Genomic DNA, 57,671 nt, shown 5'->3' with positions numbered 1-57,671 from the left:
CAGCAACACGTATACCGATGAAGCGCAACCACTTTTGCCAATGAATAAGTTGTTTGAGCAACATCTGAACCTTCTTAAGTTCTGTAAAGTAAAAGTAAGCATCAATAACTGCATTATGGCACAAGCTGCAATAGCCGTAATCCTGTTCACTTTTGCTTATGACCAATGATTCAACGGCGGACAAGCCCCTAAATTCTATTTACCCGTTTTCTGTCACTCTCCCAAAACAAAAATCGAAGGCAACTTTTAAAACTCTAACTGGGGTTAGGTTTGTGGCTTTATATTCTAATATGATGGATAACATTATTGCTTTAGGATGAAACTCTTGTCTGGTAAGGGTTACATCTTTTTATCTAGGGAAAGTGACAGAAGAGGGGTAATTAGGAAAAAGTGGAATCGGCAATGAAAATACTTCTACCTCCGCCAATGCTTTGTCGTAGAGGTAGAAATTTTTTTTACAGACATAAGTTTGCTAACAACTGTACCAATGAACATGGTTGGAGTAAAATTTAACACGCTATAATAAAAAATTTTGTAAGCGTTGTTTGCCAACATCGAAGTTGAAGTAATTGGGCGAAACTAATTAGCTGCTTCTGTTACGTGTCGCAACAGATAATTTTCCTTAACTGAACTGTATTCGCACCGATCTATCTGAGTACCATAGTTTTTGATGCTGGGTTGTAGTACCTTCTCAAGAAGCAAGAAACCATGAAAAAGCTCATCAACAAGCCAGAAGACTTTGTGCGGGAAAGTTTAGAGGGTATGGCAGCGGCTCATGCCGATTTAATAGAGGTGAGTTATGATCCCACCTTTGTTTATCGAGTTGATGCACCCATCCAGGGCAAAGTAGCAATTATTTCTGGTGGTGGCAGTGGGCATGAGCCGATGCACGCTGGCTTTGTGGGTAGGGGAATGCTTGATGCTGCTTGTCCAGGAGAGGTTTTCACTTCACCTACCCCCGACCAAATGCTCGAAGCTGCGAAGAAAGTTAATGGTGGGGCTGGTATCCTTTATCTCGTCAAAAATTACAGTGGCGATGTGATGAACTTTGAGATGGCAACAGAATTAGCTCAAAGTGAGGGTATCCGAGTGCTGAATATCTTGATTGATGATGATGTGGCAGTGAAAGACAGCCTTTATACTCAGGGGCGGCGGGGTGTGGGCACAACGGTATTGGCAGAAAAAATTTGTGGTGCAGCAGCCCAAGAGGGGTATGATTTGCGGCAAATAGCAGATTTGTGCCGACGGGTAAATTTGCATGGACGGAGTATGGGAATTGCTTTGAGTTCTTGCACAGTACCCGCCAAAGGAACACCGACATTTGCATTAGGCGATCGCGAATTAGAAATTGGCATCGGGATTCACGGCGAACCAGGAAGAGAACGCATCGCCTTACAATCAGTTGATGAAATCACAGAAACTTTGGCCCAAACAATAATTGCGGACACAGACTATAGCCGGACAGTGCGCGAATGGGATGAAGATAAACAAGAATGGGTAGATGTAGAACTGATAGATCCGCCATTACAAAAAGGCGATCGCCTGCTAGCTTTTGTGAATAGTATGGGCGGTACTCCCCTTTCTGAGTTGTATCTTGTCTATCGCAAACTCACCCAAATCTGTGAACAGCATAATCTGCAAATTGTCCGCAATCTGATTGGGCCTTATATTACATCTCTAGAAATGCAAGGTTGCTCAATTACCTTACTTAAGTTAGATGATGAAATGATCCGCCTCTGGGATGCTCCAGTCAAAACCCCTAACTTACGTTGGGGTTGTTAACGACCTCTGGTTTGCGGTGGCTTGTCAAAGCCAGCATAAAGCACCATAGCCATTCCATTCGAGGTCGATCGCCCAGGAACCTCACTGCGTTTCAGCGTCTTAGTAGTTCTGCCGCGGGTTTCCTCAACCCAGATTTGGTAAGTATCTCGATCAAAATATGCTTCAGCTACACCAGCGAAACTAGCAGAAGCATTGACAATACGGAAAAGCGGCTCTTTGGCATCTTGTTTTCCAGCAGCGTAAATTAACCCGCCTAAAAATTCAGTAAAGCCTCCATTAGTGGTTTCAACTTTTGTTTTACCATGCTCTGTTTTAAAACCGAGAATCCAAAGTTTAGCGCCCCTATTAACTACATTAGTCCGGGAACGACCTTCAGGATTCAACTGGCGTGCCCAAATGCGTTGATCGGGGTTGAGAAATCTGACTTGTCCCATAACAGCATCATCAATAAACAGATCCCCAGACCCTTTACTTTCTAGGTTAAGGTGGCTAATACTACGATAAACAACAGTGCGTTTAGCTACAGTCCGCCATTGCAGCTTTGAGCCAAACGCCACAAAGAAGTTTTCAACAATCAAGGTTGGTTGACTGCCGTTGTCGGCAATTATCTCTCCGCTACCATCAATCCAACCTTCAGCACCAGTCAATCTTCGCACATTACCTCTGAGTTTCAGAGAACCGTTAATCGTAAAGTATCCAGTCTGTGGCACTAGTACAGTTGTAGCACCAGAATCTATTGCCGCTTGAAAAGCAGCAGTATCATCCTTTTTATCATTAGGGATAGCTCCAAACTGTTGAACGCTCACCCAATTTTTCGGGTTATCCCACGCTAGCTTAGGAAATTGCTTAATTGGTAGTTGTAGCGATCGCTGTGGTGAATCGAACTTAGATAAAATTGGATGAGAAGTAAATTCACTAATTGCAGACTTTTTAACCGTCTTAACTGCATTTCGCGCATTACTTGAGAGAACATTGCTATAGCCGGAAGATACTACATTTCTGGCATAGATAAACCCAGCAGAAGAAATTGCAGGCAGAGTTTTGGCATTACCACGACCAGTGAGCTTGGCATTGATTAGTGTTAACGTACTTCCTGGGTCATTACCTCCATTAGGATTTCTACCGTTAACAATTGCAGGTACGGCATTAAAACTGCTGAAACCCTCAAGGCTCATTACTTGTCCGCCATTGAAGATACCTGCTCGTTTCTGATCGCGGACTGTAATGTTTTGCAAGGAGACACCGTTAATGCCATTGTTGGTGCGTATGCCGTTATCAAATCCCACAATCTCAACATCTTCCACCAGCAAAGGGCCGACTTCACCATGAGTTAGTGCTAAACCAGTTCTTCCTTGTCTGTCAGCAGAGATGATTTTAACGCTGCGTACTGCTCCTTGATTATTAGCGGTAAAATTTAGTCCTTCTGCTCCAGGGTTGTTCTTTCCTGTATTAATAGTGAGGTTTCTTACCGAATTGCCGAAGCGTTGAGCTACTAGACTTGCTTTGAAATCTTCAGACTTGCGATCTAAATCTGGGTCAAAACCTGTAGAAATAACTGGTCGAGGCTGCTGGGGATTTTGGAATTTGGGAGAACTATTGTTGAGTTGGATAATTACCCCATCTTTACTTTGCCCTTGCAGCACAGTTCGCTTGTAGTCAGAACGATAACGAATACCTGTTGGCCAATGTAGAGAATCAGAGACGTTATACACGCCATTGGGTAAATAAATAACTCGTCCCCCACTAGGAAACTGGCTGAGTGCTTTTTGGATAGCTTGGGTATCATCTCGGCCATCGTTGGGTACAGCCCCGTATTTTGGTGAAGTGACATCAACCACCGCCACATTTTGCGGATAGATAATGTTCTCTTTGGCTGGTGCGATCGCAGCACCTAAGGCGACGATCTCATTTTCACCATTTTTGGTATAGTCAACGCAAGTAGTAACGAGGAAAGCGCTGAAGAGTGATATAGGGAGTAGTTTTAAAACTAATGTCCGAGAACGAATCATAAATGCATATTCTCTTAACTAACTTCACTATTTCCTACTCTGACATTTAGTAAGCAGTAGCCTGAGAAATTCAGATACATCGCTACGATACCTTGTTGATATTAGCAAAGCTAGGGTGCAAAGATCGCAGATGGTAAGCAAAGAGCAGATTTTGCAATGGTTGCACGCATTTGCAGCCGCAATAGAGCAGAATAAAGATTATTTGACAGAATTAGATGCCGCGATTGGTGATGCTGACCACGGTATTAATATGGATCGCGGTTTCAAAAAGGTAATCCTTCAGTTACCGAGTGTCGCAGACAAGGACATCGGCAGCATTTTCAAAACAGTCAGTATGACCTTGATTTCTAGTGTTGGGGGTGCGAGTGGCCCTTTGTATGGCACTTGGTTTTTGCGAGCCAGTACAGATTTAGCTGGCAAGCAGGAGTTAACTGAGCAGGATTTGCTGGGAGTATTTCAAGCAGGGTTAAATGGTGTAATTCAGCGTGGTAAAGCCCAACTGAGAGACAAGACAATGCTAGATGTCCTATCTCCGGCAATGGTGGCTTTTGCGAAAGCTGTAGATGAAGGTAGAGGCACAGTGGTAGCTTTGCAGCAAGCTGTAACTGCGGCTGAACAAGGATTAAAGGATACCACGCCGATGTTAGCGAAAAAAGGACGCGCTAGCTATTTAGGCGATCGCAGTATTGGACATCAAGATCCAGGGGGTACTTCTGCTTATTTAATGTTGAAATGTTTGTTAGAAGTCCTAGAAAATTGAAGCGATCGCCTTCACATACCTAAGCTATTTGAAAAACTGTCGGTTCTGGAAGCGGATCGCCCTCAGCCTCATAAGCAATAATCAAAGACTCTAAAGCTTCAATTCCATTTGCAACTGCTGACTCATAAATATCTCCATGAGTCCGCCAGCGTTGTCCCGGAAAATCAGGAAATCCCACTAGAAAACAGTTGTCTTCATCCGACCACTGAATCACCATTTGGTACTTAAGCTTCGTCATCTTGGTTTTTACCCTCGACTTCCTCAATTGCCTGTTTTACTTCCTTTTCTTGATATCATTTAGCGTCTGCTCCATCTTTACCTGCAATCGTAATTTTGCCAGGATATAAAATGCACCCAGCTGGTATGACTAGCTTTGCCTGGAATTTCACGGAAACCTGCTTGCCGCAGCATTTGTTTCAGTTCTCGGATTTTTTTGACATTACTGCTTAGAGTTCGGTTTTATTATGTCTAAGAGGGAGCAGAGCTTGTTTATTAACTAAATACCCGATGTTGCAAAGAAGGCATTTGACGGCGGACTTGTTCTAGGCGAGTGGGTTTGATTTCGGCGATCGCAATTCCTGGCTGTTCGCCTGCATCGGCTAAAATGGCACCCCAAGGATCGATAATCATGGCGTGTCCGTGGGTTTGCCGTCTGGCGTAGTTGGTGCCGGTTTGAGCTGGAGCAATCACGTAGCAGGTGTTTTCAATCGCTCTGGCTTGTAGTAATGTCTGCCAGTGGTCTTTGCCAGTGAAGGCAGTGAAGGCAGCAGGCACAAATAAAACATCGGCTCCTTTGTCTGCCAAATGGCGATACAGTTCTGGGAAGCGGACATCATAGCAAATAGAAAGTCCCAGATTACCAAGTTGTTCCGAGAAGTAAACGGGGGGTAGTTGCGTACCAGCCATGACTGTGCTGGATTCTCGATAGGTGTTACCGTCAGGAACGTTAACATCAAATAGATGTACCTTGTAATAGCGAGAAACTTCATGACCATTGGGGTCAATGAGTACGCTTGTGTTATAGAATTTGCCTGTGTTCTCTACAAGGACTGGAAAGCTGCCGCCCAGGATGGTCACTTGAAAGCGCTGGGCCATTTTTTTGAGAAATCTTTCACTTTCAGTGGCGATCGCTTCTGCTTGTGCGAGTTTGTCTTTTTCTTCGCCCATAAAAGAAAAGTTCTCTGGCAAACATACCAACTCAGCACCTCGACGCACAGCAAGTTCAATAAATTCTTCAGCTTGTGCCAAGTTTTTGTATAGGTCGGGCACACTAGTCAATTGGATAGCAGCTGCTAAATAAGACTTCATAGATTAAACAACAAACAGTGGTTTTGTGCGGAGTAGATTCTCAAATATATCGTTATACCAATTCAAAATTCAAAATTCACTCATTCCAAATTCAGAAAGCCTGATTTCATCTGAGTTTCCAGGCTTGTATCTGTCGCTAAACGTTGCTTTTGTTGAAGCAACTCGTTATCCTCACCATCCTTTCTCAATCTTCCTATGGGTTATAGCAAACTGGGTACGGTTCAAGGTAGCTTGTTATCAAACATTGATAAAAGTTGCCTACTGTGGATACCTCTGTTCTGATCCAAACCTTTATAGCTGTGTTTGTTCTAGCCGACGCTATAGGGAATATACCAATAGTCTTGGTTTTGACAAAGGGGATGACACCAGAGGAAAGAAACAAAGTTATAGATAAAGCAATTATCGTTGCGATCACAGTTCTATTGCTTTTTGCTTTTACTGGGCAATTAATTTTGAATTATTTGGAAATCAGCATGGCTTCTTTGCGAGTTGCTGGAGGGCTATTGTTGCTGTTAATTGCTTTGCAAATGCTCCGGGGAGAAATAGATACGCCAATTACGGAAGAAGGACGCGACGTTGCAATTACACCATTGGCTTTGCCATTGTTAGCGGGGCCGGGTACTTTGACAACAGTAATGTTATTAATGTCAAAATCTCCCAGTCCGCATATTGGTGTCATTGTGGGTATTGTAGCGGCAATGTTCATGAGTTGGTTGATTTTGCGTCTGGGAACTTATATCGAAAAGTGGATTGGTGCTGAAGGTGAAGTCATTGTGACTCAGCTTTTCGGTTTTCTATTGGCGGCACTAGCGATAGAAATTGGTAGTACTGGAATTCGGGAATTGTTCTTAAAATAGCGAAATTTTGAGTTCAGAACTCGGATGATGGTGTTTTATGCTTGAATGATGGAGTTCTGAACTCGAACGATGGTGTTCTGTGCTTGAATGATGGAGTTCTGAACTCGGATGATGGTGTTCTGAACTTGAATGATGGTGTTCTGAACTCGAATGATGGTGTTCTGAACTCGAACGTTGGTGTTCTGTGCTTGAGTAATGGAGTTCGGAACTCGAACGTTGGTGTTCTGTGCTTGAGTGATGGAGTTCGGAACTTGAACGATGAAGTTCTGTGCTTGAATTATAGTGTTTGAAACTCAAACGATGGAGTTCCAAACTTAAGTAATTTTCTGTAGGTGGGCACTGCCCACCCTACGATGTGGAGTAGTGTAGAAATCTAGATTTTTAATAAAGCTTTCCTAATTACGAATTACGAATTACGAATTACGAATTACGAATTACGAACTAGTATCAACCCAATCCCAACTGCTGCTTCAACCCTTCTGGCACATTTACCGCTTTCTCTAATCCTCGGACACTTTCCCATTGCTGTTTTTCACCCCAAATCATTTGTTCGAGGTTGGCTTCGCTAACGTCGGCATTGTTAAGAATGGCGTAGTTGACGTTAGTGTTGCTAAGATCCGCACCATTGAACAAAGCACCGCTGAGGTTGCTACCGCTGAGATTGGCGTTGTTGAGGTTGGCATAGCTGAAGTCCGTACCAAACAGCATGGCATCGCTGAGGTCGGCTCCAGTGAGGTCAGCATCGTTGAGAATTACGCCACTGAGGTCGGCTTCATTAAGAATTACTCCACTGAGGTCTACGCCGCTCAGGTCAGCGCCTAAAAACATTGCTCCGTTGAGTCTGGCGTAGTTTAGCTTGGCTCCATTGAGTTTGGCATAGCTGAGGTCGGCGGCGACAAGAACGGCTTCGCTGAGGTTGGTACTAAACAGAATTGTGTCGCTGAGGTTGGTGCCGTTGAGAATAGCGTGGCTCAAGTCTGCACCACTAAGGTCGGCACGGCAAAGGTCGGCATGGCTAAGGTTAACACCGCCGAGGTTAGCTTCACTGAGGTTGGCTCCAAAAAGGATAGCGTTAGTCAAGTCGGCGCGGCTGAGGTTTGCATCTTTAAGATTAGCGCTGTTGAGGTTGGCACTGCTGAGGTCGGCGTTGCTGAGGTTGGTGCTGCTAAAGTCAGCACTGCTGAGGTCGGTGCGGCTGAGATTAGCGTCTTGGAAGGTAGCGCCGCTGAGGTTGGCACTGCTAAGGTCAGCACGGCTGAGGTTGGCATTGCTAAAGTTGGCACCACTGAGATTGGCATCACCAAAGTTGACATTGCTGAGGTTGGCATTGCTGAAGTTGGCCCCTGTGAGGTTAGCATCCCCCAAGTAAGCACCGCTGAGGTTCGCACCGCTAAAATTAACACCAGTCAAATTAGCATTTCCTAGATAAGCGCCTCTAAAGTTGCCGCCTTTGAGAAATTCCCCAACTATGCTGCTAAAGTTACCAATTTCCAAAGCATCGCTATAGTTGATGATCCGAAGTAGTTGGGATGTGAAAAAGCTATCTGTATCTGGTTGAGTCGATGGATAAAAGTTAATATGCTGCTGAAGTTCATCTCTGACTTGAGCGTAGCGGTGTAATTCCAATAATAAAATCAGTACATTCAGCCCAGTATAGATATCTACTTGTCTCAGTCCTACAGGAATATCTTGTGCTAGCATGAGTAGCATTTTTTTCTGAGGCAAGTTATCACTAGGTGCAGCATCCAGAAATTCCCCCCGACACCAGCGACGATAAAAGCCTTCTAGCCGTTGAAACAGAAGCACTGGGTGAAATTTTTTACTGGTAATGAGCAAGTCCATAACTTGTTCAACTATGTCTGGTGTCAAGGCACCATTACCCAGTACATCGTAAATTTCTTCATATAGTTGGCGATTCCCTTTGGCGCTGCGCTCCGCGCAATCGCTGTTAATATACTGCGAATCCCTATCTAGCTTTGTCCAATCTTCCAACCTTTTTTGCAGTTTTTCGGGTAATAAAGTATCCTGCAAATTAACTTGAAACAAGTTAACCTTTTTATCTGGAACTTGAGTATTTTTTCCTAGAGGCAAAACGGCTTCGGCTTCCCAAGATGTTTTTTTTGGCTTCTTTGGTAACCTTGTACCTCTTGCATAATTGCTCAAACGTTTCCAAACTTGAGATAAATGTGCCATTGCTGTATTCAATATGACTACGTAATTACTTGTGTTTTAGAGCTTATTTAAAGTTTTTTATAAACTTAGATGCTTCTTAGCCACAAAACGCATTCGTATAATATATAACTGATGCAAAATTGAGATTTTCTTGGTAAAAATCAATCTCCAAGAGTCTCACGCTTTTTCTCAGTGTTAATGGATAGTTAGAGTTTAAAAAGGTCTGCATTTTTCCAGTAATGTCATTGAATCCGCAAAAATCGTTATACTTTCTTACCAGCAAGTTTACTAATCTAATGTAAAAATAATACGTGCCGTTTCCTACAGATACAATTATTAGCAAAAATACTACAGCAAAAGTGTGTAATCAGGTTTAAAAATAGTGATGTTAATTTAACTGATAAAGTTTACTGCTGGATAATAAGCAGTCAGAGTTTAACTCAGCCAGATGAGAGCAAAGTCAAGCAGCTTTGCTCTAACGAAAAATCAGCTATTTTATAGTTATTGGGGTAGATTGAATGAATAGATTAACTTTTTATGTGATTTTGTTACAAGGGTTGTTATTAGGAATAACAACCGCTAAGGCTGAGTCTGTACCTGAGTTACGCGCTAACCATAAGGTAGAAGTTGCTGTGAATACAGGTGCAGGAAAAAATGCAAAGAAGGTTGATACTGATTACCAAAAACTTGCCAAAGAGACATCGCGATCGCCAGAGTCTCTAGAAGAAACGCCAAAGCAAGTTTGGGTACTGAATCAAAACCAACAAGTACAGCAAGAAAAGTTTAATTGGGTAGTTGGAGATATTAAACAAGCGGGACGACAACCGTTTTTGCAAGCCCAAAAAACTCCAAGCAAGCCGAATACAAAACCTAACTCCAATGCTAAACCATCCAAAAAAGATGATTTAGAAGATTTTGATGAAGTAGTAAAAGATACTGAAAAACTCCAGGGTCTGTTCACTCTTTATCGCCAGAAAGAAAAGAATAAAATTTATTTAGAAATTAAGCCAGAACAACTCAATAAAAATTTCCTAGCTACATCAACATTAGAATCGGGCATTGGCGAACGGGGTATTTATAGCGGTATGCCTTTGCAAGATTTTTTATTTTATTTCAAACGGGTAGATAATAATTTGTTATTTTCTGTCCGTAATGTTAATTTTCGTACTCGTGAAGGAGATCCCCAGGCGCGATCGCTGGCTCGCTCATTCAGTGACTCTGTTCTCTATAATATTTCGATAAAAAGCATTCATCCTGAACGCAAAACTCTGCTTATCGACTTAGGTGATTTACTACTCACAGACTTAGCTGGCTTATCTTTGAGTTTAGGAGTATCCGGAGGTACAGATCAGTCATATTTTGGTAATGCGAAAGCCTTTCCCCAAAACTTGGAAATTGAGTCGATTTTGAATTTTACCGGTGGTGGAGGTAGCAGTCGTGAAAATGAATCCCTAAGCTTCGAGTCGCTAGCTGATAACCGTGGCTTCACTCTGCGAGTACACTACAGCCTCTCCGAACTCCCAACAAATAATTATCGGCCACGTTTGGCAGACGATCGCGTCGGTTATTTTATTACTGCTTATCAAGACTTATCCAAAGATGATCGTGGCGACCCATTTGTTCGTTATATCAATCGCTGGAATTTGGAAAAACAAAACCCGCAAGCAGCAATATCTCCACCCAAAAAACCAATAGTCTTTTGGATTGATAATGCTGTGCCCTATGATTACCGCGATGCAGTAAAAGAAGGGATACTGATGTGGAATCAAGCTTTTCTGAAAGCGGGATTTAAGGATGCGATCGAAGTGCGCCAAATGCCAGATAATCCCAACTGGGATCCAGCAGATATCCGCTATAACACAATTCGCTGGATCAACACGATAGATGGATTTTTTGCTAGGGGGCCATCCCGCGTTAACCCCTTGACTGGGGAAATTTTGGATGCCGACATTTTGGTAGATGGCAGCTTTATACGTCTACTCAAGAGTGAGTATCGTAAAATTGTACAACCCAACCAAGCACCAGCCCGTACTTCTTTATCGGCATTGATGCAAAATAATATGCTTTGCGTCAATGGTTTAGGCGACAAAGCCAAAGGCAATCAAGAGCAAAAAAACTTATTGAACCGTTTATCTAAACTGGCTGGTGAGTCTGATTTGTGCTACGGGATGGAAGCTGCTAACCAGTTTGCCTTGGGTTCAATGACGATGACACTTCTACAAGACACCACGCCGACTCCAGACCAAATCAAAGAGTATGTTCATCAATATTTACGTTTGATTATTGCTCATGAGGTTGGTCATACCCTTGGTTTACGCCACAACTTCCGTGGTAGCACTCTGCTGCGACCAGAAGAACTTAACAATAAGCAAATCACCACCAGCAAAGGTCTGACGACTTCGGTAATGGATTATATCCCACCGAATATTGCACCCCAAGGTACGAAGCAGGGAGATTATTTTCCGAAGATGGTGGGGCCATATGATGAGTGGGCAATTCAGTACGGCTACACATCAACTCAAGCAGCAACTCCGATAGCGGAAAAGGCTATGTTGGACGAAATTGCTGGGCAATCTGATAAACCAGAGTTGAGTTATTCCACAGATGAGGATAGATATGACCTCGACCCAACTGCTAATGCTTGGGATAACAGCAGTAATGTACTGACTTATTCGCAATGGCAGCTGGATAATTCACTGGTGATGTGGGATAAACTCAGCACGCGTTATCCTCTTGCTGGTGAAAGCTATAGCGATTTAAGTGACCGATTTGGCTCGGTATTAGGTAATTATTTTCAGAATATTTTCTATACCACAAAATACATCGGTGGGCAGTCTTTTTATAGAATTCATGCAGATGAGGTTTCATCCACCAAACTACCTACTCGCCAACGCCGATTACCATTTGAACCAGTGCCAGTCGAAGAACAAAGGCAAGCATTAGCGACGCTGCAAAAGTATGTGTTTGCAGAGAATGCACTTAATTTCTCACCAGAACTGCTGAATAAATTAGCACCTTCTCGTTGGATGCATTGGGGTAGTTATCCTCAGGTTGGTCGTTTAGATTATCCAGTTCATGACTTGGTATTAACCTTGCAAAGTGCAGTATTGTTGGATTTACTTTCAGGCGATCGCCTCTCCCGTCTCAAGGACATAGAACTCAAAAGTCAGCCAGGCAAAGCACTAAGTCTGCCTGAACTATTTGATACCTTACAAAATGGCATCTGGACGGAAGTTATTCAACCTAAAGACAAACAATTGAAGATTTCCAGCCTGCGGCGAGGCTTACAGCGAGAATATCTAAATATCCTAACTGCTATGGTATTGCGTAAAGAATACGTGCCAGAAGATGCTCGCACACTAGCTTGGTATAAAATCCGCCAACTACGTGACAAACTGGCAGAGGCTAATTCAGACGACGAATATACAAAAGCGCACTTACTAGAAACACACGATCGCATTGAAAAAACCTTGAATGCCCCATTACAAGGGAATTAGTAGGGATTGGGCATTGGGCATTGGGCATTGGGCATCGGGTGAAGAGGACAAGGAGCATGGGGGATGGGGGGACAAGGAGCAAGAGAGTTATTTATAGTTCTTTCCCCGTGTCCCCCTTCGGGTACTCTTCGAGAACCCCTTCGGGGAACGCAGTCGCCTGCGGAGGAGCCAGCGCGGTCTTGGGGGTCTCCCCCATGAGCGACTGGCGTTGGAAACCCTCCCCGAAGTTGCCACAACGCGGGGAACCCGCGCAAGGCACTTCTCTTCGCAGCGCTGTGTCCCCTTGTCCCCTTGTCCCCTTGCCCCCTGCCTCGAAGCTGCCCCCTGCTCCCTGCTCCCCTGCTTTTCCCCAGCCCCCAGCCCCTAACTACTTAACGCCTTTAAAAACCGTTGCAAACCTTTGAAAATATTAGGCTTTTTCGCAGGTGCAGCGTTTGTTTCTGTTTGGGTTTCTTTCATCAAAATAAAATCCAATTCATCACCGGATGGTCTTTTAGGTAATTCGGCAATTTTTTGATACTCACCATCAGTTTCTACCCAGACTTCCCACAGCCCAGGATAGCAGCGAAAGACGGCAGTTTGATCATCTACCGGACGCAGGTAGTAGCAAGATTCTATGGTATTGATAAAACGTTCACGAACTTGCCTTGCCGCATAACCAATGCCTATAGCGCCTGCATCTTCTAAACGAGGATTTAACATAACTAAAGGGCGATCGCCTATTTCTTGACAGAGTTTTTCCATCTGCGGCACTTCGACGGAAGTAGGGGCAATAAATAAGAAAATTTCGTCCTCTGGCTGAATTTTTGAGCCTACGGCAGTTGCCCTGCCTGTACCGATATCCGAAATTTTAAATGGTACATCTGGCCAATCTCGACGGGCAAGGGCAGCACCACCAGCATCGGCAAAGAAAACTTTCAGTCGAGAATCATATTCTGCAAACAAAGGCAAAAATTGTTCCGCCACTGGCATAAATTTGAGTTCTGGAAACAGAAACTCAACTTGTAAGCGAGTATAGCCATCTGCTAGGGCAGCTTGGGTAGCTATACGAGATTGGGCGATCGCATCTTCAAGACTATTGGGAAGTTCAGACATCTTTATCAATTCAAAATTCAAAATTTAAAATTCAAAAGAGTTTTGTGTCATTTGTCGTTGATCGAATAACTAATGACAACTACCGACTAACCACTAATTTTACAGGTGTCAGCCTTTGCAAAACTTGCTTTAATACCATCGCTGTCCAATCTACATCGGCTTCTGTGGTATCGCGCCCTAATGTCATGCGAATCCCACCCAAGGCAGCTTGTTCACAATAGCCCATTGCTAACAGTATGGGGCTAGGGCTAAGTTTACCACTGTGACAAGCAGAGCCTGCACTAATGCCAATTCCAGCCAGGTTTAACTGTCGTACTAAAGTTTTACCGCTGAGTTTTTCCCCATCAGCATATTCTAGACAGAAGCTGATGTGGTGGGGTAGGCGATGGTAGCGATCGCCTGTGGGAATTAAGCCAGGAATGTCAGCTAACTGGGCAAACAAGCGATCGCGTAACTTAATTAAGCGGGGTGTTTCTCTAGGCATTTCTTGCGCGGCTAGTTCAGCTGCGACGCCAAACCCAGCAATTATAGGTGTAGCTTGCGTACCAGAACGCAATCCCATTTCTTGCCCACCGCCACCTAGCAAGGGTACTAACTCTACACCAGGGCGTACATACAGTGCCCCAGCACCTTGCGGCCCATATAATTTATGACTGGAAATACTCAATAAATCTATGGGGAGTTTTTGCACATTAATTGGCAAGCGTCCCACAACTTGCACTGCATCTGTGTGGAACAAAGCCCCATGTGTTCGGGCAATATTTCCTAGTTCTGCGATCGGTTGCACTGTTCCCACTTCACTTTGACCGTAAATCACAGAAACTAAAACGGTGTTATGTCGCAATGCTGCTTTTAAATCTGCGGGGTTGACTACACCTTTAGCATCCACTGCAAGGCGAGTAACTTCCCAACCCCACATCTCCAACAACCGCGCAGGTTCCGAAATTGCTGAATGCTCAATGCTAGAAATAATTATGTGTTGCGGAACAGTATACAACCGAGCAACGCCCATAATCGCTAGATTATCTGCCTCAGTACCACCAGAAGTAAAAATGATCGATTCTGGAACAGGGGCTGCAATTAATTCAGCAACTTGGATTCTGGCTTGTTCCACAGTCATTGCTGCCCGGTTTCCCCACTCATGCAAACTCGAAGGATTACCCCACTGTTCGGTGAGAATTGCTTGCATAGCTGCGATCGCTTCTGGGCGGGTGGGAGTTGTGGCACTGTAATCTAGATAGATTTGCATATAACCAATAATAGAGAGAACACACGCTGACCATCGGTTGCTGTTACTTTTAGCATAGACAATTAAGTTGCTAATCCTGACTTGACCTGAATAATTCTGCATCAATGGGTAGATTTTTCCCTGCTTGTCAAGCTAATTCTTAATTAATTGGGCATACTTCATTTGGGGAATAATATATGTGTTCACCATCAAACTACTTTTAACAGATTAGTGTGCAAATGTTTGCTAGCCCCAGATATTTTTTAAGTTTTTTTCTGATATTTACCATTACTGCTTGTCAACGAGTCCAGTCCTACAATAAACCTCTAGCATCCCTACCACAAGATCCATTCGTTCAAGTTTACTTTAATCATTCTGAATCTTCAGAATATCAAGAACCTTACCGCCAGCAAACTCGTCTTGGGGATAATTTAGAACAACAAATTATCAATGCCATTTCCCAAGCTAAATCTACAGTAGATGTGGCAGTGCAAGAGTTACGTTTACCTAAAGTTACCCAAGCACTAGTAGACAGACAAAAAGCTGGGGTAAAGGTCAGGTTGATTTTAGAAAATACTTATAGTCGCCCTTGGAGTAGCTTGTCACCCGATGAAGTAAGCCAGTTAGAAAAAAGAGAACAAGAACGCTATCAAGAATTTCGTAAATTTGTAGACCTTAACCAAGATAACAACCTCAGCCTTGAGGAAATCAATCAAAGAGATGCTTTAGCGATATTGCAAAATGCCAAAATTCCCTGGATAGATGATCAAGCGGATGGTTCCGCAGGTAGCGATTTGATGCATCATAAATTTGTGATTGTAGACAATCGCATTGTCATTGTTACTTCCGCTAATTTTACGTTGAGTGATGTTTTTGGCGATTTTACCAAGGCCAATAGTTTAGGCAATGCTAACAATTTATTACAAATTGACAGCCCAGAATTAGCATCTTTATTTACAGAAGAATTTAACATTATGTGGGGTGATGGCCCAGGCGGTAAGCCAGATAGCCTTTTTGGGTTGAAAAAACCGATGCGAGTGCCCAAAACAATCACCTTAAACCAAACAAGAATTACCGTACAGTTTTCGCCTACTTCCCCAACTCAACCTTGGAGTAACACTAGTAATGGTTTAATTGGCAAAACTTTAAATAAAGCTACAAAATCTATAGATATGGCGTTGTTCGTCTTTTCTGAACAGCTTCTTGCCAATATTTTAGAAACTCGTCATCAACAAAATGTGCCAATTCGCGCTTTAATTGAACCACAATTTGCTTTTCGTTCATATAGCGAAGCATTAGATATGATGGGTTTTGCTCTAGGTGAAAAATGTAAATATGAAGTAGATAATCATCCTTGGAAATATCCAATTACTAGCGTTGGTGTTCCCACATTACCCAAAGGTGATTTACTGCATCATAAATTTGCTGTAATTGATAGCCAAACAGTTATTACAGGTTCTCACAATTGGTCAGATGCTGCTAATAATGGCAACGATGAAACGCTAATAATAATTGAAAGCCCTACCGTTGCAGCCCATTATTCACGCGAGTTCACACGTCTTTACGCTAAAGTCAAACTTGGTTTGCCAATTGCCATTCAGCAAAAAATTCAAGCCGCAGAAAAACAGTGTCCTAAAATTACAACTCCTACATTAAGCGATGAGCAAGTAATTACACAAGTAAATATTAATACAGCTAACATTGAAGAACTAGTAAAACTTCCAGGTATAGGTAAACAATTGGCACAACGGATAATTATGACTCGTCACCAGCAAAAGTTTACATCTTTACAAGACTTGGAAAGAGTTCCGGGGGTGAGTGCTAGGATGGTGGATAAATGGCGTATCTATCTAACTTGGTAGCGCGATTTACTTTTAAGAATCGCTAAGTTATTGATAATTGAGACATTAGAAAATGTAAGCTACGGTGTAGCGGGTATACTGCTAATTGCTGTAAGGTTTGAGTACTTTGTCAATGTGTTGGTTAAATATCAGTTATTCAAGAACTTTGACCCAAGACCCCGACTTATCTCTGCCGTCGGCTTCGCTGTATTGGTTTCACTGTTACTTCCGCCTTGGCTGCGCTTACCTACTCGTATTCTCTGCATTTGGAACTCAGGGGCTTACTTGTTTTTAGCCTTGACTTGGTGGAAGATGCTCAAAGCTAACCCAGAAAAAACGCGTCGTTACGCGCGACGTGAATATGAAGGTAGCTTGGCTATATTCATGCTGATGATCACTGCTGCTTGCGCTAGCATATTAGCCATTACATTCTTACTAAACTATCATCACAAAGGGCTATTAACGATTCCAGTACCTTTACGTGTCCTGCTGTCGGCAATGACGATTATTGGTTCTTGGTTACTATTGCATACCATGTTTGCGCTGCAATATGCACGCGGATATTATCAACATAATCATGATATTAATAATGAGGAAATAGTTGGGGGACTAGGTTTTCCCAATGAGAAAGATCCAGACTACTGTGATTTTTTATATTTTTCTTTTGTAATTGGCATGACTAGCCAAGTTTCAGATGTGCAAACAACATTAAGATATATGAGGCGTTTAACTCTTTTACATGGAGTGTTATCGTTCTTTTTCAACACTATCATTGTAGCTATGAGCATCAATATTATTGCGGCGCTGATTTAAAAATTAGTTAACTCAGCCAAAAGTATAGTAATGTATATCTCTGTTTATAGAGGAAATTTTACTTTCCTGTTTTTAGCATTAACCTAAGTTAAGCGAATCGGAGTAGGTTTATGCCTGATAACACAATTGACCAAATACCTCAGGATATTCGAGAACAATTGCCAGAACACGCACAACAAATGTTTCTTGCAGCATTCAATGCGGCCCAAAGCGACGGTTTGAGTGAAGATGCAGCTCGTGATGTTGCTTTGAATAGTGTCAAGAATGAATATGAGCAAGGCAAAGACGGTCAATGGAACAGAAAAACTGAAGATCCACCTATACATAATAAAGCTATCACCACTGGCGGTAATTAATTAGCTTTTAGCTAGATGTTAAATTAAAGGCGGTTTGTAACTTCTACAAACCGCTTTTGACTTGTAATTATCATGAAAAATTTGAAGCACCACTATATTGATTCTATCAATTTGCACTTCACAAAAATGTATATGCCAATCTAGCTGTAATTTGCTGTAAATCAACAGTTAGAGCAAGCAGTCCAAATTAAAGCCAATTGCCGACTAAAACATAGGGGGCCCAGTAATAGGGATTTTGATACTTTGGCTCCTTTAATAGAGCTTGCTGGGCGCGATGGAGTGCTTGACCCTTGCTTACTCCCGGCTGATTCAAGTGTTTGTAGAACTGCTCCATTAATTTGACAGTAGACTCATCACTCACTTTCCACAAGGTACCTAGTGTACTGTTTGCCCCCGACCGGACAGCTAATCCGGCTAGTCCTAGAGGCGCTCGGTTGTCTCCTTCTCCTGTTTGACAAGCACTCAAAACAAGCAATTCTATAGCGCCTGTTGCCTTTTGCTTTCTGCTAGTTAGCAAGTTCTCTAAATCACGAGATTTAAGGAGTTCGTTATAAGCGAGAATAAATGTCTGTTCGGGGTCTGAACTGAAATTTCCATGAGTTGCCAAATGCACTACCGTAAAAGCATCTGATGTGAGGTCTTGCTGCATATTGGCCGGAGTGAATTGTGAATTCAGTAGTATTTTACTAGAGGATGCTACTTGCTGAATTTGCTGCAATTCTGCAGTGGCGTTAATGGCGTCAAAACGGTGATTTTCCACTTCCATGGGACTACTGATTCCAGCAGCTAAAACTTTTAATTCCCTAAGCTTGGCTGTAAGATTAAACAACACCGCGTTAGGAACCAGAGTAAGGGCATACTTCTTTTCAATTAGATACTCTTTAGCTTTGCCGTCATAAAGAGCAGCCATCGGAATATTCTGCAAATCCGTATCAAGCACGAAGACCAAAGTTTCAACTTCACTGCTACTTTTTAGGTATGGCTCAAGCGGTTCAAGCAACCATTGATAAACCTGTTGGGATATGTCTGTGATGTTTGCGCGGCTGTATCCTAATATAGCTCTTCGCAATTTTTCAACCGTCTCTTTCACCACCCTTTGCTGCACCGGATGTTGAAAGTGTCTCAACGGTTGCCCAGGCAACTTGAAGAGGACTTCTAACCTATCTTTGAGAATAATAGGGTAGATAAATGCTGCTTGGTGTGAGACTTGCTCGAAATTCTGTTTTAGCGGCACTGTTTGGCCAAGGTAGCAACCGAGGTAATTTTCTAATTCTGCTAGCTGTAGGGCATCAATAGTTGCGATCGCTCTTTCCAGGTTTTCTTGGCTGGGATCAGAACTGCCTTGAGGACTCAAGAGCAAATCGACTAATTCACGGTAGACTGGTTCTGCTTGATCTCTAAAGGAAAACTGCACATCTGGATTGATAGTAAGCAAGTTGCTGCGAACAGACCCAAGAGTATCGACAGCAATAGAATAGGAAGCGATCGCTCCTTTGCTGTTTCCCTGCTGTGCCAGTAAGCGTCCCAACTGCCACTCCCAACGGTAACGAATCTCTGGAGCTTGAATCTGCTGGGCAATGAACAGGGCTTGCTCAGTAAGTTTTCTAGCTGCTGGCAACTGCCCAGCCAACTGATACACTTCTCCTAGCTGACCAAGGGCATAGGATTCAGCCCTTCGGTCTTGCAAGCTGTGAGCCTGTTGAACTGCGGTGGCTAAAATCTGAGCAATTTCTGCCCATAAGGGAGTTTCTTGGGCAAACGTGTGTACCAGCAGTTGTTCCCGGCGAACGCTACTTCTACATGAAATCGCTTCTGTATAAACATCAGACTTGAGGCAAGTCAAGCTCCGAGCTAAGTTAAGCCGGGCATAGATTGCTGTCCGACTCAAAGGCAAGTTAGCGATCGATTGCTGAACTTGAGACACTAGTTTTCCAACGTCTGACCACTGCCCAGTTTCTATTAAAAGGCTCAACTGATTCAACTGGGGCTGAACTTGGCTGCCCAATTTTGATGCTTCTTCATAAAAATTAATAGCGAATTTAGCGTGTTCAATTTCCTCTTGTTTCTTCCCAATCGCTATAGCTCTATTACTTAAGGCTCGTTCAGTGTTGCCTAACTCAAGCAGAGTCAAAGCTTTGGTTGTTGTTTGCCCAGCTAGTTGCACGCTTTGGGCCAAAACCTGTCTTGACTCAGCTAGAGCGCCAATTTGCCTAAGAGCATTGCCGAGATAACGCAATCCAGTAGCCTTGAGGGAAGGGTCTGATTCTGATTTCAGAATTTGGTTAACCTGTTCTAAAGTTTTTGCTGCTTGGCGACTCAACCCCAATGCTTGTAAAGCTTTGGCTTGGTTAAGTGAACTGCCAATCAATCCTGCTTGATTGCCAGCTTTAGCGTAGGTAGCACTCGCTTGCTTCCAGGTGGAGAGAGCCTCTTCTAATCTTCCCTTTGCCCATTCCAAGCTGCCTTGAGTATTTAGGGCTTTAGCCAAAATTTCCCAGTAGCTCAGTGAGGGAGCTGAATTCTCTAGATTTTTCAGCAGATTAAGGCTTGTAGTGCTTGCGCCTTGAGCGTCCTCCCACTGCCCTAGCTCTTGATAAGCCAAAGAAAGATTACTCAGCGCTAGCGCTCTTTTGAGGTTATCTGCTTGTTGAGCAAAGGCTGAAGCTGCCCGATGCCAAACTGTTGCGGCTTCAGAAAACTTTTGAGCTTCGTAGAGTTCTATACCCTGTTGCAGTAACAATTGGGCATTTGTAGTCTGAGTCTTTGTTGAGGAAACAACTTCCACTTGTTGAGCAGACAGAACAGGAACACCAATAGTTGTTGTGAACGCCAAAACTGCCAGCAGTGTTAGTTTCAGAATCCTTCGGGACACTGCTTTGAAAAAGCTTGAAACAACTTTGCTTTTCATTTCACTCAAATACTTGCAACTATTCACTGTTTTTTTTAGCTAACGCCAGCTACAAAGGTTTTCTGATGTGGTATTGGGAATCTGAGCGACGAGTTCCAGATTCCCATTTTTATTAATCATCCACCCTTGGGCTTCCACAATTGATTTTGAACTTCCACGAACATCAACTGAATTGTCGGCTAATTGTCTTGGCAGTTGCACATCTTTCCAAACCTCGTTGCTGTCGAGAGCTTCATAAGGATTGGGTGGCAAACCACCGCGTCCAGTGTTGATAAAACGACTCGTTGACTTTTGATAACTAGCTTGACAGCCCTGTATCGGTTCGGGAACTCCGAGTTCGCTTGCTAATTCAACCAAACCTTGACTGGGATCAACATCCGGCGTATTAATGTTCACGTTGCCATTGATGCCGAACTGAGAACTGACAGTGATATCACTGTGTGGAGTTGGTTGAGGGCGAAACCCAATTCCAAATAGACCTTGGGTAGTAATGTTAATATTTCCTCCTATCCCCTCATAGGCATTGGCACTGATATCGCTGTTTTCCTTAGGAACTGCAATGATGAATTTGGCATCGATATCAATATTGCCGCCATCCCCACCTGCCTCTGCTGTGCCTGCTGTGGCGGAGATTTGACTGTTATGACGCAGCAACAATAAGTCTGTTTCTTTTATGGTAATGTCACCACCATTTCCAGAGGTAGTACTTGCACTGATTAAACCTTTGTTATCAAGCCGAATCTTATCTGCTGTAATCTTCAAAATACCAGCATTTCCAGTACCTGTACTTATAACTCGCAATGCGCCATCATTGCGAAGAACTATGCTATCTGCGTTGACAGTTACATTTCCCGCACTTCCTGTGCTATCTTGCTCAGTATTACTACCAATCTCTGCAAAGTCTTGAATCAACAAAGACTGTGCAGTGACGTTAATTTGCCCAGCGTTCCCTGCATTTGATGAATTAGTTTTTATACCTGCGTAATTTTGAATCGTTAAGGAGCCTGTATCAATCTTAATTTCTCCACCATTACCTTTACTACTTGGCTCACTCGTGTTACTTGAGATACCTACTAGTTCTTCCAGTAGTAAAGAATTTGCAGTAATGTTTATTTTTCCAGCATTCCCTGTGCCTGAAGTATTACTAACCACACCAGATTGTTTGCGAATTACAAAATCTTTGACATTGATGTCGATTGCTCCACCATTACCTGAACTGCGTGGATGCGTACCCGTATTCACCCCCGATCTTGTTTCAATCAACAAAGAATTTGCAGTGATGTTAATTGTTCCGCCATCGCCACCTGCCTGGGCTGTGCCGGCTGTGGCTGAGATTTTACTGTTATTGCGCAACAAAATATTATCTGCCGTAATCTGCAAAATACCAGCATTTCCAGTACCAGTACTCATAACTCGTAGTGCGCCATCATTGTGAAGAACTATGCTATTTGCGTTGACAGTTACATTTCCCGCACTTCCTGTGCTACTTTGCTCAGTATTACTACTAATCTCTGCAAAGTCTTGAATCAACAATGACTGTGCGGTGACGTTAACTTGCCCAGCGTTCCCTGTATTTGATGAATTAGTTTTTATACCTGCGTACTTTTGAACCGTTAAGGAGCCTGTATCAATCTTAATCTCACCGCCATTACCTTTACTACTTTGCCCAGTCGTCTTACTACTGATTTCTGCAAAGTCTTGAACAAGTAAAGAATTTGCAGTAATGCTGATTTTTCCAGCATTTCCTCGACCTCGAGAGTTTGTATTAATACTAGATGATTTTTTGACTGTCAAAGAGTCTGTCTTAATATCTATTTCTCCACCGTCACCCATGCTGCCTTGTTTCGCAATACTCTCGATCCCCGCTTGTTCTTCTAGTAATAAAGAATTTGCAGTAATGCTGATTTTTCCAGCATTCCCTGTGTCTGAAGTATTGCTAGCCAAACCAGATTTTTTGCGGATTACAAAAGAATCTTTGACATTAATGTTGATTTCCCCGGCGTTACCTTTTTCTTCAGAAAGAGTAGCCATACCACTTCCCTGTTCAATTAGTAGAGAATTAGCTCTAAGGTTTATACGTCCGGCATTGCCTTCGCTATAAGTATTGCTACCTAACCCGCTCTGATTTTTAAAAATAATAGAATCTGCTTCAAGAGCAATTTCTCCACCTTTGCCTATTCCTGTTGTATGGTTACGCGGGGAGCTTTGGTTCTCAAGTAATATGTATCTATTAGCAAAAAGCTGAATTAGTCCAGCTTCCCCGGAATCGAAAGTGTAATTACTGATATTGGACTGATTAAGAGATATTGAATCTCCTATAATGGTAGTCCCTCCCCCTTTGCCAGCGCCAACTGTATCACCCAATAATAATGACTCTTGAGTGAGAGTAATATCCCTACCCACAAGGACGATAGAACCACCACCCTTTCCTGTGGTATTTACCAATGGTTTTCCAGAAAACTGGATATTTTCAAAATTGGTAATGTCTTGATAATTCAGCTTCCAACCTTCTGGTACTGGAACGAGATTCACACTACCGCTACCACCAACACTACCGATTTCAATACGTCCCTGTGGAGCCTTGAGAATACCACCTTCAAAGGACACCTTACCTCCCAGCAGTGCTAATGTTTTACCTTCTTGAACCTCCAAGCCTGTGACACTACTATCGTCAACAGCGTTACGGGGTTCTTTTGTAATCAACTCAAGTGGAATATTATGCCCTGTTCCAGTCACTTTAATTTCCCCTGGATTGTTATCCATATCCAACCCCACGGGCGCGGTTATCGTTAACAAGGGTGCTGACTCAGGATTAGTCGCACTAAACTCATAACCATCTTTAAACTTTAAGCTGCTAGCAGTACTGGCAACGAATGAACCACCAACATCCAACCTTGCATTCTGACCGAAGACAATGCCATTCGGATTGATCAAAAACAGGTTGGCTGTGCCGTTGGCTTTAATTAACCCATCAATATCAGAGATTGACCCGCCTGTCACTCTAGTTAAGATATTTTGAATATTTGGAGAATTTTGAAAAAAAGCTGTAGAGCCAGTCGGTACAGAAAAATTGTTAAAACTATGAAACAGATTACTACCTGCCGAGGTTCCACCTGTGATATTGAAGATATTGTCTTCTAAGTTGACGTTGGAATTATGTGGAAGTGTGGTGTCCGGTGTAATTTGAGCTTGGGTTCTATTTGCGCTAAAGATCATCGTGCTAATAATAGCAATCCCCAATAACCAGTCTTGATGCATAGACACCCTGGACATAGCGCTCTCCTAGCCAAAGGAAATTAGGCAAAAAGTCTTCATTAGGCATATACATACCATTTAAATCAATTTACGCACTTTGCTCAAAGTTTCTTAACTACTCCCTTCCCGCTATCAAATTATCTATCTCTTCCTTTGTATCCTTCGTGTCCTTTGCGGCTCGTTAAAAAGATTTAGGTATTCTTTGAGCGGAAAGGGAGTATTACAATTACGCACAGTTTGTTGAGCAGACAGAACAGGAACACTAATAGTTGTTGTGAACGCCAAAACTGCCAGCAGTGTTTGGACTTACGCACTCAGATCCCCCAACCCCCTCCCGGGGGCTTTAGACTTTCCCCCTTTTTAAGGGGGGCTAGGGGGGATCAGGGTTTCAGGCTTCAGTGCGTAAGTCCTAAGTGTTAGTTTCAGAATCCTTCGGGACACTGCTTTGAAAAAGCTTGAAACAACTTTGCTTTTCATTTCACTCAAATACTTGCAACTATTCACTGTTTTTTTTAGCTAACGCCAGCTACAAAGGTTTTCTGATGTGGTATTGGGAATCTGAGCGACGAGTTCCAGATTCCCATTTTTATTAATCATCCACCCTTGGGCTTCCACAATTGATTTTGAACTTCCACGAACATCAACTGAATTGTCGGCTAATTGTCTTGGCAGTTGCACATCTTTCCAAACCTCGTTGCTGTCGAGAGCTTCATAAGGATTGGGTGGCAAACCACCGCGTCCAGTGTTGATAAAACGACTCGTTGACTTTTGATAACTAGCTTGACAGCCCTGTATCGGTTCGGGAACTCCGAGTTCGCTTGCTAATTCAACCAAACCTTGACTGGGATCAACATCCGGCGTATTAATGTTCACGTTGCCATTGATGCCGAATCGAGAACTGACAGTGATATCACTGTGTGGAGTTGGTTGAGGGCGAAACCTAATCCCAAACAGACCTTGAGTAGTGATGTTGATATTTCCTCCTCTTCCCTCATAGGCATTGGCACTGATATCACTGTTTTCTTCAGGAACTGCAATGATGAATTTGGCATCGATATCAATATTGCCGCCATCGCCACCTGCCCCTGCTATGCCTGCTGTGGCGGAGATTTGGCTGTTATGACGCAGCAACAATAAGTCTGTTTCTTTTATGGTAATGTCACCACCATTTCCAGAGATAGTACTTGCACTGATTAGACTTTGGTTATCAAGTCGAATCTTAGGAGCCGTAATCTTCAAAATACCAGCATTTCCAGTACCACTACTTTCAACCCACAATTTGCCTTCATTGCGAAGAACTATGCTATTTGCGTTGACAGTTAAGTTTCCCGCACTTCCTGTGCTACCAAGCTCAGTATTACTTTCGATTCCTGCCTTGTTTTGAATCTGCAATGACTGTGCGTTGACGCTAATTTGCCCAGCGTTCCCTGCATTTGAAGAATTAGTTATTATACCTGCTCCATTTTGAATCGTTAAGGAGCCTGTATCAACCTTAATTTCTCCGCCATTACCATTACGACTTTGCCCCATCGTCTTACTTTCGATTCCTGACAATTGTTGAACAAGCAGAAAATTTGCACTAATGCTGATTTTTCCAGCGTTACCTGCATTTGAAGAATTAGTTTTTATACCTGCTCCATTTTGAACCGTTAAGGAGCCTGTATCAATCTTAATCTCACCGCCATTACCTTTACTACTTTGCCCCGTCGTCTTACTACTGATTTCTGCATTGTCTTGAACAAGCAGAGAATTTGCACTAATGCTGATTTTTCCAGCATTCCCTGCATTTGAAGAATTAGTTTTTATACCTGCTCCATTTTGAATCGTTAAGGAGCCTGTATCAATCTTAATTTCTCCGCCATTACCATTACTACTTTGCCCCGTCGTGTTACTGTCGATTTGTGTTTTGTTTTGAACAAGCAGAGAATTTGCATTAATGCTGATTTTTCCAGCATTTCCTCCACCATTAGAGGTTGTATTTATACCTGCGTTGCTTTGAACTGTCAAAGAGCCTGCTTTAATATCTATCTCTATCTCTCCACCGTTACCTGTGCTATTTTTTTGTGCAACACTACTGATCCCCCCCTCTTCCAGTAGTAAAGAATTTGCAGTAATGCTGATTTTTCCAGCATTCCCTGTGCCTGAAGTATTGCTACTCACACCAGATTTTTTGCGGATTACAAAAGAATCTTTGACATGAATGTTAATTTCCCCACCCTTACCTGAGCTACCTGGTTCAGTACCCGTACTCAACCCCGAATTTTTTTCTTCAATCAAGAAATAATTTGCAATAATGTTAATTTTTCCGGCATCACCTACATTGTAGGCTTTATTCCCCAACCCTCCTTTTAAGACAAAATTACCATCTACAGAGATGTTGATTTCCCCAGCGTTACCTTTTCCTTTAGAAACAGTACCCATACCACTTTGTTCAATTAGTAGAGAGTTAGCTTTAAGGTTTATACGTCCGGCATCTCCTTCACTATAAGTATTGCTATTTACCTCACTATTGTTTTTGAAAACAATAGAATCTGCTTCAAGAGTAATTTCTCCGGCTTTTCCTATTCCTGTTGTATCGTTTTTAATGCTAGTCTCTCCTCCTTTGCCAGCGCCAACTGTTTCACCCAGTAGAAATGACTCTTCAGCCAGAGTAATATCCCTACCCACAAGGGCGATAGAACCACCACCCTTTCCCGAAGTACTAACGAACGACTTTTGAGAAAACTGGATATTTTCAAAATTGGTAATGCCTTGATAATTCAGCTTCCAACCTTCTGGTACTGGAACGAGATTCACAGTGCCACTACCACCAACACTACCGATTTCAATACGTCCCTGTGGGGCCTTGAGAATACCACCTTCAAGGGACACCTTACCTCCTAATAGTGCTAATGTTTTACCTTCTTGAACCGATAATCCCGTTACGCTACTGTCGTCAACAGCGTTACGGGGGTCTTTTGCAAAATACCCAAGTGGAATCTTATGCCCTGTTCCAGTCACTTTAATTTCCCCTGGATTGTTATCCATACCCAACCCCACGGGCGCGGTTATCGTTAATAGGGGTGCTGACTGAGGATTAGTCGCACTAAACTCATAACCATCTTTAAACTTTAAGCTGCTAGCAGTACTGGCAACGAATGAACCACCAACATCCAACCTTGCATTCTGACCGAAGACAATGCCATTCGGATTGATCAAAAACAGGTTGGCTGTGCCGTTGGCTTTAATTAACCCATCAATATCAGAGATTGACCCGCCTGTCACTCTAGTTAAGATATTTTGAATATTTGGAGAATTTTGAAAAAAAGCTGTAGAGCCAGTCGGTACAGAAAAATTGTTAAAACTATGAAACAGATTACTACCTGCCGAGGTTCCACCTGTGATATTGAAGATATTGTCTTCTAAGTTGACGTTGGAATTATGTGGAAGTGTGGTGTCCGGTGTAATTTGAGCTTGGGTTCTATTTGCGCTAAAGATCATCGTGCTAATAATAGCAATCCCCAATAACCAGTCTTGATGCATAGACACCCTGGACATAGCGCTCTCCTAGCCAAAGGAAATTAGGCAAAAAGTCTTCATTAGGTATATACATACCATTTAAAACAACTTACGCACTTTGCTCAAAGTTTCTTAACTATTGCCATGAGGCGCTGTACAAATTAACCATAGTCTGTGTAATAAATTTGTTTTTCAGGCATTGTTGGATAATCTTAAAAGAGTCGCTGTATCCCACATTTTACAAGTGCGATCGCCTCCTCCAGGCGCGCTACGCGTGAGCCGCAAAATACCGTATTTTTGAAGTTAATGTATCCCTACTGTTGTGACACACTTAAAATAATAAATTAGAAGTATTTGATGAGGATGTTGGGTCTAATGCTTCCACCCAACCTACAAAATTGTTGCACCGTTTTAGCTGTGTCACACTATTTAGATCAGTTTGATGTTTTATTTGGTTGAGTATGCTGGTACACAAAGACGAGATTACTATTCGTCTAATGCAAGACAATATGCAAGATTATCAGTTAATGGCAAAATGGTTGACTGATGAGAAGGTCTTAGAATTTTATGAGGGTAGAGATAATCCTTTCCCTTTAGCCAGAATTGTAGAAACTTACAAGCCGATGGTGATGGGAGAAGATCCGGTAATTCCTTGCTTAGTCTACTATCATAATACTCCTATTGGTTATTTACAGTATTTTTTGCTAAATAATTTATCAGAAACCGACAGACAAATGTATTGCTTAGAAAAAACGAATAATGTTTATGGAATTGATTTATTTATAGGTGAAACCAACTATTGGCAAAAGGGAATTGGCACAAAAATGCTGTCAGCATTTGTCAATTATCTTTTTGAAGTATTGCGAGCTGATAAGATTGTCATCGACCCGCATGTTGATAATATTCGCGCTATCCGCTGCTATGAAAAATGTGGTTTTGTGAAAGTGAAGCTGCTGCCTGCACATGAACTGCATGAAGGGAAGTACCCAGATTCCTGGCTTATGGCAATAGAACCAAAGAAATCATTACACTGAAACTAGTCGCCCTGCTGGGATTGATAGTCCCTTAGAAACGATGACTCAAAGAACTGCTAGAATTTGTATCCTTGGTGGAGGCTTTGGTGGTCTCTACACTGCCTTGCGCTTGAGCCAGTTACCTTGGGAATCTACACAAAAACCCGAAATTGTTTTGGTAGATCAAGGCGATCGCTTCTTATTTTCCCCGTTCCTCTACGAATTACTCACTGGCGAACTCCAAACTTGGGAAATTGCCCCACCATTTGCCGAACTTTTACAAGGCACAGGTGTACGTTTTTACCAAGCTGTTGTGTCTGGCATTGACATAGAGCAGCAACGGGTACACTTACAAGATGGGCCAGAAATCTCCTACGACCGATTGGTTTTGGCACTAGGTGGAGAAACACCATTAGATTTAGCTCCTGGTGCTACATCTTACGCTTACCCATTTCGTACCATCACTGATGCTTATCGCTTAGAAGAACGCCTGCGAGTTCTGGAAGAATCTGATGCTGACAAAATTCGTGTAGCAATTGTTGGGGCTGGTTATAGCGGTGTCGAGTTAGCTTGTAAGTTAGCAGACAGGTTAGGAGAAAGAGGACGCTTTCGCTTAGTAGAAATTAGTGACCAGATTTTGCGAACTTCCCCAGAGTTTAACCGTGAAGCTGCGAAAAAAGCTTTGGATGCACGTGGGGTATTTATTGATTTAGAAACAAAAGTTGAATCTATTGGGCAAGATACTATCTCTTTAGAATATAAAAATCAGGTAGACACAATTCCCGTAGATTTGGTAATTTGGACTGTAGGAACACGAGTAAGTCCTGTAGTCAAATCACTACCTATCAAGCAAAACCAGCGTGGTCAAATTACCACTACATCGACTCTGCAAGTTCTTGACCATCCAGAAGTTTTCGCTTTGGGAGATTTAGCAGACTGTATTGATGCCCAAGGTCAACAAGTCCCCGCTACTGCACAGGCTGCTTTTCAACAAGCTGATTACACCGCTTGGAATATTTGGGCATCTTTAACTAATCGCCCCTTACTTCCTTTCCAATACCAAAAATTAGGAGAAATGTTAACCCTGGGAGTAGATAATGCTACCCTCACTGGTTTAGGCATCAAACTAGAAGGCCCCTTGGCATACGTCGCCCGCCGTCTTGCCTATCTGTATCGATTGCCAACTTTAGATCATCAGCTTAGAGTTGGTTTTAATTGGCTAGTACGTCCTATTATAGAAACGCTTTCTCAGTAGCAGATAGTGCGGTGTGTAAATATCTCAGCGCCCTAAAGTTCTATAAGCCAAAATCTCAGATCAAGGATTCAAAACCATAACAATTTGATGGAACGACCGAAAGTTATTTTTTTAGATGCTGTAGGCACACTCATCGGGGTCAAAGGCAGTGTAGGCGAAGTTTATAGTCAAATAGCCGAAGAATTTGGCGTAAAAGTTTCCGCTGATACGTTGAATACAACATTTATCCAAAGCTTTAAAACAGCACCACCACCGATATTTCCAGATACAGATTCACAAGAAATTCCCCAACGTGAGTTTGATTGGTGGCGAATAATTGCCTTAAACACTTTTGAAAGCGCAGGTGTTCTCAAGCAATTTTCAGACTTTTCTGCTTTTTTTAGCGAACTCTATATTCACTTTGGAACTGCTCAACCGTGGTTTGTTTATCCCGATGTTTTACCTGCTTTGATTTCCTGGCGGCGGTTGGGAATTCAATTAGGAGTGGTGTCTAATTTCGATTCTCGAATTTACTCAGTATTGCAAAGTTTGGGACTGAGAGACTTTTTTAAATCTATCACCATTTCTACCCAAGCACGTGCAGCTAAACCCGATCCGCAAATTTTTGCCGTTGCTTTGGAAAAACATGAATGTTCACCTGAAGCAGCATGGCACATTGGTGACAGCCTAGAAGACGACTATAACGGTGCTAAAGCTGCTGGGTTGAGAGGTATTTTGATCAACCGCGAGCAAAATTCCACACTCAACATTGAAATGGCTGTTGAGCGTTCGGGAGTATAACCAAATAATTACTAAGTAAGTCGGTGGAAATAAACATAACTGTGTTAGGAAACTTAAATCTACCTAAAACTGTTAGTAATGACAAAGGAAAAATGACGATTTTCACTAGTTAGCTTATTTGTACCGACCTACTTATTTGAATTGTCTTATTTAGGGGGCTTGATATCATTCTCCTTTGTTTCTTCTATTTCCAGCAATTCCCACATGAGGATGGCTAACTCAATCGCAATTCCTGAACCAGGGATAAACAAATCAGCAATTACGGGAATCAGAAAGAACAAAACTGCCATCAGCTTCTTATTTTTCATTGCTTTGCCTCAAACTCTGAAGCAAAGGTAAATTTGGGGTATTACGTGGAAGCAAAAGGCGCGTCTGTTGGCTGTAATGCGTCAATCTGCCGAGATTTGAGTTTGGGGATGCTAGATTGAGTTTGGGGAATCCCTAAACTTTGTCGCAAATTTGGGCAAGAATAAGCGATGGCGCGTGTTAGCTATGGTGATGATGTCGAAGCGCGGGTAAGGAGGCTGTTAGAAAGGTTTTTGGCTTATGCCAATGATGAGTTAGAAGACAGTGAACTTTATAAAATTGTCCTCAACTGGGAAACGCCACAGCAATTAATAGTGAGGACACAGCTCAGAGTCTTGGCGGAACTTAGCGGTTTAAATAAAGAACAAGTCAGAGACTCACTAAATGCGCTTAAGGATTTTTTGAAAATTCTCGAAGATTTGCGCGAACACAAACGAGGTTCGGAGAATTGGCACTTTCGCCTGAAGCTTTGGCATGATAAAGGCGATAAAGACGGGAATTTGCAAAAATTTGATGCCGAATGGCAACGCCGTAGAGAAGAATTACCCGGTGTGCAGTGTGCGGAAGGTAGAAAAGCTAAACTCACGCCTACCCGTTACGAAAATATTCCCTTGAGTGGGGTGGTGGAGTTTGTCGGGCGTGAAAGAGAATTGCAAAACCTCCATCAGTTGTTGCAGGAAAATCAACAGGTAGCAATTGCAGCTATTGCTGGGATGGGTGGAGTCGGAAAAACAGAACTAGCTTTGCAATACGCCCATTCGCACCGCGTCACTTATCAAGGCGGAATTTGCTGGTTGTCTGCATTACAGGATGTGGGGGTGCAACTGGTGCAGTTTGCTCGTAATCAGCTGCAATTAAATCCTCCAGATGATTTAGATTTAGTTGGGAGAGTCCAATACTGTCTAACAAAATGGCATGAGGGTGAGGTTTTACTGGTAATTGATAACGTTACTAACTATAGAGAAGAAGTCCGGTGTTATTTAGAGTCTGTTCCTTCCCGGTTTAAGCAGTTAATTACCACGCGGGAAAAATTACAGCCGCCAATAGTGCGATTAGATTTAGATGTGCTGACACCACTAGCGGCAATGCAGTTATTAAAATCCATAATTGGTAGAGAACGACTGCGACGTGAACACTTAGTTGCAGAAAAACTTTGTAAGTGGCTAGGATATTTGCCCTTGGGTTTGGAATTAGTCGGGCGTTATTTATTAGGTGATGAGGAATTATCCCTAGCAGAAATGCTGCAAGACTTGGAAAAAGAGCGTTTGAAAAATCCTGCTTTAGATGAAGCTCAAGCAGAAATGACTGCTAAATTGGGTGTCGCTGCTGCTTTTGAGTTGAGTTGGCGACGGTTGCGAGAAAATGCTCAATGTTTAGGCTGTCTTCTGAGTTTATTTGCCCTAGCTCCGATTCCTTGGGAGTTGGTGGAGCGTATAACAATAAATAATGAGGCTCAAAACTGGAAAAAAGCTAGACGTGAGTTGTTACAGTTACATCTACTCCAGCCTAAAGGTGAGGGAATTTATCAACTACATCCCCTGCTGCGGGAGTTTTTTCAAAGTAAGCTTACAGGATTAGAACAGGCAGAGGAATTTAAGCGTTCTTTTTGCGGGGTAATGATAGCAGTTGCTAAATATATTCCTCAAACTCCCACACTTGAGCAAATTAAGGATTTCGCCCCAGCAATACCTCACTTGGCTGGAGTAGCGAACAATCTTATTCAGCATGTTAGCCATGAAGATTTGATTTGGCCATTCATTGGTAATGCTCGATTTTATGAAGGTCAAGGATTTTATAACAAAGCAGCACCTTGGCTTGAGCAGTGTCTAGAAATCACTGAAAAACGCTTTGGAGAAGAACATCCTGATATTGCCACTAGCCGCAACAACTTAGCATATCTCTACGAATCCCAAGGGAGATACAGCGAAGCAGAACTCTTATATATCCAAGCTTTAGATATTCTTGAGCAACGGTTAGGGGCAAATCATCCTAATACTATGGTTGTGCGTGAAAATTTAGCACATTTACGCGATCGCCTAACATCACAACAGCAAAATCCAAGTTCCTAACTTCATCATTCAAGCTTTTATCTCCAAGTTTCGTGTTCCGAACACGACAGTTCGAGTTCTGAACTCCAAGTTTCGTGTTCCGAACACGACAGTTCGAGTTTTGAACTCCAAGTTTCGTGTTCCAAGTGAGAATGTTTGTGTTCCAAACGAGAATATTCCTGTTCCAAGTGAGAACGTTCCTGTTCTGAGGTGGAATGATGGTGTTGTGAAGGCGATCGCTCTTGTTCAGATGATAAAATCAGATGCGATCGCTTAAAAGTGTCATTGTACAAAGTGCAATTAGCTTGTTTTGATAGAGGCGATCGCTGGCTGAGAAAAAATCAGCTACGAGAAATCATGGAATTACATCCACCAACACCTTATGTTAATTACATACACTGCAAAATATACAAAAACTAATAGTGGATATATGGGACAACTCATTGAATGGCAAGAAGTCATTACCGAGGGAGAAACCATAGAAGAATGCAGAGCTATGTTACAAGACGCAACCAGAGAAATGATTCTCGCTTATCGTCAACAAAATAAAGAAATTCCTATAGGTAATTCTTTACTCGAACAAATTCCTATAGAGGTTTGAGTGTGTCAGTCAAGCGTAAAGATTTAATTAAATACTTAGAAAAAAATGGATTTTATTTGTTAAGAGAAGGCGGAAATCATTCCATCCATACTAATGATATAAAAACTATTCCCGTAAAAAGGCATCGTACCATTGATCGCATTACTGCCAATGAAATTTGCAAGCAAGCAGGCTTGTTACCTAACTTTTAAAAACCATTAACCCTAATTTCTTATCTGAACATAAATTATTCGTAAGGGCACAACACCAGTTGTGCCCTTACCCATCTGTTGCATTCTTTTTTCAAACTGGTATAACTTGATTAAATCCTCCGAATTTATTCGTGGGTTTCCTTGTGCCCTCTGCCCTTGTACTTCTGCCTTCTTACTGTAATTAATTATTAACAGGTAAAACTAGTACTTCTTCGCCTGGAAAAATTAATGTTTTTCCCACTGGTATCATAGCTATGGCATTAGTTTGAGCTAAATTAATTAAATTACCAGAACTATCATTACCACAAGCTTTGTGAAATTTATAAGCTTTGTCAATTAAATGTAATCGACCCCAAACGTAAGTTTCACGCTTGCCATTTGCTCGCAATTCATCCTGCGATCGCACTTTGATAAATGATGCTTCCCAACCGCCAGCAACTCCAGAAAGTTTTTTAATTGCCGAATGCACAAACCGCCAGTACGTCACCAATACAGATGCAGGGTTTCCTGGTAAACCGAAGTACACAACAGGACGTGTAGCGTTAGGAAATGTGGCAACAGTCAAGGGTTTGCCTGGTCTCATCGCCACAGCGCGGATGTGAATTGTGGCTCCTAGTGATTCTAGAATTTGCTCAATGTAGTCATAATCTCCTACCGAAACCCCACCAGAAGAGAGGACTATATCAGCATTAGCGATGGCGTGGGCGATCGCTTCTTGAAGGGCGATCGGCTCATCCTTAACAATGCCTAACATTAAAGGTTCTGCCCCACTCTGCTTCACTAAAGCTGCCAGAGCATACTGATTAGAATCTACTATTTGTCCTGCTTCTAGCGGTTTATCAGGAGTTACTAATTCATTGCCAGTTGATAAAATCGCTACACGCGGCCGGCGGTAAACGCTGACTTGAGGGCACTGTGCCGCTGCTAACACAGCAATTTCCTGAGCATTTAATTTAATTCTTGCTGGTAGTAATTGTGTCCCAGCTTGGTAGAAAGATGCTTTGTATCTGACAAATTCTTGCGGTTTTGGCGCAGCCAAGATGCAGACGCGGTTATCCTCTCGGTATGTCATTTCCTGCATGACTACAGTATCCGCGCCTTGTGGCATCAGTGCGCCTGTAAAAATCCGTGCTGCTTGTCCCTGTTGAATTGTATACTCAGGCTGATATCCTGCGGGAATCTCCTCGACAATTTCTAAAACAGTTGGCTGTTCAGTACTAGCGTGCTGCACATCTTCGTAACGAACTGCATAGCCATCCATGGCCGAATTATCCCAATGGGGAAAGTCTAGGTTACTGGTGATAGGTGTTGCCAGAATCCGACCAACTGCTGCTAACAAATCTACAACTTCTAGGTCATGTCGATTATCTAACGGTTGCAGCAAATTTAAAATAATTGCTTCTGTATCGCTGACTGACAGCATCGCGATCGCCTCCTGTTTTGTAATCATCAATTTAATGAATAAATATCAGCTAATTTGCTCTGTTAAAATTTACACTACAGATATTACTTTTGATAATTTTCACCAACCGCTTTCTTTTGCTTCTGGCAAGTTTGAAACAGGCTAATTCTGTATCTGTATTCTTAATTAGCTTGTTTTCGTGCTTTGAAAGCGCAGTCAGTACCTAAACCATCACTTTAATATTAAACATAGCGGCAATAATTAACTTCCCAAATCCTCAATAAAAACACCTATTTTTTGTATGACTATCGAACGAGTACGCCAAAAGCACTATCCCAAGGCTGAGATTGGGCGACGCGGTATGGCATTGGGGTTAGATTTCCTTGGTGTCTGGTTAGTCAGTTCGCTCTTAGGAAGCAACAATTTAGGTATTCAAGTGATTCAGATTTTAGTATTTGCGATCGCTTGGCTAGTTTTGCGGGTACTAGTGGTATACAACAATCAAGGACAGAGTTTAGGGCGATGGGCATTTGATCTCAAGGTGCTAGAAGTTGAAGATGGACAAGTAATGGGGAGAATTCCAGTCTTGCTGGCACTGTTAAAGCGAGAAGCAATCATTGGTGTGGGCGCGCTTTTCGTGTCAATTGCTTTAGGCAACATTACTGCCAATCCCACTGCTATACTGCTAGTACTTCCCCTGGCTATCGACTGCGGTGCAGCCTTTTATGATACCCAGATGCGTCAAGCTTTGCATGACCGCTATGCTGGAACTATCATAGTTTCGTCGCGTCGTGGTTATTCGCTCGATATAAAATTCAAGCGAATACTTGAAAATATCAGACAGAATATGAGAAGATAGTCATTTGTGTTAATTCTCTCCAGGCTTTACGGTTTGTAAGATTATGGCTAAGAGTAAAGGTGTCCGCATAATAGTGACACTAGAATGTACCGAATGTCGCACTAACGCTAACAAGCGCACTCCTGGTGTTTCGCGGTATACCACTACGAAGAATCGGCGCAACACCACTAACCGATTAGAACTGAAAAAGTTCTGCTCTCATTGCAATACACATACAGTCCACAAGGAAATTAAGTAAAGATGAGTTACTACCGTCGTCGTCTGTCTCCGATTAAGCCGGGAGAACCAATCGATTATAAAGACGTTGATTTGTTGCGTAAGTTTGTCACCGAGCGGGGTAAAATACTGCCACGTCGAATCACTGGGCTGACATCTCAGCAACAGCGAGAGTTGACATTAGCAATTAAACGTGCGCGAATTGTGGCTTTGTTGCCGTTCATCAATGCCGAAGGCTAAATCATTTTTGGATTTTGCAGAAAGTTAAGCTAGTTGCTTGTCGAGAGAAGTCTGTAGACGCTTCTGGGCTTCCCGTAGGGTGCGGAGGCTTCCTCCGTACAAGCAAAGCGGGTTGCCCTAGACATCAAAACTTCGGAAGTATCGATCAAGTCATGTGGAGTAGTCTGTCAGAAAAGGTAGCAAGTAGCATCGGTTTATAGACCTAGCAAACTTCTCTTAAGAATCTTGAATGCTCTCAAGAAGCTAAGTTGACGTTATATATAGCTGCAACTTTTCTGAGTCCACAAACTAAAATCTCAGTAAATCAGTGTAGAATCGTTTTTTACATCTAAGAAATTAGAAAATTTTGGATTGAGTAGTCATTATTTAATTCAAAAACTAAAATTTATTCGTTAACCTAATTAATTGCGAGAGTTGTGGAGAAGGGGACGCTAGTTGAATTTAGGGTTCAAGGCGATCGCCGCCTGGGAGTAGTAGATCGTCCAGACGGCAAAACCCGTTGGTTTGTGGTAGATGAACGTGGTCAATCCCACAGCCTCGCGCCTAGACAAATTACTTATACAGTTAATGGACAAACCTACAGGCCCGCTGAAATTGCCAGCTTTTTAGAGCAGGTAAAGCCGTATTTAGATCCATCTAGCTTGGAAGTGGCCTGGGAATTATTGGTTGAGGATGGGGAAACAGTTACCCCACCCGAAATGGCTAATCTGCTGTTTTCGGAATCAGATGCGCCTCATTGTTACGCCGCCTATTGCTTGTTATCAGACGACAAACTCTATTTCAAGCAAAAAGGAGACGCTTATGAAGCCCGAAGCGCAACTCAAGTAGCAGAACGCAAGCACCAGTTAGAAGTAGAGGCACAAAAAGCTAGGGGACAGCAGGAATTTCTGGCTCGCGTAGAACAGGCCCTTGCAGGAGAAGCAGTCGAGTGGCAACGCCACGATCGCCAACGCTTAGAAGCCATAGAAAAATACGCAGCCCTACTTGCGGACGTCGTGCGTATGGGGGTAAATTATGACTCCCTGGCTCGCGCCTATCCTCCCCCAGGCCCAGTATTGGAAACTATGACCATGCTGGGGCGACCCGCAACCCCCCAAGGTGCATTACAACTGTTGGTGGACTTAGGTTGGTGGAGTCCCAATGAAAATTTATTCCTGCGTCGTTCTTCAATTCCAGTCCAGTTTCCTAGCAAGGTATTAGAAGTGGCGCAACAGCGTTTGGATTCCCCACCGTCAGATTTGGACACAAACCGCCTAGATCTGACCCACCTGAAGGTGTACACAATTGATGATGAAAGTACGACTGAGATCGATGATGGTCTAAGTTGGGAATTACTGCCGGATGGACGGGAGCGCCTGTGGGTGCATATTGCTGATCCTACCCGTTTATTAGTGCCAGAAGATGATTTAGACCTGGAAGCCAGGAAGCGGGGTAGTACAGTTTATTTGCCTACGGGAATGATTCCCATGTTCCCGGAGTTGTTGGCAACTGGGCCAATGAGTTTAGTACAGGGAAGAATTTGTTGCGCCCTTAGCTTTGGGATTGTTTTAGATCCAACTGGGAGAGTAGAAGATTATACTATCCATCCCAGCTCAATCAAACCAACTTATCGCCTCACCTACGAAGATGTAGATGAGATGCTGCAATTAGGAGTGCAGGCAGAACCGGAAATTGCAGCGATCGCTATGTGGGCACAGCGGCGTCGAAATTGGCGCTATGCTCAAGGAGCAATCAGCATCAATATGCCGGAAGCAATGATCAAGGTCAAAGGTGACGAGATCAGCATTGATATTTTAGATGATTCCTCATCACGGCAATTGGTAGCAGAAATGATGATTCTGGCTGGTGAAGTTGCAGCTAGATACGGCCAAGCTCATAAAATTCCCCTACCTTTTCGCGGTCAGCCACAGCCAGAATTGCCCCCGGAAGAAGAATTGCTTCAGCTACCAGCAGGCTTCGTCCGCGCCTGTGCCATGCGGCGCTGTATGCCCAAGAGTGAAATGAGCATTACTCCGGTGCGTCATGCTGGGTTAGGTTTGGATACTTATACTCAAGCGACTTCTCCTATCCGCCGTTACAGCGACTTACTCACCCATTTTCAACTTAAAGCCCATTTACGTGGTGAAGTTCTACCTTTCTCAGCAGAACAACTCAAAGAGGTGATGATGACTGTCAGCAGTATCACCCAAGAAGTAACAATGGTAGAACGGCAAACTAATAGATATTATGCTCTAGAGTACTTACGCCGTCATCCAGAGCAAGTTTGGGAGATAACAGTCTTGATGTGGCTGCGGGAAGATAGCAATTTGGCCCTAATTCTGTTAGAAGATTTGGGTTTGCAGTTACCAATGGCTTTTAAACGTTCTGTAAATTTAGGCGAAAACTTATTAGTTAAAGTTAGCCTTGCCGATCCGCAAAAAGATATGATTCAGTTTCAAGAAATAATTTATCAAGAAGCACTCAATTAAATAACTTTAGCTCTCATCATTAAAAATGTTAGAGCTGTAATGTACTCAATTAGTATAAGAACTGAAGAATTACAGGCGATCGCTCTCATTTTTAAGTGAAGAGTCAAAGGCGATCAGTATTTTCAGCTCATATAATATTAGGCGCTATTGAGGCTGCCACTTGAAGGCAAAAAATTCTAAAACCTATGTTTGAGCCTATAGAGCGTTTTTCTAATTAAATTTAATTTGAGATATTCACGGATTTTTGCCGCAACTTCTTGACGACCTTCCATCCCTTGAGAATACAGCTTATGGGCACGTTCAAACCTTTTAAAGAAAGAGGTTTTTAGAATAGCTGATAAAGCAACGTAAGCTGCTTCGTGTACGCCAAGAATCCGACGATGCTGAAAAAAATCTCGAAAGTAATAAATTGTACGTGTCAGGCGTGTATCACTTTCCAAACACACAAGGAGTGGCTCAACAGCTTCTTGGCCTTCAGCAACTAATGCTTGGATAATAGGATGTTGGATCAAGCTGGGATAACAAGGTTGACCCCCTTGGAGGACAAAAACTTCTTCCAAATCTTCAATCAGCGCACTGATGCGTTGCTTCTTATTGGGATACTTATCAAGTCCTGCTGTCAATACTTGTTGGCGTTTGGGCTGTTTTGCGCGTCGCTGCTGATCGGCTAATAGCACAGGGACTTCTTCAAGAAAACTAAAGTAATGTGTTTCACCGCCTCTGTATCGATATAAATTAGGGTACTCAAAACCACGCTGTTTTGCTTCTTCTTCTACAGCATTCCCAATGAGTAAAAGTAAATTTGCACTCAATAGGGCTAGTTTGTCATCTCCATCATCGGGAACTATGAACAAATGTGAAGTTTAGTAAAAAATTTCTAAATTTGCTGGACTTTCCAGTCAACTAGAGAGTTTAGGATAAAGTTGAGGTGAATCTCAACCAAAAATCAGTCACAGCAGAACACTAAACAATTTATGACACTTAAACTCACAGTTCCCAATATGGCTTGTTCAGCTTGTGCAAACACAATTACCAATGCACTTAAAGCAGTCGATGGCAACGCTAATATTGAAGCAGATCCTAAAACTAAGCTTGTGAGTGTAGATACTCAAGCCTCAGAAACAGCAATTAAAGAAGCATTAGCTGCCGCAGGTTATCCAGCTGCTTAATTCTTTACAGCTATGAGTTGAAATACTAATACATAGAGACGTTAAATGTAACATCTCTACAAACTTTCAACTTCAACCTTAAAGGAAGCGGAAGACGTTTAGGGGGGATTCAAATCCCTCCTAACAGAAGTAATTTTTTATCCAGAATTCTCATATTAAAATTTTTCAATTCTTGTATTTATTATTACAAATAATAGTAAATATTAATTATTACTAGAGATTAGTAAAATTTTAAATTAATCTAATTTTGCACTTAGCAAAACTAAAAATTTATTTTACTGAAGTTTTTGAAATTAAACTGACACACTTTCTTTTCAAATTTTACGCAGATGTTTTTTAAATAGTTTTACGGCAAGGGTTTCATCAGCTTAAATTTCAAATCAAAGTATCCAAACAGCTATGATGTTCATTGGAAAATAAATATAAGTTACAAGTTACTTTTATAAGGAAATTGTGAGAGTAACTCTCATTACATTTTTAGGACTGCTGAATTAGGAACTATATAATGAAGCCCTTCACTTTCAGTGAAACCCTAAAAATGAATTTTAACTCGCAGAATGCTAGCTCAACCCGCAAACCGAAAACCTTCAATAACCCAGAGCGTTTTATCGAGGGATGGTATTGGGCAATGCCTTCTCAAAATCTGCGGGTAGGTAAGGTAAAAGCTATTACTTTATTAGGCAGAAAACTAGTAATTTACCGTGGTAAAGATAAAAGAGTAACTACCTTTGATGCCTACTGTCCACATATGGGCGCTCATTTAGCAGAAGGTAAAGTCGAGGGTAATGAACTACGCTGTTTTTTTCACCAATGGAAGTTTGATGATGAAGGTTTCTGTGTTGATATACCCTGTTTAGAGGAACCGCTTCCTATAAAGTTAAAAGCTTGGCCTACTGCTGAGAAATATGGAATGATTTGGATTTGGACTGGAGAAATTCCGTTACAACCTCTGCCATTTATTCCAGAGTTAGAACAAAAAGAATGTGATACCGCCATTGTTTCTCATTTCGTAACTAATTGTCACCCTAACGTAGTGATAATTAATGCGATTGATACGCAACATTTCCATACAGTTCATAAAGTGCCATTAGAACTTATCTTTGAAAAGCAGGAGTTGAATCAAAATGCTATTACTTTCAGTAATACTACACGTGGTCATGAAAGTTCTTTTTTGATTAAGCTCATTCGTCCTTTCTACAAAAATGCGCTTACTTACAGTGTTTGTTATTGGTATGGCAGCACTAGTATAGTGACAATTGGCCCCGATTTTCTTCATTTGCACATTATGTTTAGTTTACGTCTCCTTGAAGGAGGAAAGACTGAAGGACGGACTTTACTAGTGACTAAGAAACGTAAGGGGATTTTTGGCTGGTTATGCAATCGAGTTGTGCTATGGCTAGGTAACATTTTGGGGCAGGAATTTCTCAAGGGTGATGCCAAGATTTTCGAGTCAATTCAGTTTGATTTGAGAACTCCTATCAAAGTAGATCAGCCAATTATGCAGTTTATCAACCATCTTGAAAGACAGACATCTCTGTGTTGGGGAACTTGGCTACAAGCGCGATCGCCCCATGAGGATGAGAGGAGAGATAACCGAGACAAATGGCGAGATGTGCTGAATGACTAATACCAACACTCTGTTATAACTACGCAAAATAAGCTCGCCTAACCTTCAAGATGACTTTGTTGAACGCGGGCTTAATTACTTTAACGCGATGCGACAGCCCTTTTAAATACGCAAATCAGAACTTTAAATAATTTGCGGTTCTATTTGCCTTTTTGTTTTTAATTATTTTTTAGGCTACCATTTACATAAAAAGAAGTGGCAAAGCCACTTCGTAATTCCCAGGTAGAACCTAGAAACGAGTATAACCATTCTAAAAACTCGAAATCGTATAAATCGACACTGATTGACTGTATTTAAATGGTTGAGTGCTTATTCAGTGTTCATTATTGCAGTGCTGACTCAATCTGATCTAGTTCATCGCCAAGATGAGCCAGTTTCGCCTCTTCATCAAGTAGCAGTTGTTCTAATTGAAACTTAAATGCTGTTACAGCCTCAATTGCTAAAGCTTCTCTCATTTGCTTTACCTTTTGGCTGCGGATGTTCCATTCTCCTTGCAGTGCATTTAGTTTCTGCTGCGATCGCCTTTTCTACTCTATATCTTGTGGAGAAGTGCATAGATGCTGCATCGGCTTGTCGCCAGCAGTCCATGTGCGAGGCGCATCTTCAAGATGGAACAAAGCTAGGGAGCGATTGAGTATTTAAGCTTAGATAAAAATCGTTTTGTTAGGAGATTAGCAGGTTGATGTGTTTGTTGCTAGCGATCGCCTTGTTATAACTTGTGAGAAAGTGCGCTGAAACCTCCTTCTGCGGCTAGATGTCATTTATATTATTACCATTTCAGACAAAGCATTACAGAATACCAGCCTCAACCGCTAAATCTGCGCCTATCCGCTGTCAAGTTTTAAGTTTGTATAAATATCAATCGGCTTTTAATTAAGTCTGTAGGTTGAACCTGGGCTTGATCGTAATCATGCGGAATGCGATCGCAAATGGGTATTTTTCAGTTTTGCTAATTGGTTAATCATAAAAGTGAACTCATTTATCGATTTTGCTTTGACGTTTATCGCAAATACGAACTCATTCATAAGTTTTGTTTAAGCGAAAATTGATTTTGCATAAGCATTTGTAAGTTTGATTGAAGCAAAATTTGATTTTGCATAAGCATTTGTAAGTTTGATTGAAGCGTTTATGATAAATGTGTTTGCCTTAAGCAAAACACCCACACTCATGTATGGCTCTAGTTCGTAGAGTTGCACCTGTGTGTAGGTTTTGGGTAGAGTATTTATGTAGATTTGGGCTTCACTCCAAGTGTGTAGCTCAACGGTAACTGATGACTATTCTTCTGGGTTAAGTACAACAGTTATTTCTGCTAACCTAATTCCTAAAGGTTTCCAGTGGGGGTTGCTGGAAGAAAAAGTGCCATCTCCTGATACTGCTTGGTAATCTTTTGGGTAATTCTCGTAAGCATTAGGAGCAGCATCTACCATTAAATAAAGTTTGCCATGATAGCGGGATAATCGGCTTGTATTCAAAAAGATATGACCGCTAAAGTCCCAGCCTAATCCTGCGAGTTGAAAGTTGCCTAATTTCTTGCGTAACTCACTTAAGGAAGTACCTACACTTATACCTTCGGGAGTTTTCCAAGCTGATCCTAGGTTCCGCACATCTAGTGGTTTGGTACGAGTGTTATCACTCCAGACTACTAAAAACGATCGCTCTTTACCCAGGTTTACTTGAGTAGCTGCAAAACTACCCATCCCTTCCGGGCCTGAAATACTTTTATCAACCAAACATGATGCGCCAAACAGCTTAACTAAATCTTGTTTGGTGGTTTTGCGTGTCACAGGGCCGACTCTTTCGCCAGGGATAATTAAATTGTCTGAGAATTTTTTTGCTTGAGCAACGGTAACTGGGCGATTAATTTTTTGGGGTGCTGCAAATACTGGGTATGCTGAGTAACTTAGTAGCACAGCTAACGTAGTTGTAGCGATGCGTTTGATGGGAAATTTCATTGATTCTACGTTTTTTGAGAAATAAAACAGACGCGATCGCTCGCGTCTGTAATAGAGCTAGGAGTGTTCAATGAGCAAATTTTTGCTTTATGCTTCTATCTTCTACAACGTCCCAACTTTCAATTCCCGATACCTATCACAAATAAATTAATTATTTGGCAAAAAATTTTGTCGTAGGCGTAAGCCGATTAATAATCCAATGATTACGAACGCAGTCATGTAGGCTAAACTAATTAACCGTGTTGTTAAAGGTGGTGCGACTCCTTCAACATCTATAATTTTTTGCACCAAAAACGGTGTAAATTGGCGTGTCGCATTTGGTTGGGGAGCAACTTCTACCTCAACTTTGTGGGGTGCGCCATCAAAAAACCCTTGTTCCCAAGTAAATTCACCTGTGGTATTTGGGATACCTTGATGTGCAAAACTCACCCATCCATCTTCAAGCATGGTGGTTTTGATATTGAAGAGTACGTCTTGGGCTGGTTGATTTGTCTTTTGGTCGATAACTTTCACCTGAACACCAGCAGGTTCTCCGACTGTGGCGCTAACAGATCCCAACAATTGCACTTCTAAACCTTGTTGCCGAGCAATACCTGAGTTATCAGAAGATGCTTCGTTTACCGCTGTATGATGATCGTGATGATCGTGTGTATGTGTATGTGAACTTTCAGATTGGGCAATTTCCGCGCTCAGGTTAACAAATAACAGAGCTGCGATCGCTACGACAATTGCCCCACTCAACAATAATCGCACTCTCTGCGGCGCAATTTCTCCTGGTGTTATTTCTTGTCTTCCACCAATTACCCAACCACCGCCTAATCCAACTATCAACAAAACTACGGCGAGAATGCCAAAGTTGCGATATTTTACCGAATTTTCTGCGACTGATAATGTCAGGGTTTGCTGAATAGGAGTAAAAGCATTCGTTACTAGTGGAGTAACATTCACATTTAATTGATAATTACCCCGAATTGGCAACATTTGTTCGAGTTGCAGTTGACCTTTAGGGGCTATTGTCTCTATATCTAATAGCTTGGTTCCCTCTACTATGGGAAAATCTGTCGTAAACCAGGGAGTTTTAGGTGGTGTAAAAATTTTGAGGTTAAATTTAGTATTTTCTAAAGGTTTACCTGCTGAATCTACTGCTTGCAGCGTTAATTTTGCTGGGTATTGAGGCGTACTAGCCCCAGCCTCAAAAGGTAAAATTTGGCTTGTCTGCGGGGGGCTAATTAGTCTCACACTTGCTTGGGGTGACTGCGAAAAGCCGATAAAACTATACAAAACTACACTCAACATACAAATAGTACTGATGAGTGTATAAAGCTTAAATTTAGACATTTTAACTATGGATGTTTACAGTACTAGTAGAGTTAAACAAACATTATTAACCCAGCGTACAACTTTTTAGGCACTGTATTTTTTCCAAAGATGAAGATATTAACCGCTGGCTCATAACGTTAATGATTCCCCCAATCCTAGCAGGATATGGGGGTAAGAAAAAATTTATGAAATGTTTAGTGGCAAGGCACTAACAAAGTGTGGTGACGGGGATTGTGTACGCGATCGTGAATGACTGGGGAAGTAGTAAAATACACAGTCCACAATGTCAAAGCGCACAACGAAACATAAAGCGTCGCTTGTACAGGCTTTGATAAAGTTAAGCTTGCAGCCTTTTGCAACACTGAAGGATGAGTTTGAGTAGTCATCATATACCTCGCATAAATCTAATACATTTAACGCATCGGCAGGAATTCCGGCTAGGGTTAGCTTTAGCAACTACAAATTTGTGAACCTTGAATTCATACTCAAGTTTTCCCCTAACCGTTAGCGGCTGTTTTCCACTAAAACCGATTATTACGCAAATAACACAATATCTTAGTTTTTCTTAGCGTGCCACCTTATATATTTCTGTTCAAGGTTAACTCGATTAAAAAAACTATAGGTATTTAAATTTTTTGATAATAACTTATTTTATATGTAATAAATAATTTGATAACTTTAGTATTCAAGAATACTACTTCAGGAAACTAATGAACAAAAAATTAATACTGAGTTTGCTTTCTAGCTCGGCAATTTTCACTTCTCTGATGTCTACTTTAGCGATGATTAGTCCTGCTCAAGCTGCTCAACGATTAATCCACACGCCAGATGGTCGTTCTTGTATCACTCATCCACATGGGAGTACTAGTTTTGTTTGTATCCGGGGTTCACAGACAGATAAAGTATCTCGTACCCCTACATCAGAAACTATTTCAGTACAGCCCGCCGACAAAAACATTGCAATGCTAGACTTTACTGAAGAAGAAAGTGATGATGCAATTCAATTATTTGGCTGTGACTGCCCATATTGTCTAAATTCTCTCCGGCAGCTGCGCGGTACTGGAAACTTAGTGTACTAAAATTTGTTACTGGTAAATCTATAGTTCAATTGTGCTTAATTTAGCATTAAGGGACATATTTAACTTCGATTAAATATGCCCCTTTTACTTTTCATTAAGTTTATTCAACTACCTCATTTACCGGGAATCTATCAATCAGCTGCATAGCGCGGTAGGCATTGCGCTGTAGTGATTCTGGCAAATTGGGAACGTGAGGTATTTGGGATAACAAATCCAACGTCCGGCGTAAAATTCTGACTACATCACCTTCATCCAAGCTGGTATTTTCACATAATTCTGTCCACTCGATTCCCAACGCCCACTGTTCTACTAAAGCAATTAGTTCAAATTCCAACCATATAGGTAACGCCACATTATAGCGTCGTTGCATTTGGAACATCTGGCGACGAATTCCTCGCAGTTTTGCCAAAGCCTCTGTTACTTGATTACTGAGGTCAAAACGCACTTTACTGTCTGGACGTGGGGTTTCTGTCACTAAAGCTGCTATTGAGGCTGCTAAATGGTGCGGATCTAAATTGTTCAATTCACCACTAGCAAGTACTAAACCCAGCCACAATTCGTTTTCACCCCTAATGGCCGCGGCAACTTGTCCTAATGCTGTTGGTACTAAGTTATCTAAACAGCCAAAGTGTTGCAAAATTTCAATTAGATTGAGAAACTCTTCCCAATGACGTTGAGATTGTTGCTCTACTTGAGCTTGCAACACTTGAAGTTCAGCTTCTAGTTCAACGTAGCGTGCCCTACGTTTAAATATAGCTGAGGCATTGCCTGATTTATATATGGGGTGAGCTTCTAGTTGTTCTTGTACGGCAGTAACACGGCTGAGTTGTTCTGCCACTTCTGGCGGCAGATGTAGAGACTCTCCTGGATCGGGAATTAGTTGGGCAATAGTTGCAGTTTCTTCACTGCCACGGCGTGCCTGTCCTGGTTTAATCGGCAGATCATCTGGTGGCAAAATCTCAGGAGGTACATCAACTCGTGGTAGTTCAGCATACAAATCGACTATATCTTCGGTTGTTGCCACATACCAACGGTTATCTCGTCCCAAGCATACCAAGTAAGTTGTTTCACCAGAACCCGGCGATTTGCCTACTAACACTGCTGTGATTGGTGAAGGCACTGTAATGTGTTTACCTTTGAGGCTCACCAGTGTGCCGGAAACTGCAAAATCCAACATCATCCCTATTTGGGCTTGTCGGTCTTCCTGCGCTTGCTCTTGGAGAGTTTTCAATAACTGGCGTTCTACTTTCAGGCGCTGCCGCAATTTCTCATAAACAGCCACTTCATTTTCATCAATGGCGGCGATTTGCTCTTGCAGTTGAGCTAATTGTGCTTGTAGCTCATTGATTTCATCATAATTGGGTCTTAAATGTAATGTCGCCATGTACTGCCCAAAACTGCGTTCTATTAGTTCCCGTGTTTCCTCCAATGTGTGAGTTTGGAGTAAGTTGAGAACCATGCCGTAGCTGGGCGTAAATTGGCTAACTAAGGGGTCTGGTTTGGATGTTGCTAAGTACGCCGCTTCCTTCGATCCTTCAAAGGGGGTTTGTACTGTTACCACATGACCTTGTAGATCCATCCCTCGGCGACCGGCTCGTCCTGCCATTTGCAGAAATTCGGAAGCATTCAACAGGCGGTGTCCGGTATCAGTACGCTTGGAAAGAGTGGAGATGACGGTTGTGCGGGCGGGCATATTAATTCCCGCAGCTAATGTCTCGGTAGCAAATACGACTTTAATCAGTCCCTGTTGAAATAATTCTTCTACTAGGACTTTCCAAGCAGGTAAAATTCCGGCATGGTGGGCAGCAATGCCTCGGTAGAGGGGGGCGATTTGTCCAGAACGTCCTGCTTCTGGATTGCGAGTTAAAAAGTCATCAATTTGGCGTCGCAATATCTGGGATTCGTCATTATTTACCAGCCATAAATCACCTACCTCCGCGACCGCTTTATCACATCCTCGGCGGCTGAAGATAAAGTAAATCGCCGGTAGCATATCTCGTTGCTGTAGCTGGCTCAAGGTATAAATGATGCCGGGGGCTTCTGGTCTACCGCCTTTGCTCTTGTCTGCTTGTCTCCTTTTGCCCCTATTTGCCAAGCGGGGGTTAATTTTGGTTTTGTTGTCATTTAACAGGGGAAACAGTCCTTTGGGATTACAAAAGTGAAATTCCAAAGGTACAGGACGAAAATCGGAGTAAATCAGGTCTGTTGGGCCGTGAACACGATTTAGCCAATCGGTGAGTTGATCGCTATTGGCAACAGTTGCTGAAAGCGCTACTAGTTGTACTTCACGGGGGCAATAGATGATTGATTCTTCCCAAACAGTTCCCCTTTGGCGATCGTTCATATAGTGGCACTCATCTAGTACCACTGCTTCGACATTGACTAAAGAGGTGCCAACTTGCCCTATGGGTGTGCCATAGAGCATATTGCGGAAGATTTCTGTGGTCATGACCAGAATCGGTGCATCTCTGTTAATAGAGGCATCTCCAGTTAACAGTCCGACGAGATCAAACCCAAATTTCTCTCGGAAGTCACGTAATTTTTGATTCGACAGCGCCTTTAAAGGAGTGGTGTAAAACACTCGTTTCCCTCGCGCCAGGGCGCGATAAATAGCGTATTCTCCCACTAAAGTTTTGCCGGAACCGGTGGGCGCACATACGACTACAGAGCGTCCAGCATTTAGGGACGCGATCGCATCTTTCTGGAATTGATCCAGATCAAAGGGAAATGTTGACTCCAGGTCAAGTTCTGGGGACGGTGCAGGATAATTCACTCAATCACATTTGCAACCAGACTGTTTACTATATTAACGGCTATTTTGTCAACTTCGTTAAGAGATTAGGGATTGGGCATTGGGCATTGGGGATTGAGGAAATTGCCCAGTCCCTTGTGCCCTTGTCCCCAGTCCCCCAATCCCCCGTCCCCCCCAACTCCTATTTTCCCAGTTCTTGCGATCGCTGTGTGGCTGCTTTGACTGCTTCGATTAAAGCTGAACGAAATGCTCCCCGTTCTAGCTGGGCGATACCAGCTATTGTGGTTCCTCCAGGGCTGGTAACGCGGTCTTTAAGTTCTGCTGGATGCATTTTGGTTTCACGCAATAGCTGTGCTGTCCCTAGTACAGTTTGTAAGGCTAACTGGTTGGCAACTGCTCTCGGTAACCCTGCTGCTACTCCCCCATCGGCGAGTGCTTCTACCAACAGTGCTACGTAAGCTGGCCCACTACCAGATAGTCCTGTTACTGCATCCATGAGGGTTTCTGAAACTTCTACGACTTCCCCCACTGCCGAAAAAACTTGCTGTGCTATTTGCTGGTGCTTGGCATTCGTGTATGCCCCTAAGCAAATTGCCGTCATTCCTGCCCCTACAGTGGCTGGGGTATTGGGCATGGCTCTAATGATTGGGAATTGCGGGAATGCAGCTTCTAGCTGACTTAAAGTTACACCCGCCAAAATAGAAACTATTAGGGGCAAGTGATCTGTAATGATCATATCTCCCAATTCTTGGGCGATCGCACTGAACACCTGCGGTTTCACAGCCAACAATACAACTTCCCTACTTTGCTCGAAAATTAGACGATTATCTGTCGTCACAGCCACGTTGTACTGTTGCTGTAAAAAATTTTGGCGCGAGGGTTGTGGTTCGCTGACTATGACTTCTGATGGTTGATATATTCCACCTACAATAAGGCGGGATAACAGCGCTTCTCCCATTACCCCACCACCAATTAAGCCAAATTTTATAGTCATTGCGTCATTAGTCATTAGTCACTTTTCGTCAGTCGTTTGTCATTTGTCATTAGCATTTAAGACAAAGGGCAAAAGACAAAGAACCAATAACTAATCTAACTTCATTGTACCATTCGGTTAACTTCGTTACCCCAAGCTGGAGTTGGAGCTGAGGGGCGTGAGGGACGTGCTGGCGGTTGCGGTACTTCATGGAGAACTCCGCCTTGGGTGCTAACTTGTACACAGCTTGGCGTAAACAAGAAGATGCTTTCCCCGATGCGCTCTTGATGTCCATCCAATGCGTAAGTACCACCTGCAACAAAATCTACTGCCCGTTGAGCTTGATCTGGATCCATAATCGTCAAATTTAATACCACAGATTTACGCTCACGCAAGGCTTGAATTGCCTGGGGCATTTCTTCAAAAGTGCGTGGTTCGAGTACTAAAACTTCAGAAATTCCGTTAATTGCTCCTGGCATACCTATAACATTCCCCATCGCCTTTGAACCTATTGCTACGTCATTTCCCATTGTAGGCATGGGTTCCCGCCAACGTCGATTCTGAGTTGCGGGTTCTGGTGGTGGTGCTGGTTGGGGGTTCTCTTCTTGATAAAGATTTTGGTAGCTCTCTGCTTCTGGTTCTTCTTCGTAGTATTCGTATTCCACTTGCTCATTTAAACCTACAAAGTCCCTGAGTTTAGAAAAAATATTGTTCATTGTGTACGCTCCTGGTGCAAATTATCTTTATTTTTATCTGACTATAAATTAATTTAGCCAGCGTCAATCATTACAATGGGCAGCTTTCAGCAATTCTAATACTAGCTGTAGTTTCTACTACAGGTTTGAGTGAGAAACAGATGCTTTGGTAAACCCTAGACATTACCTAGACGCAATGATGAGTCAAGATTATATACTAATGTTTCACCGAAAGGAAGTTCCCATCACCCCATTTTCCTTAGGAGTCTGCTTTTGTCAAGTCTTTATATTATGTTTTTCATATAACTACGTACTCGGTGAAAATACTGAATACGATCCCGAAGGATTCTGAGACTTATCCCAAAAGCTATTGAACAATATACTAAGAGCGCTCACCAAACAATATAGTCCCTAACCTTACCATGGTTGTACCAGCTTGTACTGCTAGCTGGTAGTCGCCTGACATACCCATTGAAAGGTGCTGTATGTCAATGTGCGACCAGTTTTGATCCCCGATGGTTTTTGCTAGTTCACGAGTAGTGTTAAATACTTTTAAGGTTGCCGCCTCATCTATTCCTAAAGGCGGAATTGTCATCAAACCTTGAATTTGTAAATTTTTGTATTGATTAAGTACAGGTAAGTCAGCTAATAGCTCTGGTACACTCCAACCTGACTTGTTAAGATCGGGCAGAATTTTTACTTGTAGGCAAATTTGAGGACTCACTCCTAGCTGATGCGCCAATTGATTTAAGCGCTGTGCTAACTGCAAATTATCTACAGAGTGAATCCATTGAAATTGTTCTAAGGCTTTTTTGGCTTTATTGCTTTGCAAATGCCCAATAAAGTGCCAGGTAATATCCGATAAGTCTTGCAACTCGGCTTGTTTCCTGGCGGCTTCTTGGACACGGCTTTCGCCAAAATCACGTATTCCTGCGGCATAGGCTATGCGGATCACCTCCGCAGGAACTGTTTTGCTGACTGCAATTAACCGGACTGAAGACGGGAGTAAGGAGCGAATGTGGACAATACGTTCGCTAATCGAACTGTTCATTGGAATGTGCGTTGGAAAACACTCTGAAGCTGATCGTACTCCTGTGATTGTCCTGTGCGACGCAGGGTGCGTAAACGATTTTCCAACATCATCCTAGCCTCAGTACGTCCTATAGGTTGAAATTTTATACCTTTGACGTCATTTGTTACTAAAAAAAATAAGCGCTGGGCATAAAGTGTAGTGAACAGATCCTGGCTCTCATCAACCATACAGATTCTGTAGAGTAAGCCCCAAGTTGGATGATTTATGTAAGTTTCTGCGTATTCTGGATTCATTTAATCGTCAAGGTAGGCGTATATATAAATCTTTTCGCGGTTTTAGTACAAACATTCAGACGATAATACATCCCTTTGGCCAGAATATTTGTGCAAATTTATGCGAACCCAGCAAAAATTGCTGGCTAATGGCAGTTTTGAAGACCTTGATCTAGTTTTTAATTGGCAGATGAAGCGACCATAGGTCTTACGCAAAAATCTTATTGGTTGAGATAGGGTCTAGGGGTATGGGGTGTAAGGTTTTTGAACACCTATACGCCTACACCCTCATACTCTAACCGCCCCAAATTTAGATTTTTCGTTTTCATGCGTAAGTCCTGTAGCAGTAACGAGGGTAAGTAGTGGTTGCCATTGCAGGATGAATTATGAATTATGAAAAAAACAAAATTTCTGGATTCATCATTCACGATTCAGCATATTGAGCGCTAACAGTTGTGCCTGAGCTTTGTGCAGAGATTCATACCATTCTCTCTCAGGATCGCTGTCTGCGACAATACCTGCGCCAACTTGTCCCCAAACGGTTCTCAGTTGTGAGCGCTGAGTTTTGAGTGCTGAGTCAGAAAGTTTCTTTCTACCTCCCCTGCTCCCTGCTCCCTGCACCCCTGCCCCTCTCCTCCGTTGCACTTCTTGGAGGGGGGCTAGTAGCAGGGTACGAATTAAGATATTCAAGTCTAAGTTACCCCGCTGATCTAAATAGCCACAGGAACCATAGAACAAGCTACGCCGCACTGGTTCTAGTTCTTCAATAATTTCCATGCAGCGAACTTTGGGACACCCTGTAATTGTGCCGCCAGGGAAGAGGGCACGAATCAAATCAATAGCACTGCGATCGCATCTTAAGCGACCTTTAACGTTGCTGACAAGATGCATAACATGACTATAGCGCTCAATTGTCAGCAATTCATCAACACAGACTGTCCCCCAATCACAAACTCTCCCTAAATCATTGCGTTCTAAATCTACCAGCATGATGTGTTCAGCACGTTCTTTGCTGTTGCTGAGTAGTTCTTGTGCTAACTGATTATCTTGTTCTGGGGTGACTCCGCGCGATCGCGTTCCGGCAATTGGTCTTGTTTGAGCTTGTCTGTTTTGCAGCAGTACTAACCGTTCTGGTGAACAGCTCATCACTTCCCCCCAAGGCGTTTGCCAATAACTGGCGAAAGGAGAAGGATTGATTCGTTGTAAAGCTAGATAAATTGACCAACCTGAAGCTGCTGTAGTTGCTTCAAATCGCAAGGAAAGATTTGCCTGAAAAATGTCTCCCGCCTGAATGTATTTTTTCGCTCGGTTGACTGCTGCTTCATAATCTACCTGCGAAGTATAAAAATTAGGAGTAATGGCGAAACTAGGAGAAGTTAAAATTTCTGTTTTCTTGTCTTCTTGATTACTCTCTAACTTCTGCTGTAACTCATCTAGCCCATTGACATCGCTGGCGGCTAACCAAAGAATTTGTTCGGCGTGATCCAAAATTGCAAAACTATCTGGTTCGTACCAAAAAGCTCCAGGAAACGGTAAGCGATCGCATTTATTTTGTGGTAGTTGCTCAATTTCCCAAGCGATGTCATAGCCTAACCATCCCAACCACCCTCCGGTAAAGGGAAGGTGAGGAGGTGGAGATGACGCAGAGAAGGAGAGACGCGAGGACGCGGGGAATGTGATTATTTCTCTGCGTCCCCGCGTCTCCATTTCCCTCTGTCCTGTTTTACTTCTATGCAACAACTCTTCCAAAAAGGGTAGAACTTGCCCTAGTGGTGGTGTCCACATCTGGGGGACACCATCAATGATCCGTGGCGCACCTGCACAAATAGAGTACCGATGGAGTTGAGGATAGTCTTTCGGTGTTGGATAAGAGCTTTCTAACAGAGTAGCGATTCCTGGCGTAGCAGTCGGGCGAAATAACCTAGCGAAAACTTCAGAACCAGTACGATGTTCTAGAGGAAGCGATCGCCAATACCAACTTTGGGTCATAATTCATCTCAAATCTCAATGCCAAAATCTTTACACCGCATTCCCTAAAACCACCCGCACGCCCCAAAATAAAATTAAAGTTGCCAGAGCTAGCCAGTCTCGTGCTTTTAGCTTTAAGTCATGCCACAGTACTCGATGTTCATTTGGACTAGTAAAACCGCGCACCATCATGGCGCTAGCCATTTGTTCTGCCCTGAGTAACAGATTTTCTAACAGTCTCTCTGCTACAGTCATCCAAACCTTGACTGCTCCTTTTAATCCTAGCTTTTTCCAATTAATTGCCCTTGTCATCACTGAGCGCACTAAATTTTGCACTTCTTCTAAAACTAGGGGAATAAACCGCAAAGAAAGAGTTAAAGTCAGAGTAATTTCAGTTACGGGCAGTTTCAGCCGTCGCAGAGGTTGCATTAAGCTTTCTATACCAGCTGTGATTTCTTCTGGTGCAGTGGTCAGCAAAAACAGGTTGGTGGTGTAAATTACGGTGAATAAAATTGTACTCAAGCGTACTGCCAAATCCAAAGAACGCCGAGTTACTTTAACTGGCCCTTTGTGAAATAGCACGTAGCTATATTCTTTATTATCAACAGCTAGTTTTTGGTCAACATTAGCGGTAGTTGCGGTTGATTGTGGAGTTAGAATTTGTTCGTTAGCTGGTAAGCGTGGTTGATATTTTATACCTAGTCCATCAGGGCTAATAGCACCTATTACTAGAACAAAAAACGACAGTATCAATAACCAGCCCATTTGCTGTTGCCATACTCTACGGGGAATTTTAGCAATTAAAGTAATAATAATTAATAATGCTACCAACAGTATGCGCCATTGATTTGGTGCAAAGGTGTAGCTGGTGAGAAAGCTCATCAACCAAGCAAACTTGACTCTAGGATCAATTTTATGCAGCCAAGTTTGGGGTTGTTCTAAGTAAAGTCCTAATGGTAGCGATCGCAATAAATCCATTTTTAAGTGCTGAGTTAAAAGTGCTGAGTACTGAGTTATGAGTTGTGAGTGCTGAGTGCTAAGTAAATAGAATCATGAATCTTTACTCAGCACCGTCTAAGCACTCAGTACATCCCCGCCTTGTGGGTTGTCTTTTAACTGAGAACTCAGCACTCGTTACTCCTTACTTAGCACTACTATACGCGTGTAGCACGATTAGCATTACCACTTTCGACATCACGGACTTTTTTACTCCGCCACAATAAACGAATTGGCGTGCCTTTAAATCCTAATTGTTGCCGGAATTGGCGTTCAATGTAGCGGCGGTAGTTCTCATTGAAGCGTTTGGCTTCGTTGACAAATAGGGCGATCGTTGGCGGTTGGGTACTGACTTGTGTACCGTAATAAATTTTGCCCTGACGTCCACCGCGTGAGGTTGGCGGTGAATGCCAGCTAACGGCATCTTCTAGAACTTCGTTAATTACTGCTGTGCTGACACGGCGTTTATGTGCCTCAGCCGCTTGATTCACCAATTCTAAAATCTTTTCTACCCGTTGTCCTGTTAAGGCACTGACAAAGATAGTCTCTGCCCATTCGGTAAAATGCAACCTTCCTTCCAGGGTTTTTTCGTAGTCGTAAATTGTGTAGGAATCTTTCTCGACTGCATCCCACTTATTTACTACGATGATGCAAGCTCGACCTTCTTCAATCACCCTGCCCGCTAATTTTTGGTCTTGTTCAGTAGCACCATCAAGGGCATCTAATACCAATAAAACGACATCAGCGCGGCGAATTGCTTTAAAGGCACGGTTAATGCTAAAGAATTCTGTGCCGTATTCTATACTTTTCTTTTTGCGAATGCCGGCGGTGTCAATCAAGCGATAAGTTTGCCCATCCCGTTCGACTACGGTATCAATCGCATCGCGGGTTGTTCCAGAAATTGGGCTGACAATTGCCCTTTCTTCTCCAACAAAAGCATTTAATAAGCTCGATTTGCCCACATTTGGGCGTCCCACGATCGCTACTTTAATTTCATTGGTTTCTGGTATTTCGTCGACGCGGGGAATGTGTTTAATTAACTCGTCGAGTATCTCTCCGGTACCACTACCATGAATTGCGGAGATGGGGTAAGGTTCGCCTAATCCCAATTCCCAAAATTCCGCAGCTTGCATCAAGCCTTGTTCTGGGGATTCACATTTATTTACAGCTAGTAAGACGGGTACAGGTTGTTGACGCAACCACTCAGCAATTTCTTCATCAGCTGGTGTTGGGCCTATTTGTCCATCTACAACAAAGATAGCTGCACTTGCTTCTGTAAGTGCTGTCATTGCCTGTTGGCGAATCAGCGGTAAGAATTCGGTGTCATCGTTAAAGACTAAGCCACCTGTATCTACCACTAAAAATTCGCGATCGCTCCAGTAAGCTGGCATATAAGTGCGATCGCGTGTCACTCCTGGTTCATCATGGACAATCGCCGTTTGTTCCCCGGCGAGACGATTAACCAGGGTGGATTTGCCCACATTTGGGCGTCCGATAATTGCAACAATTGGCAGTCTCATAAAACCAGGATAAGTAAGAAACGTAATATATCACGTCTCTACATTTTAGCGACTTTAAGTCTTTATTTAATTTTCCCACCTCCAAGATAACTGTCAGCCAAATTTGAAAATAACAAGACAAAAATCTGGCAGTCACGTCGATGGAGATTGGAACTTGAGAAATCGTAAGTGGCTGAAAAAAGTCAGCAGATCAACTTTCCGATTTTTGGGTTTGTGCTTTTTGATAGGAATTTGTACGTTATTATACGCCAGGTTAATTGAACCGAATTGGATAGAGATAAATTCTTTGCAATTGACCCTACCACATCTCTCATCAGAATTTAATGGCTATCGCATTGTGCAAATCAGCGATATTCATCGAGATCAGTGGATGAGTTCACGAAGGTTAAGACGTATTGTCAGCTTAGTCAACAAACAAAAACCCGACTTGGTGGCGATTACAGGTGATTTAATAACTCGTCATTCGCCTAAATTAATCCCCACTCTCAAGCTTCCTTTGAGTCAACTCAAACCCCAGGATCTGACTGTGGCGGTATTAGGTAACCATGACCACGAGAACGACTCAGCGGCGATTATTCAAACACTAGAACAAAGCGGTATCTTCCACCTTGGTAATAATGTTTACACTCTCAAACGGGGTAGTGCTTTGTTGCATATTGCTGGGGTAGATGATGTTGGTATGGGTAAAGACCGTTTGGATTTGGTATTACAGCAGTTACCACCAGAAGGTGCAGCAATTTTATTAGCCCATGAACCAGACTTTGCCAACATCAGCGCTGCTACAAAGCGGTTTGATTTGCAACTATCAGGACATTCTCATGGTGGACAAGTGCGTGTCCCTTTTTTCAAACCGATTATTCTTCCGCCTTTGGGTGAAAAGTATTATTTAGGACGTTATCAGGTAGGAGAGATGATTCAATACACCAATCGTGGCATAGGTATGACTGGGCTGCATCTGCGATTAGGTGCGCGTCCTGAGATTACTGTGTTTACCTTGATTGCACCTATAAAGTAACAGAAGTTGCTTGCGATCGCGTCTCAAACCTCTACATTGGTGAGGCGATTAATCAGGGTGCATTTGCCGAATATTGGGGTTAGGAATTCGTTGAAATAATAAATAATATCTTGCGTTACTTCCTACAAGCGCTTCAAAATCAACTATAGGACTGCATAACTGAAATCTTCTAATGAAGACCGAAATTATGATTTAGTCCTCTTGAGAGGACTTGAGCTATTAGCCATAGGTTAGAAACCTATGGCGGGCGATGGTTTAAGCGCGATATGATGAACTGAAGCATTTAAATAATTGTAATATTTTCGCTTTACCCACAAGTCTGCCTCAGAATTAATTCTAAGGCTCATAATCGCATTGAAAGGGCATAGTTACTTGCATGGTTAATGGACTGTTAACCTAAAAGGTAACAAGCAAGTTAAACAGCCGCATCTATAGCTATGGAAAATACTCTTTTGCAACGAATTACACTTGACCAAAATATTTGTCACGGCAAACCCTGTATTCGAGGAATGCGCTATCCAGTCGAATTCATTCTAGAATTG

The 57,671-nt window shown here is 42.5% G+C and carries 50 protein-coding genes (2 of these 50 cut by a window edge); 24 read left to right on the top strand and 26 right to left on the bottom strand.

All coding sequences use genetic code 11. The features are described from left to right. Positions 1 to 64, bottom strand: the beginning of a protein-coding gene (locus AC5JL8_RS33955; protein WP_495884086.1) for a DUF411 domain-containing protein. Its footprint begins 464 nt before the window's first position; the window shows 64 of its 528 coding nt (coding positions 1-64); it begins with the start codon at positions 62 to 64; its stop codon lies off the left edge, out of view. Positions 65 to 708: 644 nt separating this feature from the next. Here AC5JL8_RS33955 and dhaK point away from each other — a divergent pair. Next, complete coding sequence (gene dhaK, locus AC5JL8_RS33950; RefSeq protein WP_495884085.1) at positions 709 to 1,782, top strand: dihydroxyacetone kinase subunit DhaK; 1,074 nt, start codon at positions 709 to 711, stop codon at positions 1,780 to 1,782. On the opposite strand, the gene AC5JL8_RS33945 is transcribed toward dhaK, so the two are convergent. Beyond that, on the bottom strand, positions 1,779 to 3,791 hold the full coding sequence (locus AC5JL8_RS33945; RefSeq protein ID WP_495884084.1) for a glycosyl hydrolase family 28-related protein: 2,013 nt from the start codon (positions 3,789 to 3,791) through the stop codon (positions 1,779 to 1,781). The two genes, dhaK and AC5JL8_RS33945, sit on opposite strands and share 4 nt — an antisense overlap. 130 nt (positions 3,792 to 3,921) lie before the next feature. Here AC5JL8_RS33945 and dhaL point away from each other — a divergent pair, with 130 nt between their 5' ends. After that, positions 3,922 to 4,551, top strand: coding sequence for a dihydroxyacetone kinase subunit DhaL (gene dhaL / locus AC5JL8_RS33940; protein ID WP_495884251.1), 630 nt, complete (start codon positions 3,922 to 3,924; stop codon positions 4,549 to 4,551). Between the two features lie 19 nt (positions 4,552 to 4,570). Here dhaL and AC5JL8_RS33935 read toward each other — a convergent pair whose 3' ends face one another. Together AC5JL8_RS33935 and AC5JL8_RS33930 are read right to left on the bottom strand one after the other, a co-directional pair. Continuing rightward, positions 4,571 to 4,789 (bottom strand): type II toxin-antitoxin system HicB family antitoxin, encoded by a 219-nt coding sequence (locus AC5JL8_RS33935; protein WP_495884083.1) that lies wholly within the window; start codon positions 4,787 to 4,789, stop codon positions 4,571 to 4,573. A gap of 254 nt (positions 4,790 to 5,043) precedes the next feature. After that, the gene (locus AC5JL8_RS33930) at positions 5,044 to 5,859 is read right to left on the bottom strand and encodes a carbon-nitrogen hydrolase family protein (RefSeq protein ID WP_495884082.1); all 816 of its coding nucleotides are present in this window, start codon (positions 5,857 to 5,859) and stop codon (positions 5,044 to 5,046) included. 263 nt (positions 5,860 to 6,122) lie between these two features. Here AC5JL8_RS33930 and AC5JL8_RS33925 point away from each other — a divergent pair, with 263 nt between their 5' ends. Then, complete coding sequence (locus AC5JL8_RS33925; protein WP_495884081.1) at positions 6,123 to 6,716, top strand: MarC family protein; 594 nt, start codon at positions 6,123 to 6,125, stop codon at positions 6,714 to 6,716. Between the two features lie 41 nt (positions 6,717 to 6,757). Then, positions 6,758 to 7,006 (top strand): hypothetical protein, encoded by a 249-nt coding sequence (locus AC5JL8_RS33920; protein ID WP_495884080.1) that lies wholly within the window; start codon positions 6,758 to 6,760, stop codon positions 7,004 to 7,006. Between the two features lie 157 nt (positions 7,007 to 7,163). Here the strand turns inward: AC5JL8_RS33920 and AC5JL8_RS33915 are convergent, their stop codons facing one another. After that, positions 7,164 to 8,909, bottom strand: coding sequence for a pentapeptide repeat-containing protein (locus AC5JL8_RS33915; RefSeq protein WP_495884079.1), 1,746 nt, complete (start codon positions 8,907 to 8,909; stop codon positions 7,164 to 7,166). Positions 8,910 to 9,406: 497 nt separating this feature from the next. Here AC5JL8_RS33915 and AC5JL8_RS33910 point away from each other — a divergent pair, with 497 nt between their 5' ends. Further along, positions 9,407 to 12,385, top strand: a complete 2,979-nt coding sequence (locus tag AC5JL8_RS33910) for a zinc-dependent metalloprotease (RefSeq protein WP_495884078.1) — start codon at positions 9,407 to 9,409, stop codon at positions 12,383 to 12,385. Between the two features lie 363 nt (positions 12,386 to 12,748). Here the strand turns inward: AC5JL8_RS33910 and AC5JL8_RS33905 are convergent, their stop codons facing one another. Both AC5JL8_RS33905 and AC5JL8_RS33900 read right to left on the bottom strand, forming a co-directional pair. Next, positions 12,749 to 13,480, bottom strand: a complete 732-nt coding sequence (locus AC5JL8_RS33905) for a DUF1995 family protein (protein WP_495884077.1) — start codon at positions 13,478 to 13,480, stop codon at positions 12,749 to 12,751. Between the two features lie 79 nt (positions 13,481 to 13,559). Further along, positions 13,560 to 14,729: a cysteine desulfurase family protein gene (locus AC5JL8_RS33900; RefSeq protein WP_495884250.1), complete on the bottom strand. Its 1,170-nt coding sequence runs from the start codon at positions 14,727 to 14,729 to the stop codon at positions 13,560 to 13,562. Positions 14,730 to 14,947: 218 nt separating this feature from the next. Here AC5JL8_RS33900 and AC5JL8_RS33895 point away from each other — a divergent pair, with 218 nt between their 5' ends. From AC5JL8_RS33895 to AC5JL8_RS33885, 3 genes are all read left to right on the top strand, one after another. Then, entirely contained in the window at positions 14,948 to 16,570 is a 1,623-nt protein-coding gene (locus AC5JL8_RS33895; protein ID WP_495884076.1) for a phospholipase D-like domain-containing protein, read from the top strand. A gap of 30 nt (positions 16,571 to 16,600) precedes the next feature. Further along, positions 16,601 to 17,362 (top strand): DUF1345 domain-containing protein, encoded by a 762-nt coding sequence (locus tag AC5JL8_RS33890; protein ID WP_495884075.1) that lies wholly within the window; start codon positions 16,601 to 16,603, stop codon positions 17,360 to 17,362. Positions 17,363 to 17,472: 110 nt separating this feature from the next. Next, the gene (locus AC5JL8_RS33885) at positions 17,473 to 17,718 is read left to right on the top strand and encodes a ChaB family protein (RefSeq protein ID WP_495884074.1); all 246 of its coding nucleotides are present in this window, start codon (positions 17,473 to 17,475) and stop codon (positions 17,716 to 17,718) included. Positions 17,719 to 17,905: 187 nt separating this feature from the next. Here the strand turns inward: AC5JL8_RS33885 and AC5JL8_RS33880 are convergent, their stop codons facing one another. The 3 genes from AC5JL8_RS33880 to AC5JL8_RS33870 all read right to left on the bottom strand — a co-directional run bounded on the left by AC5JL8_RS33880 (position 17,906) and on the right by AC5JL8_RS33870 (position 27,418). Beyond that, positions 17,906 to 20,590 (bottom strand): CHAT domain-containing protein, encoded by a 2,685-nt coding sequence (locus AC5JL8_RS33880; protein ID WP_495884073.1) that lies wholly within the window; start codon positions 20,588 to 20,590, stop codon positions 17,906 to 17,908. Between the two features lie 75 nt (positions 20,591 to 20,665). Next, positions 20,666 to 23,899 (bottom strand): two-partner secretion domain-containing protein, encoded by a 3,234-nt coding sequence (locus AC5JL8_RS33875; protein ID WP_495884072.1) that lies wholly within the window; start codon positions 23,897 to 23,899, stop codon positions 20,666 to 20,668. 498 nt (positions 23,900 to 24,397) lie between these two features. After that, positions 24,398 to 27,418 carry a two-partner secretion domain-containing protein gene (locus AC5JL8_RS33870; protein WP_495884071.1) on the bottom strand — a complete coding sequence of 1,007 codons (3,021 nt, stop codon included), beginning with the start codon at positions 27,416 to 27,418 and terminating at the stop codon, positions 24,398 to 24,400. Between the two features lie 422 nt (positions 27,419 to 27,840). Between AC5JL8_RS33870 and AC5JL8_RS33865 the strand changes: the two genes are divergently transcribed. The 3 genes from AC5JL8_RS33865 (at position 27,841) to AC5JL8_RS33855 (ending at position 30,427) form a co-directional block, all read left to right on the top strand. Next, positions 27,841 to 28,413, top strand: a complete 573-nt coding sequence (locus AC5JL8_RS33865; protein WP_495884070.1) for a GNAT family N-acetyltransferase — start codon at positions 27,841 to 27,843, stop codon at positions 28,411 to 28,413. A gap of 40 nt (positions 28,414 to 28,453) precedes the next feature. Further along, positions 28,454 to 29,647 carry an NAD(P)/FAD-dependent oxidoreductase gene (locus AC5JL8_RS33860; RefSeq protein ID WP_495884069.1) on the top strand — a complete coding sequence of 398 codons (1,194 nt, stop codon included), beginning with the start codon at positions 28,454 to 28,456 and terminating at the stop codon, positions 29,645 to 29,647. 87 nt (positions 29,648 to 29,734) lie between these two features. Further along, entirely contained in the window at positions 29,735 to 30,427 is a 693-nt protein-coding gene (locus AC5JL8_RS33855; protein ID WP_495884068.1) for an HAD-IA family hydrolase, read from the top strand. A 146-nt stretch (positions 30,428 to 30,573) separates the two neighbouring features. Here the strand turns inward: AC5JL8_RS33855 and AC5JL8_RS33850 are convergent, their stop codons facing one another. Next, positions 30,574 to 30,735 (bottom strand): hypothetical protein, encoded by a 162-nt coding sequence (locus AC5JL8_RS33850; protein WP_495884067.1) that lies wholly within the window; start codon positions 30,733 to 30,735, stop codon positions 30,574 to 30,576. Between the two features lie 168 nt (positions 30,736 to 30,903). On the opposite strand from AC5JL8_RS33850, the gene AC5JL8_RS33845 reads away from it, so the two are divergent. Beyond that, entirely contained in the window at positions 30,904 to 32,802 is a 1,899-nt protein-coding gene (locus tag AC5JL8_RS33845) for a tetratricopeptide repeat protein (RefSeq protein ID WP_495884066.1), read from the top strand. A 17-nt stretch (positions 32,803 to 32,819) separates the two neighbouring features. Here AC5JL8_RS33845 and AC5JL8_RS33840 read toward each other — a convergent pair whose 3' ends face one another. After that, on the bottom strand, positions 32,820 to 33,074 hold the full coding sequence (locus AC5JL8_RS33840) for a hypothetical protein (RefSeq protein ID WP_495884065.1): 255 nt from the start codon (positions 33,072 to 33,074) through the stop codon (positions 32,820 to 32,822). Positions 33,075 to 33,211: 137 nt separating this feature from the next. Between AC5JL8_RS33840 and AC5JL8_RS33835 the strand changes: the two genes are divergently transcribed. Together AC5JL8_RS33835 and AC5JL8_RS33830 are read left to right on the top strand one after the other, a co-directional pair. Beyond that, on the top strand, positions 33,212 to 33,382 hold the full coding sequence (locus AC5JL8_RS33835) for a type II toxin-antitoxin system HicB family antitoxin (protein ID WP_495884064.1): 171 nt from the start codon (positions 33,212 to 33,214) through the stop codon (positions 33,380 to 33,382). A 2-nt stretch (positions 33,383 to 33,384) separates the two neighbouring features. Beyond that, positions 33,385 to 33,573, top strand: a complete 189-nt coding sequence (locus tag AC5JL8_RS33830; RefSeq protein WP_495884063.1) for a type II toxin-antitoxin system HicA family toxin — start codon at positions 33,385 to 33,387, stop codon at positions 33,571 to 33,573. A 181-nt stretch (positions 33,574 to 33,754) separates the two neighbouring features. Here the strand turns inward: AC5JL8_RS33830 and AC5JL8_RS33825 are convergent, their stop codons facing one another. After that, on the bottom strand, positions 33,755 to 34,996 hold the full coding sequence (locus AC5JL8_RS33825) for a molybdopterin molybdotransferase MoeA (RefSeq protein WP_495884249.1): 1,242 nt from the start codon (positions 34,994 to 34,996) through the stop codon (positions 33,755 to 33,757). Positions 34,997 to 35,276: 280 nt separating this feature from the next. Between AC5JL8_RS33825 and AC5JL8_RS33820 the strand changes: the two genes are divergently transcribed. The 4 genes from AC5JL8_RS33820 (at position 35,277) to AC5JL8_RS33805 (ending at position 38,758) form a co-directional block, all read left to right on the top strand. Then, entirely contained in the window at positions 35,277 to 35,834 is a 558-nt protein-coding gene (locus AC5JL8_RS33820) for an RDD family protein (protein ID WP_495884062.1), read from the top strand. A 43-nt stretch (positions 35,835 to 35,877) separates the two neighbouring features. After that, the gene (rpmG, locus tag AC5JL8_RS33815) at positions 35,878 to 36,072 is read left to right on the top strand and encodes a 50S ribosomal protein L33 (RefSeq protein ID WP_071989401.1); all 195 of its coding nucleotides are present in this window, start codon (positions 35,878 to 35,880) and stop codon (positions 36,070 to 36,072) included. Positions 36,073 to 36,074: 2 nt separating this feature from the next. After that, entirely contained in the window at positions 36,075 to 36,290 is a 216-nt protein-coding gene (gene rpsR, locus AC5JL8_RS33810) for a 30S ribosomal protein S18 (protein ID WP_495884061.1), read from the top strand. A 416-nt stretch (positions 36,291 to 36,706) separates the two neighbouring features. Next, positions 36,707 to 38,758, top strand: a complete 2,052-nt coding sequence (locus tag AC5JL8_RS33805) for a ribonuclease catalytic domain-containing protein (RefSeq protein ID WP_495884060.1) — start codon at positions 36,707 to 36,709, stop codon at positions 38,756 to 38,758. A 176-nt stretch (positions 38,759 to 38,934) separates the two neighbouring features. Here the strand turns inward: AC5JL8_RS33805 and AC5JL8_RS33800 are convergent, their stop codons facing one another. Continuing rightward, positions 38,935 to 39,612, bottom strand: coding sequence for a hypothetical protein (locus AC5JL8_RS33800; RefSeq protein ID WP_495884059.1), 678 nt, complete (start codon positions 39,610 to 39,612; stop codon positions 38,935 to 38,937). A 120-nt stretch (positions 39,613 to 39,732) separates the two neighbouring features. Between AC5JL8_RS33800 and AC5JL8_RS33795 the strand changes: the two genes are divergently transcribed. Together AC5JL8_RS33795 and AC5JL8_RS33790 are read left to right on the top strand one after the other, a co-directional pair. Beyond that, positions 39,733 to 39,927: a heavy-metal-associated domain-containing protein gene (locus AC5JL8_RS33795; protein WP_495884058.1), complete on the top strand. Its 195-nt coding sequence runs from the start codon at positions 39,733 to 39,735 to the stop codon at positions 39,925 to 39,927. Between the two features lie 538 nt (positions 39,928 to 40,465). Further along, positions 40,466 to 41,554: an aromatic ring-hydroxylating dioxygenase subunit alpha gene (locus AC5JL8_RS33790; RefSeq protein ID WP_495884057.1), complete on the top strand. Its 1,089-nt coding sequence runs from the start codon at positions 40,466 to 40,468 to the stop codon at positions 41,552 to 41,554. Positions 41,555 to 41,877: 323 nt separating this feature from the next. Here the strand turns inward: AC5JL8_RS33790 and AC5JL8_RS33785 are convergent, their stop codons facing one another. Further along, entirely contained in the window at positions 41,878 to 42,009 is a 132-nt protein-coding gene (locus AC5JL8_RS33785; RefSeq protein WP_495884056.1) for a hypothetical protein, read from the bottom strand. A gap of 41 nt (positions 42,010 to 42,050) precedes the next feature. Here AC5JL8_RS33785 and AC5JL8_RS33780 point away from each other — a divergent pair, with 41 nt between their 5' ends. After that, positions 42,051 to 42,188, top strand: coding sequence for a hypothetical protein (locus tag AC5JL8_RS33780; protein ID WP_495884055.1), 138 nt, complete (start codon positions 42,051 to 42,053; stop codon positions 42,186 to 42,188). Positions 42,189 to 42,828: 640 nt separating this feature from the next. Here the strand turns inward: AC5JL8_RS33780 and AC5JL8_RS33775 are convergent. The 3 genes from AC5JL8_RS33775 to AC5JL8_RS33765 all read right to left on the bottom strand — a co-directional run bounded on the left by AC5JL8_RS33775 (position 42,829) and on the right by AC5JL8_RS33765 (position 45,215). Further along, positions 42,829 to 43,506, bottom strand: coding sequence for a hypothetical protein (locus AC5JL8_RS33775; protein WP_495884054.1), 678 nt, complete (start codon positions 43,504 to 43,506; stop codon positions 42,829 to 42,831). A gap of 147 nt (positions 43,507 to 43,653) precedes the next feature. Further along, positions 43,654 to 44,844 (bottom strand): hypothetical protein, encoded by a 1,191-nt coding sequence (locus AC5JL8_RS33770; RefSeq protein ID WP_495884053.1) that lies wholly within the window; start codon positions 44,842 to 44,844, stop codon positions 43,654 to 43,656. 176 nt (positions 44,845 to 45,020) lie between these two features. Further along, positions 45,021 to 45,215, bottom strand: a complete 195-nt coding sequence (locus tag AC5JL8_RS33765) for a CbtB domain-containing protein (RefSeq protein WP_495884052.1) — start codon at positions 45,213 to 45,215, stop codon at positions 45,021 to 45,023. A 321-nt stretch (positions 45,216 to 45,536) separates the two neighbouring features. Here AC5JL8_RS33765 and AC5JL8_RS33760 point away from each other — a divergent pair, with 321 nt between their 5' ends. Next, positions 45,537 to 45,905 (top strand): hypothetical protein, encoded by a 369-nt coding sequence (locus AC5JL8_RS33760; RefSeq protein WP_495884051.1) that lies wholly within the window; start codon positions 45,537 to 45,539, stop codon positions 45,903 to 45,905. 100 nt (positions 45,906 to 46,005) lie between these two features. Here the strand turns inward: AC5JL8_RS33760 and AC5JL8_RS33755 are convergent, their stop codons facing one another. The 8 genes from AC5JL8_RS33755 to der all read right to left on the bottom strand — a co-directional run bounded on the left by AC5JL8_RS33755 (position 46,006) and on the right by der (position 56,114). Beyond that, positions 46,006 to 48,678 (bottom strand): DEAD/DEAH box helicase, encoded by a 2,673-nt coding sequence (locus AC5JL8_RS33755; protein WP_495884050.1) that lies wholly within the window; start codon positions 48,676 to 48,678, stop codon positions 46,006 to 46,008. A gap of 160 nt (positions 48,679 to 48,838) precedes the next feature. Beyond that, a complete protein-coding gene (proC, locus tag AC5JL8_RS33750; protein ID WP_495884248.1) occupies positions 48,839 to 49,651 on the bottom strand; it encodes a pyrroline-5-carboxylate reductase in 813 nt (270 codons plus the stop codon). Positions 49,652 to 49,752: 101 nt separating this feature from the next. Further along, a complete protein-coding gene (locus AC5JL8_RS33745; protein WP_495884049.1) occupies positions 49,753 to 50,346 on the bottom strand; it encodes a cell division protein SepF in 594 nt (197 codons plus the stop codon). A 361-nt stretch (positions 50,347 to 50,707) separates the two neighbouring features. Continuing rightward, entirely contained in the window at positions 50,708 to 51,376 is a 669-nt protein-coding gene (locus AC5JL8_RS33740) for a YggS family pyridoxal phosphate-dependent enzyme (protein WP_495884048.1), read from the bottom strand. Further along, positions 51,373 to 51,651, bottom strand: a complete 279-nt coding sequence (pipX, locus tag AC5JL8_RS33735; RefSeq protein ID WP_495884047.1) for a transcriptional coactivator PipX — start codon at positions 51,649 to 51,651, stop codon at positions 51,373 to 51,375. Before pipX ends, AC5JL8_RS33740 begins: the two co-directional genes overlap by 4 nt. A 399-nt stretch (positions 51,652 to 52,050) precedes the next feature. Then, entirely contained in the window at positions 52,051 to 53,619 is a 1,569-nt protein-coding gene (locus tag AC5JL8_RS33730) for an anthranilate synthase component I (RefSeq protein WP_495884046.1), read from the bottom strand. A gap of 30 nt (positions 53,620 to 53,649) precedes the next feature. Next, positions 53,650 to 54,576: an energy-coupling factor transporter transmembrane component T family protein gene (locus tag AC5JL8_RS33725; RefSeq protein ID WP_495884045.1), complete on the bottom strand. Its 927-nt coding sequence runs from the start codon at positions 54,574 to 54,576 to the stop codon at positions 53,650 to 53,652. 176 nt (positions 54,577 to 54,752) lie between these two features. Beyond that, entirely contained in the window at positions 54,753 to 56,114 is a 1,362-nt protein-coding gene (der, locus tag AC5JL8_RS33720) for a ribosome biogenesis GTPase Der (RefSeq protein WP_495884044.1), read from the bottom strand. Positions 56,115 to 56,217: 103 nt separating this feature from the next. On the opposite strand from der, the gene AC5JL8_RS33715 reads away from it, so the two are divergent. Then, positions 56,218 to 57,129, top strand: a complete 912-nt coding sequence (locus tag AC5JL8_RS33715; RefSeq protein ID WP_495884043.1) for a metallophosphoesterase — start codon at positions 56,218 to 56,220, stop codon at positions 57,127 to 57,129. Between the two features lie 437 nt (positions 57,130 to 57,566). Next, positions 57,567 to 57,671, top strand: the beginning of a protein-coding gene (locus tag AC5JL8_RS33710) for a DUF433 domain-containing protein (RefSeq protein ID WP_495884042.1). The gene runs 129 nt beyond the window's last position; the window shows 105 of its 234 coding nt (coding positions 1-105); the start codon lies at positions 57,567 to 57,569; the stop codon falls past the right edge of the window.

It is taken from the genome of Mojavia sp., from assembly GCF_059505145.1.
This window is presented reverse-complemented; position numbering and strand designations above follow the sequence as displayed.

Excerpts from the sequence above, each read along its gene's own strand:
- dhaK (WP_495884085.1), top strand. The coding sequence starts at position 709 with ATGAAAAAGCTCATCAACAAGCCAGAAGACTTTGTGCGGGAAAGTTTA.
- AC5JL8_RS33945 (WP_495884084.1), bottom strand. The coding sequence starts at position 3,791 with ATGATTCGTTCTCGGACATTAGTTTTAAAACTACTCCCTATATCACTC.
- dhaL (WP_495884251.1), top strand. The coding sequence starts at position 3,922 with ATGGTAAGCAAAGAGCAGATTTTGCAATGGTTGCACGCATTTGCAGCC.
- AC5JL8_RS33935 (WP_495884083.1), bottom strand. The coding sequence starts at position 4,789 with ATGACGAAGCTTAAGTACCAAATGGTGATTCAGTGGTCGGATGAAGAC.
- AC5JL8_RS33930 (WP_495884082.1), bottom strand. The coding sequence starts at position 5,859 with ATGAAGTCTTATTTAGCAGCTGCTATCCAATTGACTAGTGTGCCCGAC.
- AC5JL8_RS33915 (WP_495884079.1), bottom strand. The coding sequence starts at position 8,909 with ATGGCACATTTATCTCAAGTTTGGAAACGTTTGAGCAATTATGCAAGA.
- AC5JL8_RS33910 (WP_495884078.1), top strand. The coding sequence starts at position 9,407 with ATGAATAGATTAACTTTTTATGTGATTTTGTTACAAGGGTTGTTATTA.
- AC5JL8_RS33905 (WP_495884077.1), bottom strand. The coding sequence starts at position 13,480 with ATGTCTGAACTTCCCAATAGTCTTGAAGATGCGATCGCCCAATCTCGT.
- AC5JL8_RS33900 (WP_495884250.1), bottom strand. The coding sequence starts at position 14,729 with ATGCAAATCTATCTAGATTACAGTGCCACAACTCCCACCCGCCCAGAA.
- AC5JL8_RS33895 (WP_495884076.1), top strand. The coding sequence starts at position 14,948 with ATGTTTGCTAGCCCCAGATATTTTTTAAGTTTTTTTCTGATATTTACC.
- AC5JL8_RS33885 (WP_495884074.1), top strand. The coding sequence starts at position 17,473 with ATGCCTGATAACACAATTGACCAAATACCTCAGGATATTCGAGAACAA.
- AC5JL8_RS33875 (WP_495884072.1), bottom strand. The coding sequence starts at position 23,899 with ATGTCCAGGGTGTCTATGCATCAAGACTGGTTATTGGGGATTGCTATT.
- AC5JL8_RS33870 (WP_495884071.1), bottom strand. The coding sequence starts at position 27,418 with ATGTCCAGGGTGTCTATGCATCAAGACTGGTTATTGGGGATTGCTATT.
- AC5JL8_RS33865 (WP_495884070.1), top strand. The coding sequence starts at position 27,841 with ATGCTGGTACACAAAGACGAGATTACTATTCGTCTAATGCAAGACAAT.
- AC5JL8_RS33860 (WP_495884069.1), top strand. The coding sequence starts at position 28,454 with ATGACTCAAAGAACTGCTAGAATTTGTATCCTTGGTGGAGGCTTTGGT.
- AC5JL8_RS33855 (WP_495884068.1), top strand. The coding sequence starts at position 29,735 with ATGGAACGACCGAAAGTTATTTTTTTAGATGCTGTAGGCACACTCATC.
- AC5JL8_RS33850 (WP_495884067.1), bottom strand. The coding sequence starts at position 30,735 with ATGAAAAATAAGAAGCTGATGGCAGTTTTGTTCTTTCTGATTCCCGTA.
- AC5JL8_RS33845 (WP_495884066.1), top strand. The coding sequence starts at position 30,904 with ATGGCGCGTGTTAGCTATGGTGATGATGTCGAAGCGCGGGTAAGGAGG.
- AC5JL8_RS33835 (WP_495884064.1), top strand. The coding sequence starts at position 33,212 with ATGGGACAACTCATTGAATGGCAAGAAGTCATTACCGAGGGAGAAACC.
- AC5JL8_RS33825 (WP_495884249.1), bottom strand. The coding sequence starts at position 34,996 with ATGCTGTCAGTCAGCGATACAGAAGCAATTATTTTAAATTTGCTGCAA.
- AC5JL8_RS33820 (WP_495884062.1), top strand. The coding sequence starts at position 35,277 with ATGACTATCGAACGAGTACGCCAAAAGCACTATCCCAAGGCTGAGATT.
- rpmG (WP_071989401.1), top strand. The coding sequence starts at position 35,878 with ATGGCTAAGAGTAAAGGTGTCCGCATAATAGTGACACTAGAATGTACC.
- rpsR (WP_495884061.1), top strand. The coding sequence starts at position 36,075 with ATGAGTTACTACCGTCGTCGTCTGTCTCCGATTAAGCCGGGAGAACCA.
- AC5JL8_RS33795 (WP_495884058.1), top strand. The coding sequence starts at position 39,733 with ATGACACTTAAACTCACAGTTCCCAATATGGCTTGTTCAGCTTGTGCA.
- AC5JL8_RS33790 (WP_495884057.1), top strand. The coding sequence starts at position 40,466 with ATGAATTTTAACTCGCAGAATGCTAGCTCAACCCGCAAACCGAAAACC.
- AC5JL8_RS33785 (WP_495884056.1), bottom strand. The coding sequence starts at position 42,009 with ATGAGAGAAGCTTTAGCAATTGAGGCTGTAACAGCATTTAAGTTTCAA.
- AC5JL8_RS33775 (WP_495884054.1), bottom strand. The coding sequence starts at position 43,506 with ATGAAATTTCCCATCAAACGCATCGCTACAACTACGTTAGCTGTGCTA.
- AC5JL8_RS33770 (WP_495884053.1), bottom strand. The coding sequence starts at position 44,844 with ATGTCTAAATTTAAGCTTTATACACTCATCAGTACTATTTGTATGTTG.
- AC5JL8_RS33765 (WP_495884052.1), bottom strand. The coding sequence starts at position 45,215 with ATGATGACTACTCAAACTCATCCTTCAGTGTTGCAAAAGGCTGCAAGC.
- AC5JL8_RS33760 (WP_495884051.1), top strand. The coding sequence starts at position 45,537 with ATGAACAAAAAATTAATACTGAGTTTGCTTTCTAGCTCGGCAATTTTC.
- proC (WP_495884248.1), bottom strand. The coding sequence starts at position 49,651 with ATGACTATAAAATTTGGCTTAATTGGTGGTGGGGTAATGGGAGAAGCG.
- AC5JL8_RS33745 (WP_495884049.1), bottom strand. The coding sequence starts at position 50,346 with ATGAACAATATTTTTTCTAAACTCAGGGACTTTGTAGGTTTAAATGAG.
- AC5JL8_RS33740 (WP_495884048.1), bottom strand. The coding sequence starts at position 51,376 with ATGAACAGTTCGATTAGCGAACGTATTGTCCACATTCGCTCCTTACTC.
- pipX (WP_495884047.1), bottom strand. The coding sequence starts at position 51,651 with ATGAATCCAGAATACGCAGAAACTTACATAAATCATCCAACTTGGGGC.
- AC5JL8_RS33730 (WP_495884046.1), bottom strand. The coding sequence starts at position 53,619 with ATGACCCAAAGTTGGTATTGGCGATCGCTTCCTCTAGAACATCGTACT.
- AC5JL8_RS33725 (WP_495884045.1), bottom strand. The coding sequence starts at position 54,576 with ATGGATTTATTGCGATCGCTACCATTAGGACTTTACTTAGAACAACCC.
- der (WP_495884044.1), bottom strand. The coding sequence starts at position 56,114 with ATGAGACTGCCAATTGTTGCAATTATCGGACGCCCAAATGTGGGCAAA.